Here is a 56990-nt window from a genome sequence, read left to right on the forward strand (position 1 = left end):
GCCATCCGAAAGCCTCGTTCAAAACAGCCGATCCAGCGCGCAACTCAGAACAAAATAAACCCCGCCAAAAAATGACGGGGTTTGTCAGCAGTCTGGGGCCGAGCCGCAAAGCTCGGCCTTTTTGCATGATATTAGCGCGAGATTTCTTGCGTACCGTGCCGCCGGGCAGGGCGCCTTTCGATAGTCGTGCTGTGCAGACGTTCGAACAGCACTAGCGATCCGAAATCTCACGGAAATGTGAAATACAACCGAGGGGGGATTTTTATGAAATTACTCGACACATTGTCGAGTGCCGATCCATTGCATACCAATCAATGAGGGAGTGCTGTCGACGTGATGCTTCATTTCCGCCGCAACGTTGTTTCCGTATAGCTTCCCGGCTCAAATTAAATCAACCTTTGGAAGTATTTGGTAAGTCGTATAGAGTTGAATTATTGCGAAATATAAAAGTGAAATCCATGCGCCTGATTTGTCTTTGTGGTGGCGACTAATACTTTGAATGACTTCGATAAGTCGACGATAGATATTTGGTTGTCCTGTTTCTATTGAAGTATGTTTCATCCTTTTCAAGGATGTATCGCCAACTATGGAACATATAAATGATCGTCGTTGCGGTGCTTGCGGTTAGGTTGCGCGACTGATCGCGTTAGGCGAGTGTCGTTGAAAAACCTCATTCGCGGGCAAAATTTCCGTTTTGATCAGCAATCCCTTGCTCAACCTGCAATCTATGTCATGGTACAGCCTTGGACATGAGGGGTAACAGAGATGATCAATCTTCAGTCAGCTCGCAGTGACACCAACCACGACCAGCGTTTGCTCGATTGCCGCGCCGACGTCGAACCCGCACTCCACCAGATTATCAGGGAAGCGCAGAAGAACGGCTGGGCGGCGGCCGAGGTGGCCATGGCGATCGCCGACGCCGCCGATGATTACATTCTTCTTCTGGCGAACCGCAAAACCACCGCGCATTGACCGTCCTTTTCCTTCGCTCATCCAGCGTCTTCGCGCGTGCTCTTGCCTGATTCTGCGAGAACACGACGCCAGGACGCCGCGGGGCTGGTTGACGGTGGCGACGAAGCAGCTATAAAGCCTTCGAAACCCGATTTGGTGACACCAAACGTGTGCGGATTCCGCAACCTCGTCACCGGATTGACCTGTGGATGGGTGGCCGAGTGGTTTAAGGCAACGGTCTTGAAAACCGTCGTGCGGGGAACCGTACCGTGGGTTCGAATCCCACCCCATCCGCCATTTTCCCTATGTTTGCAGCGGATGATAATGACGCCAGCGATGGCGCGTGCGTCGAAGCGCGGGGGCAGCGCATCGGTTCCAAAGCCGCGTCGCTCGCCTGCGCGAACCTCTGGCCTTAAGGTGGCCGTCAGTCTCGTCGTTCAAGGTTTTCCGGTCCTTTGAGCACCGAGGTTCCCGTGAAAAGCTTTGTTATCGGCCGTAAGAGGATGTTTCGGGGCGTAGTCGCCGGCGTGTTGCTGGCGGGGGCGTTGTTTGGCGGATATGTCGGCTATCTGCAGCTGAGCGGCAATTTTCACCGCGTGATCTCGGGTCAACTCTATCGATCCGCGCAGCTGTCTCCGGCGGAGTTGGAGCGCCATATCCGCGACCACGGCATCAAGACCATCATCAATCTGCGTGGCGAGAATGTGAACGCGCAGTGGTACAATGCCGAGGTCGCCACCGCCGAGCAGCTCGGTGTCGAGCATATCGATTTCGGCATGTCCTCCGGGAAAGTGCTGACTCCGGAACGCGCCGATCAGCTGGTCGCGATCATGAAGGCCGCGCCCAAGCCGATCCTCATTCACTGCCAGAGCGGCGCCGATCGCACTGGTCTGGTCTCGGTACTGTACAGCCAGCAGGTCGCCGGTGTGGACGAGGACGTCGCTGAACGCCAACTCTCCGTGCGTTACGGACATGTCGCCATCCCGCACATCTCGTCGGTTTATGCGATGGATGTGAGCTGGGATCGCCTGGAGACGCATTACGGTCTCAAGGGCTAGCGGATCGGCCGCCGCGAGTTGCGTGCCGCGCCAATGGCTCTTTCAGGCCCATGTCAGAAAAGAAGGGCATCCCGTCGAGGATTGGCGGGATACGAGCCATCGTTCTCCTTGACGGTATCCCGCGCAAGCACCGCGGAGACATCGAGTTGAACGACAGCAATTCCAGACGAGCACCACGTTTCTTCCGGCCGGAAATCGGCAGCGTGACGCTCTGCCTGTTGACGACCGCCTACCTGTTGATCGCCGCCAATCAGACCTTCTGGTCGAAAGCCTTCGGATATTTTGCCGGAGATCATTTTGGCTTCACGATTTTCGTGGTCGGTATCGCCGCGGCAAGCATGGGCGTCGTCACCTTCTTTTCCGCCAAATACGTCACCAAGCCTGTCTTGATCTTCCTCGTAATGGTCGCCTCCGCGGCATCCTGGTTCACCGATTCATTCGGTGTCATCGTCGATAAGGAAATGATCCGCAACGCCGTCGTCTCGACCAATGCCGAGGCCGGACGTCTCATCACCGCGCGCTTTGTGCTGCATCTTCTGCTCACCGGCATCGTGCCGTCGCTGCTGATCGTCTGGGTTCGTATCCGGCATCGCCCGATCCTCAGGAAGCTCGGCCATAACACGGCGGTCATCCTCGCATGCACGGCGGTTTTCGCCGTGATCGGCTTGGGTGATTACCGTGCTTTCGCCGGCATCGGCCGCGCGCATAAGGATTTGCTCGATACCTTCAATCCCTTTGTGCCGATCACCAGCGCCGTACGTTTCGCCATTTCGTCCGGCAAGGATGCGAACGTCGTGGCGCAGCCGCTCGGTACGGATGCAAAGCGCGTCAATACCGCCGCAACAGACAAGCCCCGCGTGACGATCATCGTGCTGGGCGAGACCGCGCGCGCGCAGGATTTCTCGCTGGCCGGATATGAACGGGACACCAACCCGGAACTCGCCAAACGGAACGTCGTCTACTTCCCGAATACGAGCAGCTGCGGAACGGCCACCGCGATCTCCGTCCCGTGCATGTTCTCGATCTATCCGAGAAACGACTATACGCATCGCAAGGGCCTCGAGACGGAAAACGTCCTCGACGTGCTCGGCCGCGCCAAGGTGTCGGTATCGTGGCTCGACAACGACACCGGCAGTTATGGAGTGACGGATAGGGTCTCTTATGAATTCCTGCCCGATTCCGCCGATCCCCGCTTTTGCAAGGACGGCGAGTGCCTCGACGACATCTTGCTGGACAAGGTCGACGGCTGGCTGGACAAGGTCAAGGGCGACAGCGTGCTGGTGCTTCACCAGCTCGGCAGTCACGGCCCCGCCTATTACGCCCGCTACCCCGAGGAATTTCGCCGTTTCACGCCGGACTGCCGCGCCAACGATTTCGTGGCCTGCTCGCCGGAGGAAATACGCAATGCTTATGACAATACGATCCTTTACACGGATCACGTCGTCTCCACGGTCATCGACAAGCTGAAGAAGCGCTCCGCGACGCTGGCCGCATCGGCGATCTATATGTCGGATCACGGCGAATCGCTTGGCGAAAACGGCCTGTACCTGCACGGAACGCCGTATGTTCTGGCACCGGCGCAGCAGACAAAGGTGCCGTTCCTGGTCTGGATGTCGGACGACCTGCAGGCGTCGGCCGGCTACGACATGGCATGCCTCGCGACAAATGCGAAAAAGACGACCTCGCACGACAACTTCTTCCACAGCGTTCTGGGGATCACCGACGTCTCCACGAAGGTCTACGATCCCGCGCTCGACGTCTTTTCAAGCTGCCGGAAGGGCAACATGCGGGTCGCCAGCGTGGCGACCGGCGTGAACTGAGACGCTGATTGCAAATCGCGACCGCGATCATGCGTCCCGGTCGCGTCGGCGCGTTCGGCCCCTTTAACATGACAATAGTATCGCTCAGCGTCCGTCGCGCAAGTATAGCGACGCCCGGCGGTCATGCTGTCGCAATAATGTCACTTATCTTTCAGGTAGTTGTCAGCCGCTCGCGGCATAGCTTGGCCTCTCGGATAATTCCTGGAGATACTTGTGCGAGCATTGAAACGACTTCGCGTTCCGCGCCCCGTAAAGGTTATCGGCGGCCTTGTTCTGTTGGCCGCCCTGACGTTTGGTGGCTATGCCGGCTATCTCCAGTTCACCGGAAACTTTCATACCGTCGTTGCCGGTCAATTCTATCGCTCCGCCCAGCCGTCGCCGGCACAGCTCGAGCGTTACATCCGCGATTACGGGATCAAGACGGTCATCAATCTTCGCGGCAACGCGGGCTATGCGAAATGGTGGGCCGAGGAGGTCGCGGTAGCGGAACGTCTCGGCGTGAAGCATGTCGATTTCGGCATGTCCGCCTCGAAGATACTCTCCGCTGAACGGGCCGACGAGCTTCTCGCCATCATGCGCGACGCCCCCAAGCCGATATTGGTCCATTGCCTCTCCGGCGCCGACCGGACGGGCTTGGCTTCGGTGATGTACAGCCAGCAGATCGCGAACATGAAGGAAGACGTCGCCGAGCGTCAGCTCTCCTTCGCGTTCGGACACGTGGGTATCCCGGTTCTCTCGTCGGCATACGCGATGGATAAGACCTGGAAGAACCTTGAAAAGCACTTCGGAGTTGGCGAAAGCGAGGGCACCGCGCCCGTGCGCGACGTACAGGCCGAAACCATCGGCACCGATCGTGGCGCCGGCTAAGCCATCCGCCGATCCCGCGCCCGGAATACAGGCAAGCAAAAGGCAAGCATCCATGAATGTGCTATTGGTCGAAGATAACCCCGTCCTTGGCGACGCCGTTTGCGACCATGTCTCGGCGAACGGACACGATGTCGAATGGTGTCAGACGCTTGCGGATGCAACAGCTGCCGCCGACCGCGGGGATCACGCGCTAGTCCTGCTCGATCTTCGCCTTCCCGACGGCAATGGCCTTTCGCTGCTTCGCCGTCTCCGGAGCAGAAGCAACGACGTCCCGATCATCATTCTGACCGCCCACGATCAGGTCTCCGATCGAATCGAGGGCTTCAGCTGCGGTGCGACCGATTATCTGGTCAAGCCGTTCGGCCTGTCGGATCTCGATAACAGGATGCACGCGGTGTGTTCGAAACACCGCGGCAATTGCCCGAAAACGTAGCGCTCACGAGGACTTGCGGGATACGCAGCCGGAAAACAGATCGAGCTTCTGGTCGTAGGCTTTCGTCGTCACGTTCATCATCCCCAGCACGCTGTGAAAGAGATTGTCGTGAGACATCGGCTGCGTCCTGGACTGCGCGACGCAGGCCATGTCGACCATCATCGATTTCTGGAAGTCCTGATCGAGCCAGACGAAGAAGGGCACGCGCGTCTGCTCTTCGGGGGCAAACATGTAGGGCGTGCCGTGCAGATAGAGACCCTTCTCACCGAGCGATTCGCCATGGTCCGACATGTAGACCATGCTCGTCGCCATCGTTCCACTCCGGCTCTTCAGCCTGTCGATGACCGTCGACAGGAAGTAGTCGGTGTAGAGGATGGTGTTGTCGTAGGTGTTTACGATCTCGCTGTCCTTGCAGTTGCCGAGTTCGGAGGTCATGCACTCAGGCTTGAATTTCCGAAATGCTTCCGGATACCGGATATAGTAGGCCGGTCCGTGGCTACCCATCTGGTGAAGCACCAGCACGCTGTCCTTCTTCACGTTGCTCAGCCATTCGTCGATCTTGTCGAGGAAAACCCCGTCCTGGCATTCGCCGCCGCTGCAGAAGCGCGCGTCGGTCGATTTGGCCAGATCGACAAAGGTAACCCGGTCGGCCACGCCCTTGCTGCCGGTATTGTTGTCGAACCATGCAACGTCGACCCCCGCGCGAGACAGGACGTCCAGCAGGCCCTCGTTCGCCAGTCCCTTGTAATGATCGTAGTTGCTGCGCGTGAACTGTGAAAACATGCAGGGAATCGACGTTGCCGTTGCCGTGCCGCAACTCGTCGTGTTCGGGAAATAGACGATATCCCGCTTCTTAAGCTCGGGATTGGTCTCGCGGTCATAACCGCCAAGCGAGAAATTCTGCGCGCGCGCCGTTTCGCCTGCGACGATGATCGTGACCCTGGGCTTGGTCGTTGGTCCCGCGGGTGTCGACACCTTTGCGTCCAGCCCGAGCGGCGTCACCACGATCGCCGCCTCCTGTCCGGCCTGAACGAAATACTTGGCCGTGCTGACGATCGCAACGACGGGGTTGAGTGTCTTCACCAGGTCGCGATGCGTGCGGATGGCGGTCGTGTAGGCCTTGGAATAGACGAGGGCTGCGACGGAAAAGACCGCAAGACAGGCGATGACGGTCACGCTGTTCCAGAGCAGCTTCTGCATGATTGGTCGATGCACGACACGCACCCACAATACCAGAGCGACCGGAACAAGTCCGAATAGCAAGGCGTGGAGAAGCAGGCCAGGCGTAATCAGATGCTGGGCTTCCGACGGCGTCGTCTGCATCGCGTTGCGGATCATGTCCGTATCGATGACGACGCCGAAGGAGTCCGTGAACCAGGCGGCCATCGCGGCTGCGATGATCAGGAAGATCAGCACCGGCTTGATTACGTATTTGGCCGAGAACAGCGTGGTCGCGGCGATGAACAGCGTGATGATCGCGATGTACAGTGCGATGACCGCGCCCGGTTCGAAGCCGAGATAGGCGTGAACCTTCTTCCAGAAGGTGAAATTGGTGAACAGAGCGAGATAGAGACCGACGATCGCGGAAAGGGTGACGCTGCCGATTGTTGGACGGGTCAGCAGGAATTTACGGACGTGTTTTTTTTCTGTCATGCCGATACTCTATGGTCTTCTTGCACACCGAATGGGCGAGAGCCGACCGCGCTTCATCACCGCAAAGGTCGTAAGTGCGGCAGAACCCTGACACCAACCTGAACGACTTTCCGGGCAAGCACCCGCGGAAGACGCTGTTGCGCGCCCGGACGTCACGGGAACGGTAGGGCCGGAAGCGATAGTCGCCGGCAACAGGATCGGTCTGCGCTGGCGCTGTCATCCCGGATCGAATGCTCGCCTCGACCGGACAGTAAGGTCTACGCAAGCAACCGGGCACAAAAGTATCCTCGAATATCTGCACATCAGTGAAGCGGCGGCGCAGCACGCCACCGCCGTCGCTGCTGTCGGTCAATGGAGTTGATGCTTTGAACAATGCTGCCGCCAGGATCCCCGAGGCTGAAGAACAAGGGCACGTGATCGCCGGCAAGGCGGTGCTCGTGCGCGCTGTCTATGAAGGCAAGGACGTCACACCCTATTGGGAGATATTGATGGCACGGGTGTCGGCGAACCTCGCCGACGCGGGCGCCTTCATGGATCTCTCGATCATTCTCCAGGTGCTCGGCAGGTCCGATGAGGCCGCCATCGCCCAAAATGGGGCGCTGGAGACCAGCCGCGACTACCGGATTCGCAACGGCAGCGGCACGGGGATTCGCGTGCTGGTGATCGTCACGCGCGGCGACTTCATGGCCAACACGCCGATCGAATTCCTGCTGGAGAGCTCCGACACCAGCATCCTGCTTCACTATGTCGACGAGACGACCGCCGCTCTCGACGACGTCCCCGAACACGACGTCGCCTTCGTGGCGGTCGGCGAATCGCCCGGCAATCGCCCCGTGCTCGAAAATCTCGAGCGCATGCTGGCGACCTGGAAGGGTCCGATCCTCAACAATGCGCCACGCGCGATCATCGATCTGTCGCGTGAGGGGGTCTCGCAAGCGTTTCGGGATGAGCCCGCCATTTTAGCCCCGCTCACAAGTCGCATCGCGCGCGCGGAGTTGCGTGATCTCGCGAATGGAACGCGTGGGCTCGACACGGTCGACGGCCTCTCCACCTTTCCGGTCATTGTCCGCCCGACAGGCACGCATGCCGGGCACGGCATGGAGAAGATCGCGACCGAAGACGAGCTGGCTGGCTATCTGGAAGGGCGCGACGAGACCGATTTCTATATCGCCCCCTTCATCGATTACAGCAGCGAGGATGGCAAGTTTCGCAAGCAGCGCATCGCGGTGATCGATGGCAAGCCCTATGCGAGCCATCTCGCGATCTCGGATCACTGGATGGTGCATTATCTCAGCGCCGGCATGGCCGAGCACGGCGAGCGGCGTCTGGAAGAGGCGTCGTGGATGGAGAATTTCGATGCGGATTTCGCGATGCGTCACGCTAAAGCCTTCGATGCGCTGAGCCGCCGCTTCGGTCTCGACTATTTCGCGATCGACTGCGCGGAGCTCTCCGACGGGCGTCTGCTGCTCTTTGAAGCCGACGTCGCCATGATCGTGCACGCAATGGATTCCGAAACGGTCTTTCCCTACAAGAAGAAGGCGATGGCGGCGCTGTTCGCGGCGTTTGAAAACGCCCTCGCGAAGCGCGTGGTGCGAGACGCCAAGGCCGGTCCCCTGTCGGTCGTCAAGACGCTCTGATCACAACCCCCAGTATTCCCAGCATATGGAGACGACATGATCGCCGCCACCAAGATGACCGATGACGCGTCGGACGACCATGGGCTTCTCGGCGATCGGGCGAGTGCTGGTCATGCCCTGTCGCTGCTGCTTTCGGCGGGCGGCGACGGGCGCATCCAGCCCGACCCGGAAACGGGCCGCAATCGCTACGGGACGCGAACGATCCCCTCCGCAAGCGAGATCTCGTTTGCTTCCACGACCGCCAGCAACGTGTCATCGCAGGGTTTTGCGGCCGCCGACGGTCAACTGAAGCGTCTGTTCGGTGTCGATGGATCGCATGCCGTCGCGATGGACCAATGGTTCGCCGAGATCCGCGATCGTATCGGTCGCCATCTCGGCTGCCCCGGTAGCGGCATCGTTCTCGCGGCATCCGGCACCGACGTGGAGCTTCTCGCCCTCGGCCTGACACTGGCGCTGTCGAAGCGGCCGGTGACGAACATCCTGATCGCGCCGGAGGAAACCGGCAGCGGTATCCCGAGGGCCGCGGCAGGAAGGCATTTCGCCGATGCGACGGCGCTCGGATATCGTGTCGACGCGGGCGAGATGCTTGACGGGATATCGGCCGACCGCATCGAGGTGCGGACAGTGGCGATCCGCAACGACGCGGGACAGGCGCGCGGCGCCGACGACATCGATCGCGACGTCATTGCCCTCGCGGAAGATGCGTTGAAACGCGACCGCGACGTCCTCCTGCATGTTCTCGATACGTCGAAGACGGGACTGACGGCGGTCACGCGCGCCGCCGCGCGCCACGTCGCGGGGCTCGCGCCGGGCCGCGTCCGTGTTCTGGTCGATGCCTGCCAGTTCCGCTGCGGTAGCGCCGACCTTCGCCGCGATATCGCCGACGGCTTCCTCGTCGCCGTGACCGGCTCGAAATTCCTGGCCGGCCCACCCTTCGCCGGCGCTCTTGCTCTTCCGCCCGCGCTGGCCGACGAATTGGCCGTGACGGCGCCGCTCGCGACCGGCCTTTCGCACTACACGGCTCTTCACGACTGGTCGGCGCTGATGCGCGGCCGGACCGAACTGGAGTTCGGCTCGCACTTCAATCTCGGCCTCGGATTGCGGTGGATCGCCGCGCTCGAACAACTCGATCCGCTGGCGGCAGTCGGAGCCGACCTGCAGCGCAAAATCAGGCAGGCATTCGCCGACCTCGTGCGCCTGCGCGCCGCTCGTCTCGACGGTGCTCTGATCCACGCCGACGACGAGGGCGATCACATTGTCGACCGCGCGATCGTCCCGCTGACGATCACCAAGGGCTCCGACGCTTTCGCATCGCTCGCGTACACGCAGCGCCTGCATCGGTCGCTCCGCGAGGATGTCGCCGGACCGGTCTGCCACGTCGGGCAGGCGGTCAATCTGGGGAGCCGCACGATCCTGCGGATCGCCGCCTCGGCTACCGACATCAACGCCGTATCGGCGAGATTGGCCGAAGGCGACATCTTTGATCGGGCAATGCAACCGATCGCCGACGATCTCGATAGGCTGTTCGACAAGTGGGCCATCCTGTCCCGATCCGTTCGAGGGGTGTGATGTCTCGTATGCCGCAACCAGATGTGTCGACAGGCTCGGATGCTCTCGAGCGCAAGACGAGCCTCGATCCCGCCGACTGGCAGGCGTTTCGCCAGGCCGCGCACCGCATGCTCGACGACACGATCGACCATATCGCCAATGTCGGGCAAAAGCCGGCCTGGCAGCCGATGCCGCCGGAAACGCGAGCGAAATTCACGCGCTCGCTGCCGCTGGACCCGCGCGCGATCGATGACGTGCTTGGCGACGTGCGTGAGCACATCTTTCCTTACGCAACGGGCAATCTGCATCCGCTTTTCATGGGATGGGTCCATGGCGCCGGCACGCCGGTCGGGATGGTGGCCGAGATGGTCGCCGCCGGACTGAACATGAACTGCGGCGGTCGAGATCATGTCGGCATCGAGGTCGAGAAGCAGATCACGCGCTGGATGGCTGAAGCGCTCGGCTATCCGCGATCGGCAAGCGGCCTGTTCGTCACCGGCTCGTCCATGGCCAACTTCCTGGCGCTGATCGTTGCCAGAACCGAAGCGCTGGGCGAGGGCGTTCGGCGGGATGGTCTGGGGGAAGCCGGCGGGCAACTCGTCGCCTATACATCGTCGCAGGCGCATGTCTGCATCGCCCAGGCGATGGAGCTATCGGGCATCGGTTCCGCGAATCTGCGCTCCGTCGGCGTCGACGAAGCCGGCCGCATGAGCATGCAGGCGCTGAGGGCCGCCATCGCAAAAGACCGCGCGCGGGGTTTTCGCCCCTTCCTCGTGGTGGGGACGGCGGGAACCGTCAATACCGGCGCCGTCGATCCTCTGGAGGAGATCGCCGGGATCGCCGAAGCGGAGAAAATCTGGTTTCATGTCGATGGCGCGATAGGCGCCTTGGGCGTGCTGGCGCCCGCATTGAAAAACCTGTTCGCGGGCATCGAGCGCTCGGCTTCCGTGGCGCTTGATTTCCACAAGTGGGGCCACGTTCCATATGATGCCGGCTTCCTGCTGGTGCGCGACAGCGACGCTCACAAGCGAGCCTTCGCGCAGCCGGCCGCCTATCTGCAGCGCTCGGGCAGGGGGCTTGCGGCCGGCGATACCTGGCCCTGCGACCTCGGACCCGACCTGTCCCGTGGCTTCCGGGCGCTGAAGACCTGGATGACGATCGAGATGCTCGGCGCGGAGCGCATGGGCAACGCGATGGCCCATACGTGCGAGCTCGCCCGCTATCTTGCCGCACGCCTTGGCCGTGACCCACGTTTCGAGATCAGGGCGCCGGTTGCGCTCAATATCGTCTGCTTCGGCATTGGCGGAGCCAATGACGATTTCATCCGGGAACTTGTGCTCGATCTGCATGAAACCGGCCTCGCGGTTCCATCGTGGACCACGGTGGACGGCGAACTTGCGGTGCGCTGCGCGATCGTCAACCACCGGACGACGAAGGCTGACATCGACAGCTTCGTCACAATTCTCTCGGAGCGCCTCGGTTAGCCGGTGCATCGGCCCGGCCTTGCATTGTGGCGTTATTGACACAGGTCGCCAATCAATCCTCCGCCCACCAAAATGAAATAGGGCTGTTACAAACGGCGGCGAATATCGCCGGGTTGATAACCTGGGGACCATTCATGCGTCGCGCATTCCGCCTGTCCACATACGCATTCGTCGCAGCCGCCTGCCTCTACGCCCCGGCGCAAGCCGAGGATCTGCAGTTCTCCGTATACGGCGGCTACCAGACGGCCCCGCACAGCGGCGTCGACGTGTCCGATGGAACCAGCTTCAACGCCGGCTGGGAAGGCAAGTCCTTCAGCACGCCGCCCTACTATGGCGCACGAGCCATCTGGTGGCTCGAGAACTTCAACTATCCCAACCTCGGCCTGTCGATCGATTACACCCACGCCAAGGTCTACGCCGACGAGAAGACGCTCGCCACGTCGGGCTGGTCCAAGTTCGAATTCACCGACGGTTTGAACCTTGTGACCGCGAACGCGCTCTATCGCTTCCCGCAGGAGGGCAAGCGCTGGACGCCCTATGTCGGCGCCGGTGTCGGCCTCAACATCCCGCATGTCGAAGTGACGCGCCCATCCGGCACGACGTTCGGCTACGAAGTCGGCGGCGTGACGTTCCAGGCTCAGGCCGGCGTCGACTTCCGCATCACCGACCGCTGGTCGACCTTCCTTGAGTACAAGGGAAACTATTCGCTTGTGAACGTGCCGATCGACAGCGGCGACAAGCTCAAGACAAACATCATCACCAATGCCGTTAACCTCGGTGTTTCATTCCGTTTCTGACGGCCGCATTCCGGTGGGTTGAGACGGCTTGGATGTGTCGGATCGCTTCGTTAATTTAGTAATTCATTAACCATATTGATTAGAATTGTCTCTATCTGGCCGAAAGCTTTCGCAAATTCGCCGCGAAAGCCGCATGATTAAAGTCTCGTTAGGTTGATGACGGTACGGCTTGTTTGCCTGAAAAGGCGGACTTTGAGCCAGAACGGTCTTGAGCGGCGTGGGACATATGAGACGAGACATCCGGGCGGCGGCATTTGCGACACCTATGCGATGGGTGGGCTTGTCGCTTATCAGTGTGATGGTGGCCGCATGCGGAACGGCGCCCACGACGACGGCCAAGCGCACGCACGGCAAGGAATATTTTTCCGAGAAGGAATACGGCGTCAAGGCGAGCCCGCGCGTTGCCAATGGCAAGAATATCCCCAAGGGCGGCGGACGTTACCTTGTCGGCAATCCCTACGTCGTCAAGGGCAAGACCTATTACCCGAAGGAAGACTTCTCCTATAACAAGGTCGGCATCGCCTCCTGGTACGGCTCGGCCTTCCATGGCCGCCTGACGGCCAACGGCGAAGTCTACGACCAGATGTCCATTTCCGCCGCGCATCCGACATTCCCGTTGCCAAGCTATGCGCGCGTCACCAATGTCGAAAATGGCTCGTCCATCATCGTGCGCGTCAACGATCGCGGCCCGTATCACGAAGGCCGCATTATCGATCTGTCGGACAAGACCGCCGATATGCTCGATCTCCGGCGTAGCGGCACCGGCAATGTGCGCGTGCAGTATGTCGGCAAGGCCCGCATGGATGGCTACGACATGCCGTATCTGATGGCCTCCTACGTGCCGAAGGGCAGCCGTATCCCGGGCGTGTCGCCGGGCGAGGGGCAGATCGCCAGCGGCGTCATGGTGGCGTCCAACAGCAAGCGCATAACGCGCGACGAAATCCAGAGTTTCGGCGGCTTCACCCCGCCGGCGGAAGACAGCGTTCCCGTTCCGCGGTCCGCCACTTCCTACGCCGGATCGACCCCGAGCGAGCCCTACGCCGCCGCGGTTCCCACACCTTTGCGCACGCCGTCCTTCGATAATGCCGCTCCCGCATCCTTCGACGAGGTCGTTGTTCTGCCTGAAGTCGGTCCCTATCCCTACGAGCGGCCCTATGGCTGGCAGCAGGGATCGATGGCCATGGGCTACCAGGAAGAGGGCGCGAAGACCGTAGCGGTCGGTCTCGCCTTCGATGCCGTAATGGTCCGCAATGACGGCTTGACCGAAGAAAGCATCCTGGCATCATTCAAGCGTCAGCAGGCAGCGAAGTCTGCGTTGAAGTAAATGTTTCCCAGGTCTCTCGGGATCGGATCGATGAGGGTTTCGATGCTGAAACATATGCTTCGTCTTTGTGTGTGCCTGTTGCCGCTGGCGCAGGCCGTTTCGACCGATGCCGTTGCGGCGGGCGATGCCAATCAGGGCTTCGCCACCAAGGCCGCGCAGGCCTATATGGTCGAGGCGTCGACCGGTACGGTCCTGCTTGCCAAGAACGAAAATCAGACATTCTCGCCGGCCTCGCTCGCCAAGCTGATGACCGCCGAGCTCGTCTTCGACGCGCTGGCGAGCAACCAGCTGACGCTTGATACCCTGTATCCCGTATCCGAATACGCCTGGCGTACCGGCGGTGCGCCGTCGCGCACCGCCACCATGTTCGCCGCGCTGAAATCCAATGTCCGCGTCGAGGATCTCCTGCGCGGGATCGCCATTCAGGGTGCCAACGACAGCTGCATCATTCTCGCCGAAGGCATGAGCGGCGGCGAGGCGGCTTTCGCCGAAAGCATGACACGGCGCGCGAAGACGCTTGGAATGCAGCATTCGCTGTTCGCCAATTCCACCGGCCTTCCCGACGGCAAGAGCAAGACGACGGCCTTTGATATGGTGGCGCTGGCGGAGCGCCTGCAACAGGGCTACCCGGCCTATTATCCCTATTTCGCCCAGCCGGATTTCCAGTGGAACAAGATCTTCCAGCGAAACCGCAACCCGCTGCTTGGCTTCGGGATCGGCGTCGACGGTCTGGCGACCGGCTTTGCCGAAGGCGAGGGCTACTCGATCGTCGCGTCGGCCGAGCGCAACGGTCGCCGCCTGTTCATGGCGCTCGGTGGTATCGCATCCGACAAGGAGCGCACCGAGGAAGCCAGGCGCGTGCTCGAATGGGGCCTCGGCGCCTTTGAAATCCGCCAGCTTTTCGCCGACAACGAGGTCATCGGTACCGCCAGCGTCTATGGCGGCGCATCGCGCAGCGTCGAACTCGTCGCGAAAAGCCCGATCAGCGTCTACATCCCGGTCAGCAATCCCGACCGGCTGGCGGCCCGCATCGTCTACCGCTGGCCGTTGCCGGCCCCGGTCGAAGCGGATCGCGAAGTCGGCACGCTGCGGCTGTTCGCGGGCAGCAGACTGCTGCGCGAAGTGCCGCTCTACACCAAGACGTCGGTCGAGGAGGGCTCGCTCAGCAGCCGCGCCGTCGACGCCGTGCTGGAACTGGGCGAAACGCTGCTGTTTTCCTGGCTCTGGGATAAGCCGGCCGAGCCCACATGATCGCCATAGTCGCGCTTCACCCTGTGACAAAGCTCGGAGATCGACGCGAAGCGGTTCCGCTCGCCGTCATCTTCGGTTAGACGTACTGGCGTGGCGCAGCGGCGCCGATTGAGTGCAGGCCAAGATCGCAGGAAGATATTGTTGTCATCCGCTACCGGATTGTTCGTTACGTTTGAAGGCGGTGAGGGGGCTGGAAAGTCCACCCAGATCCGCAGGCTGGCCGATGCCTTGCGCGCCAGGGGCCATGAGGTCGTGGTCACGCGCGAGCCGGGCGGTTCGCCCGGCGCCGAGGCCGTGCGGCATGTGCTTTTGTCGGGTGCTGCCGAATCCTTTGGAACTCGCATGGAGGCAGTCCTTTTCGCGGCCGCCCGCAACGATCACGTCGAGGAGATCATCCGTCCGGCGCTTGCCGAGGGCAAGGTCGTGCTCTGTGACCGCTTCATGGATTCCTCGCGTGTCTATCAGGGCGTCACGGGCAATCTCGAGCCCGACTTCATCGAAACGCTGCAACGCGTGGCGATCAACGGCGTCGTTCCCGACTGCACGCTGATGCTCGACCTGCCGGCCAAGGCAGGCCTTGAGCGCGCCAGGCGCCGCGGTGCTGCCGGCGATGTGGCGCCCGATCGATTCGAGAGGGAAGAGATCGAAACACACGAGAAGCGCCGCGAAGCCTTCCTCGACATAGCCTCGCGCGAGCCCGAGCGCTGCCACGTCGTCAACGCCATGCAGACCGAGGAGGCGATCGCGGCGGAGATCGTCTCGATCGTCGGCCAGTTGCTGGCGCCTATGGGTGCGTCGAAGGTCGCCGAGCCGGCGATGAGTGATATCGATGAGTGAGGAGCACCCGAGCCTTCTCGACGGCGCCATCTGGCCGCCGGAAAACACCAGGCTGTTCGGTCACGAAGACGCGGAGGCTTTCCTGGCGCAGTCCTACCGATCGGGCAAGGGGCACCATGCGCTGCTGATGGAAGGGCCGTCGGGGATCGGCAAGGCGACGCTCGCCTTCCGCTTCGTCAATCATGTCCTGTCGCATCCGGATCCGGAGAGCGCGCCGGAGTTTCTGGCCGATCCGGACCCGAATTCGTCCGTCAGCCGCCAGATCAATTCCGGCGCCTCGCACAACCTGCTGCATCTCGCCCGTCCGGTCGACGAGAAGACCGGCAAGGTAAAATCTGCGATCACCGTCGACGAGGTGCGTCGCGCCGGACGCTTCTTCTCGCAGACATCGGGCACGGGCAACTGGCGCATCGTCATCATCGATCCCGCCGACGACATGAACCGAAGTGCCGCCAACGCCATCCTGAAAATCCTCGAGGAGCCGCCGAAGCGCGCGTTGTTCCTGCTGATCTCGCATGCGCCGGGCAAGCTCCTGCCGACCATTCGCTCCCGCTGCCTGCCGCTCAAGTTGTCGCCGCTCGGTGACGAAGCGCTGCGCTCCGCTCTCGGCCATCTCGGCGTGGACGCGAACGAGCCCTCGCTGCTGGCCTCGGCCAATGGCAGCGTCGGCGAAGCGCTGAAGCTGGTGAACTACGGCGGCGGCGAAATCATTGCCGCCTATAACGAGGCACTGACCCTGCAGGGGCCATCGGCGCGAAAGGCCATGCACCGTCTCGCCGACGCGCTGTCAGGCAAGGAAAGCGACACGATCTTCGAGTTCTTCGCAAGCCATCTCGGCGACGACCTGATGGGCAGGGCGAAGGCAGCGGCGATGGCGGGGCAGGTGGCCCAGGCCGAACGTCTGTCGCGCCTGCACAGCGATATCGTCGAGCGCCTGACGGTCTCCGACGCCTACAATCTCGACCGCAAGCAGACCATTCTCAGCATTCTCGGCGATATCAAACAGCCCGGACCTTGATCGGAAGGCCGTGATCACCCGGATCGTGATCAGGTGGCCAGGAGCTTGTAGGCGACGATCGAGAGCGTCGCCGCCAGCACCAGGCGGATGGTTCGCTCGTGCAGCTTCGGCGCCAGCAGGCTGCCGGTGATGATGCCGGGGATCGAGCCGATGAGCAGCGCCGCAAGCATGGTCCAGTCGATCTCGCCGATCATCCAGTAGCCCATACCGCCGATCAGCGTCAGCGGCACGGCATGCACGATATCGGAGCCGACGATCTCGCGCACGTCGAGCCGCGGATAAAGCACGAGCAGGATGGTCACCCCCAGCGCGCCGGCACCCACCGACGTCAGCGTCACCAGGATACCGAGAGCCAGCCCGAGCACGACGGTCAGAATGGCAAGTGTTGCCGGCCGCAGCGGCCGCCGCTCGCCCATCGAGCGCTGCGCAAGCGCCATCACTTGCTTGCGAAACACCAGCATGAAGGCCGTCATGACGAGCAGCCAGCCAAGCGCCGTCGTGATCGTATGCGCGACTTCGATGCTCTTGCGATCCACGCCTGACAGAAGCCACAGCATGACAAGGGCGGCCGGAACGCTGCCGGCGGCAAGACAGCCGACGATCCGCCAGTTGATGCGTCCATGCATGCCGTGGACGGCGGTGCCGGCGCTCTTGGTGACGGCCGCGTAAAGCAGGTCCGTTCCGACGGCGGTCGCCGGATGGACGCCGAACAACAAGACCAGCAGGGGCGTCATCAGCGAGCCGCCGCCGACACCGGTTATGCCGACCAGCGCCCCCACGAAGAAACCGGAGAGTGAATAAAGCGGATCGAAATTGGAGAGCATCAGATCGCCGGCCCCAAGCCTACGCGGAGCGAGCCTACGCTGAAAACGGCGGTGCGGCGGGCGTCTGTTGTCACGTTTGCTGAACCCTGTTCAATGGTTCCCTTGGGTAGAATGCGGAAAAAAACGTGTCAAGCACGCGGCCGTCACGAAGATTGCCTCGGCACGCGTTGGAGGCGTACCATTCCAAACTTACTGTTTCGCTTCGCCGCCACATGCGCTAAGGAGCGGCGTATAGATTTCAAAGAATAAGCCGCACGAGAATGGCCGCCATGACAGACAAGACACCCTTCTACATCACCACCGCGATTTCCTACCCGAACGGCAAGCCGCATATCGGCCACGCCTACGAGCTGATCGCGACGGATGCCATGGCGCGCTACCAGCGCCTCGATGGCAAGGACGTGTTCTTCCTGACCGGCACCGACGAGCACGGCCAGAAGATGCAGCAGACGGCGCGTGCCGAAGGCATCACCGCGCAGGAACTCGCCGACCGCAATTCCGGCGAATTCCAGGCGATGGCCAAGCTCCTCAACGCCTCGAACGACGACTTCATCCGCACCACGCAGGAGCGGCACCACGAGACGTCGAAGAACATCTGGAACCGGATGGCCGACGCCGGCGACATCTACAAGGATAGCTATGCCGGCTGGTACTCGGTGCGCGATGAGGCCTATTACCAGGAAAACGAGACCGAGCTGCGCGCCGACGGCGTGCGTTACGGACCTCAGGGCACGCCCGTGGAGTGGGTGGAGGAGGCAAGCTACTTCTTCAAGCTCTCCGAATACCAGGACAAGCTGCTGGCGCTCTACGAAGCCGAGCCGGATTTCATCGGCCCGGCCGAGCGACGCAATGAGGTGATCTCCTTCGTCAAGTCGGGGCTGAGGGATCTGTCGATCTCGCGCACAACCTTCGACTGGGGTATCAAGGTGCCTGATGATCCCGAGCATGTCATGTATGTGTGGGTCGACGCGCTGACCAATTATCTCACCGCCACGGGTTACCTCGAGGACAAGAACGGCCCGCGCGCCAAGTATTGGCCGGCCGATGTCCATATCATCGGCAAGGACATCATCCGCTTCCACGCCGTCTACTGGCCTGCCTTCCTGATGTCGGCCAAGCTGCCGCTGCCCAAGCGCGTCTTCGCGCATGGCTTCGTGCTGGCCAAGGGCGGCGAGAAGATGTCGAAGTCGCTCGGCAACGTGCTCGACCCGTTCGAGCTGATCGAGCATTTCGGGCTCGACGCGATCCGCTACTTCCTGATGCGCGAAATCTCCTTCGGCCATGACGGCAACTGCAGCGAAGAGGCGATCGGCACCCGCATCAACGCCGACCTCGCCAACGGCATCGGCAATCTCGCCAGCCGCTCGCTGTCGATGATCGTCAAGAACTGCGACGGCAAGATCCCCGTCTGCGGTCCGCTGACCGACGAGGACAAGGCGATGCTGGCTGCAGCCGACGCGCTGCTCGCCTCGACGCGCGAGGACATGGAAAAGCAGCTCATCCACCGCGCGCTGACGTCGATCATCGCAGTCGTGTCCGAGACCGACCGCTATTTCGCCGGCCAGCAGCCCTGGGCGCTGAAGAAGACCGATCCTGATCGCATGGAGACCGTGCTTTACGTCACGGCCGAAGTCGTGCGCCAGATCGCCATCCTGCTGCAGCCATTCGTTCCGGGCTCTGCCGAAAAGATGCTCGACCTCGTGGGAGCCGCCGCCGACAAGCGCGACTTCACGGCGCTGGGTGAAGCCGGACGCCTGGTGTCGGGCACGCCGCTCGAAGCGCCGTCGCCGGTCTTCCCGCGCTACGTCGCGCCGCAGGCGTGAGGCCAGGATGCTGATCGATACCCATTGCCATCTGGATTTCGCCGACTTCGAGGAGGAGCGCGACGAGATCGTCAAGCGTGCGCACGACAGTGGCGTCAAGCAGATGGTGACGATCTCCACCCGCGTCCGCAAGCTGGACAGCCTGCTAGCGATCACTGGGAAGTATCCGTCCGTCTTCTGCTCCGTCGGCACGCATCCCAACAATGCCGACGAAGAGCTGGACATTCAGGCCGAAGACCTGATCCGTCTGGCCAATGCGCATGAGAAGGTGGTCGCGATCGGCGAGGCGGGTCTCGACTACTTCTACGACACGCAAAAGCCCGAGGACCAGAAGACCGGTTTCCTGCGCCACATCGAGGCCGCCCGAGAAACCAGGCTGCCGCTGGTCATTCACAGCCGCAGCGCCGACGAGGACATGGCCGCGATCCTGACCGAGGAAACGGGGAAGGGCGCCTTCCCCTTCATCCTCCACTGCTTCTCGGCCGGTGCCGATCTGGCGCGCACGGGCGTCGAGCTCGGCGGCTACGTCTCTTTCTCCGGTATCCTGACCTTCCCGAAGTCGCAGGAACTGCGCGACATCGCCGCCACCATCCCGCACGACCGCCTGCTGGTCGAAACGGACGCGCCTTATCTCGCGCCGAAGCGCTGGCGTGGCAAGCGCAACGAGCCGTCCTACGTGGTCAACACGGCCGAGGTGCTCGCCGAGACGCTTGGCCTCAGCTACGCCGAGATGGCGACGATCACGACGGACAACGCCTTCCGATGCTTCTCCAAGATGCCGAGGATCTGACACGGTGGGCTACAGGCGGCGGTTCACCATTCTCGGCTGCTCGTCTTCTCCAGGCGTTCCGCGCATCACCGGCGACTGGGGCGCCTGCAATCCCGACAATCCGAAGAACCGGCGCACCCGCGCCTCCTTCATGATCCAGCAATATGACGACAACGGCGGCGTCACCACCGTGGTCATCGATACCGGGCCGGATTTTCGCGAGCAGATGATATCAGCCAGGGTCGGGCATGTGGACGCCGTGGCCTACACCCATCCGCACGCCGATCATATCCACGGGCTCGACGATCTGCGCGGCTACTATTTCGGCGCCCAGCAGCGCGTACCTATCTACGCCGACGAAGCGACCATGGACCGCATTCGCCAGGGCTTCGGCTATTGCCTGGAAACGCCTGTTGGCAGCAACTATCCGCCGATCGTCGAAGCCAGGCTGATCAGCGATCTCGACACGCCTGTTCGTATCACCGGCGCCGGTGGCGCCATTTCATTGCACCCGCACCTGCAACAGCACGGCGACATCACCTCGCTCGGCTTCCGGATCGGGGACGTCGCCTATTGCAGCGATATCAGCGACTTTCCGCCCGAAAGCGTACAGAAGTTGCAGGGCCTCGACGTACTGATCATCGACGCGCTGCAATACCGCTACCACCCGAGCCATCTGTCGCTCGAGCAGTCGCTCGAATGGATCGGCCGCCTGCAGCCGAAGCGCGCCATCCTGACCCACATGCACACGCCGCTCGACTACGACACCGTCATGGCCGAGACGCCAGATCACGTCGTTCCGGCCTATGACCAGATGAGCTTCGAGATTGAACTCGAAAGCCCGGAGCGCGGGGACTAAGCCTCACGCAATTCCGGCTCACCCGGAACTGACGATCGAACTCCTGGCCGGCTTCGCCTGGAGCCGTTTGCTGACCGGCCGGCTCGATGAGGACACTCGGCAGCTCGACCAGGTGATCCGGCAGGTCTGCCAGGGATTGCGCGGCAACGGCGATTGAGCCTGATCGATGAAGCGAAGCAATAAGCGGCTGCCAGTAGATCGAGCCAGTCTACCGCTAACGCATATATCTTTTTGTTCCATAATCTATCTTATGCGATAAGCGTGTACCGCCGGGGTGGGTTCTATTTCCAACTGCGGCTTGCCAATGATTTCAATGGTCTGTTGCCACAAAGCTGGCGTCTGCAGCAACCTGCTTCCGTCTCCGGAAAGCCGCAGCGCGCATCGACCGTCTGCCGCACGCCATCATGCCCGAGAAACCAGGCCATCTGCTCCGCCGCCGTTTCACCGCCATAAGTTGACATGGTCAGTAAAGTTTTGCAGTTACATCGCTGCGATCCGGATGTCCGGCGTCGCACCCTATATACGCAGCCGGAGATGCCATCATGCCCGCCGAATTCCTCGCCCTGTCGCAGATCCATTACGAGGCCGGCAAGAAGCATATTTTGCGTGGCGTCGATCTGAAGCTCGAGGCCGGCCGTGTCTACGGGCTTGTCGGGCCGAATGGTTCGGGCAAGAGCTCGCTCCTGAAGACCATCGCCCGCCAGATCGATCCGACTTCGGGCACCGTTGCGCTCCAGGGAAAGCCGGCGGCGAGCTGGGGCGGGCGTGCGTTTGCCCGCGAGATCGCCTATATGCCGCAGTTCACCCCCGCCACCGACGGCATGACGGTGCGCGAGCTCGTTGCGCTCGGTCGCTTTCCGTGGCACGGCACGCTCGGACGCTTCACGAAGGCCGACCGCGATCTGGTCGAGGATGCGATCCGGCGTACGGATCTCGAGCGCTTCGCCGATAGCCTCGTGGCCAACATGTCGGGCGGCGAGCGCCAGCGCGCCTGGATCGCCATGATGCTGGCGCAAAACGCCAGCTGCCTGCTGCTCGACGAGCCGACCTCCGCCCTCGATCTTGCCCATCAGGCCGGCGTCTTGTCGCTGCTGCGCGAACTGAGCCATGAGCGTGGCCTGACCATCGTCGTCGTCCTCCACGACATCAATCTCGCCTCGCGCTACTGCGACGAGCTGGTGGCGCTCAACGACGGCAGGATTTCGGCGCGCGGAAAGCCTGCCGATATCGTTCAGTCGGATGTGCTGAAATCCGTCTTCGGGGTCGATATGGGCGTTTTTCCGCACCCAGTGAGCAACGAGCCGGTCAGCTATCTCCTGTAGCGTCCCGGCGTGCCCGCCGACCTCGCCTGACAACAACATAGCCGGCCAACCATCTGACAGGACAGGACAAACCCGATCGTCACCTCAGGCGAGCACGATCCTCACGCCAGGTGAGGATGTCCTTGTCTTCATGCTAGGCCAGCTTCTTCGTACCCGCCTCGCCGTCGTCATCGGGCGCGCCCGTCTGCTGCGCCATGTGCAGCCGCCGATAGGGGCCGGCGCGCCGTAGAAGGTCGCGGTGGCTGCCCTCTTCGACCACCCTGCCCTTGTCGATGACGCAGATCCGGTCGGCCTCGGTAATCGTCGCCAGCCGGTGCGCGATGACAAGCGTCGTGCGCCCCTCGGAGAGCTCGGACAGCGATTGCTGGATCGCCCGCTCGGTCTCCGTGTCCAGGGCCGACGTCGCCTCGTCGAGAATAAGGATCGGCGGGTTTTTCAGGAAGATGCGGGCAATCGCCAGACGCTGCTTCTGGCCACCCGACAGCTTGACGCCACGCTCGCCGATGATCGTGTCGAGGCCATCAGGCAGGCCGGCGATCACCTCGTCGAGACGGGCCCGGCGGGCCGCCTCGAGAATGTCGTCTTCGGTGGCGCTGAGCCTGCCATAGGCGATGTTTTCGCGCATCGTCCCGGCAAACAGAAACACGTCCTGCTGCACGATGCCGATGCTCGAACGCAGCGACGCCAGCGTCATCTGGCGTATATCGACGCCGTCGATGGAAACCTCGCCGCTGCTCACCTCGTAAAAGCGCGGCAGCAGCGAGCAGACGGTCGTCTTGCCGGCACCCGATGGCCCGACAAAGGCGATCGTCTCGCCGGCCTTGATCGTCAGATCGAGCCCGTCGAGGATTGGCTTTCCGGCCCGATAGCCGAAATGCACGTTTTTGTAGCGAATGTCGCCCGTCAGCCGAGGCATGTTCCTGGCATCCGCGCGGTCGGCGATATCCGGGTCGGTATCGAGAAACGACGCGTAGCGCTGGAAGCCGGCGATCCCCTTCGGATATGTCTCGATCACCGAATTGATCTTGTCGATCGGTCGGAAGAAGACGCCGACGAGAAGCAGGAAACCCACGAAACCGCCCGTGGACAGCTCACCCCTCGTCACGTACCAGGCCCCGACGAGCATCACCACCACCTGCACGAGACGCATCGACAGATAGGAAAGCGAGGTCGATGCCGCCATCGCCCAATAGGCGTCCAGCTTGGTCGAGAGATAACCGGCATTATTGACCGCGAAGAGCCGGCGCTCGTGATCCTCGTTGGCGAACGCCTGAACGACACGGATGCCGCCGACCGTCTCCTCGATGCGGGCGTTGAAATCCGCCACGCGGCCGTAGAGCGCGTGCCAGGTTTTCGTCATCCGGCCGCCATAGCGCGTCGTCACCACGGCCGCCAGCGGCACGATCAGCGCGGTGACGATCGCCAGCGGCGGATGCACCCACCACATGAGAATGAAGGCGCCGGCCAGCGTCATGATCGCGATGAAGATGTCTTCGGGGCCGTGATGGGCCACCTCGCCGATCTCTTCCAGATCCTTGGTCAGCCGCGCCACGAGATGGCCGGTCTTCTGATTGTCGAAATAGGAGAAGGAAAGCTTCTGCAGATGATCGAACGCCTTCGCCCGCATCTCCGTCTCGATCTTCAGGCCAAGCATGTGGCCCCAATAGGTCACGATCAGCTGCAATCCGGCGTTGACGACATAGATGGCGAGCAGCCCGATGACGGCCAGTCCGATCAGCCCGAGCTGTCCCGTCGGCAGCAGCCGGTCGATGAACAGCGTGACGGCCACGGGAAACGCAAGCTCCAGCAGGCCCGCCGTCACGGCGCTGCCGAAATCGAGCACGAACAGCCCCCGGTGCGGCCTGTAATAGCCGGCGAAGCGTTTCAGCAGCGACGATGTGCTCATCCGCGAGCCCTTCCCAATCAATTTAATATGCCGCGGCGCGCCATCGGGCGCAGAATGCAACTGTGTGGAAGACAGCGCGTCCCGGCAAAAGCCAGCCGCATCAAGGATTTGCCCGATATCCAAATCCAGCGTCAAAAAGTCAAGTTACTTCTTGGTGAGACCGCCTCCCGAGGTTGTGGCCGGCAAGACCGACGCATCGAATCCGTCGAATATTCGGTCATGTCGGAACGTGGCCAAGGCGGCCGGGCGCTTATCTACTTCGATCGCCGCTATCACACGATCTGATCCGGCTTATGGAACAAGAGCTTAGGTCAGCGCGTTCCCTGCCGGAATTCCGGGTCGTCCCGTGGCGTAACCTGCCGTTGCGTCACGAGCATGATCGTCCCGGATGAACAGCTTGGAGACGTCGATGCCCTGGATCGCCTTTATCGTTCATTTCTTCGCCGCGGCCATCATGACCAACGGCATTCCGCCTTTCGTCAACGGCGTCTGCGGCCGCCCGTTTCGCACGCCATTCGCGCGCGGGCCGGGCGCCGGGGAAAGCTCGGCGGAACTGAATGTCGTCTGGGGCTGGGCGAATTTCGTCATCGCCTTCCTGCTGTTTGCCAATGTCGGGCCGCTCTATATCGGCACGCCGATCGACACCATCTTCATCGCCGCCGGCGCGCTCGTCGCGGGCCTGATCCTGTCGCGAATTTTCGCGCGCGGCCGGCTCTGATTGCCCTTTCCTTGCGCGCTGAAAGCCCTACTATCCAAGGGATGGCGGCCATGCGCCGCGGGATAGTGGGAGATATGCCGATGCGCGCCTTCTTCGCAGTCCTCATCCTCGGTCTCGCCGCCATCGTCACGCCGTCGCCGGCGCGCGCGCAAGACCCGCTGGACACCACGCGGTCGATGATCGAGGCGCAGATCAAGGCATTCCTGCAGGACGATTCCGAAAAGGCCTATTCCTATGCCGCCCCCGGCATCAAGGCCGCCTATCCCGACAAGAACCTCTTCTTCGCCATGGTCAAGAAGAGCTACGAGCCGGTCTATCACCCCGGAAACTACGCCTTCGGCCGCAGCCGCTCGATCGACAACGGCGCGATGATCTACCACGAGGTGCTGATCTCCGGCCGCGACGGCAAGGACTGGACGGCGATCTACCAGGTCATCCGCCAGCCGGATGGTGGCTACAAGATCGGCGGCGTCCAGATCCTGCCGGACACGGAGAGCAAGGGTATCTGAGCTCAGACGGGGTCGAGATCGCCCCTCGCCCATTCCGCTTCCGTCTCCGCCATGAAATCGGCGAAGCGGCCTTCGGCGATCGCCTTGCGGATGCCCTGCATCAGTTCCTGGTAATAGGAGAGGTTGTTCCAAGAGAGCAGCATACCGCCCAGCGCCTCGTTGGAGCGCACGAGGTGGTGCAGATAGGCCCGCGAATAGTCGCGCGTCGCCGGGCAGTTCGACTGCTCGTCGAGCGGGCGCATATCCTCGGCATGGCGCGCATTGCGGATGTTGACCTTGCCGCGGCGGGTAAAGGCCAGGCCGTGACGGCCCGAGCGGGTCGGCATCACGCAGTCGAACATGTCGATCCCGCGCGCCACCGAGCGGAGGATATCCTCGGGCGTACCGACGCCCATGAGATAGCGCGGCTTTGCGGTCGGCAGGACCGGCAGAGTCTCCTCGAGCATCTTCAGCATCACCGCCTGCGGCTCGCCGACGGCAAGGCCGCCGACCGCGTAGCCCTTGAGGTCGAGATCGGCGAGCGCTGCCGCGGACCGCACGCGCAGTGCCGGAATATCGCCGCCCTGCACGATGCCGAACATAGCCTTGCCCGGCTGGTTGCCGAAGGCCACCTTGCAGCGTTCGGCCCAGCGCAGCGACATCTCCATGGCGCGCTCGATCTCGCGCGGCTCGGCCGGCAGCGCCACGCATTCGTCGAGCTGCATCTGGATATCGCTGTCGAGCAGCCCCTGGATTTCGATCGAGCGCTCCGGCGACATGTGGTGCAGGCTGCCGTCGACATGGCTCTTGAAGGTCACGCCCTGCTCGTCGAGCTTGCGCAGGCCCGAGAGCGACATGACCTGGAAGCCGCCGCTGTCGGTGAGGATCGGCCCATCCCAGCGGATCAGCTTGTGCAGGCCGCCAAGCCTGGCGACGCGCTCGGCCGTGGGGCGCAGCATCAGGTGATAGGTATTGCCGAGAATGATGTCGGCGCCGCCCTCGCGCACCTGGTCGAGATACATCGCCTTGACGGTGCCGACGGTGCCGACGGGCATGAAGGCCGGCGTGCGGATCGCGCCGCGCGGCATGGAAACTTCGCCGAGGCGCGCGCCGCCATCGGTCTTCTTGAGGGTGAACTGGAAGTTCTCGGTCATCTAGTCTTTCCGGAAAAGAAGGCTGGAATCGCCATAGGAATAGAAGCGGTAGCCTGTCGAAATGGCATGGTCATAGGCCGCGTGCATGGTCTCCAGGCCGGCGAAGGCCGAGACCAGCATGAACAGCGTCGAGCGCGGCAGGTGGAAGTTGGTCATCAGCGCGTCAACCGCCCTGAAGCGGTAGCCCGGCGTGATGAAGATGCCGGTGGCGCCCGCCCAGCCGCGGATCTCGCCGCTGTTCTGCGCCGCACTTTCGATCAGCCTGAGCGACGTGGTGCCGACGCACACGATCCGCCCGCCCCTCGCTTTCACGGCATTCAGCCTGGCGGCTGTCTCGTCGCTGACATAGCCGCTTTCGAGATGCATCTTGTGATCGTCGGTGTCGTCGACCTTCATCGGCAGGAAGGTGCCGGCGCCGACATGCAGCGTCACGAAATGCCGCTCGATGCCGGCCTTGTCGAGTGCCGCGAAAAGCTCCGGCGTGAAATGCAGCCCGGCGGTGGGCGCGGCGACGGCGCCGTCCTCGCGGGCATAAATGGTCTGGTAGTCGGCGCGATCGCGCTCGTCCTCGGCGCGCTTGGCGGCGATATAGGGCGGCAGCGGAATATGGCCGACGGAATGGATGACCTCGTCGAGCGCCGGGCCCGACAGATCGAAGGCCAGCGTCACCTCGCCGCCCTCGCCTTTCTCTTCAACGGTGCAGTCGAGCGCGCCGAGCAGGCAGCTTTCGCCACTATCGCCGAAGGCGATCCGGTCACCGACCTTGATGCGCTTGCCCGGCTTCGCGAATGCCTTCCAGCGATTGGCGCCGACCCGCATGTGCAGCGTCGCCGAAACCTGCTGGCCGCCCGCACCCTCGCGGTGGCGGATACCTTCGAGCTGCGCCGGAATGACCTTGGTGTCGTTGAACACGAGCGCATCGCCCGGCTTCAGGAACGACGGCAGGTCGGACACACGGTGATCGGAGAGTTGCGCTTCGCGGTGCGGGTCGACGACCAGCAGGCGCGCGCTGTCGCGCGGCTCGGCGGGCCGCAGAGCGATCCGTTCATCGGGAAGCTCGAAGTCGAAAAGGTCTACGCGCATGAAGGCAGTTCCGGGAAGGCTGGTCCAGGCAAAGCGAAACCCGCCCCGCGCTCTCGCGCAAGGGCGGGTTTCAGCAGAAATCACAATCAGACGTCGGCGGCAACCCGCATCGAGACGATCGAATCCGGATCGACGACCGGTTCGCCCTTCTTGATCTTGTCGACGTTGTCCATGCCTTCGATGACCTGGCCCCAGACGGAATACTGCTTGTTCAGCCACGGAGCGTCGGTGAAGCAGATGAAGAACTGCGAGTTGGCGGAGTTCGGGTTCTGCGAACGGGCCATCGAGCAGGTGCCGCGGATGTGGCTGACGGCCGAGAACTCGGCCTTGAGGTCCGGCTTTTCGGAGCCGCCCATGCCGGCACGGCCCGGGTTGAAGCTCTCGCCGCCCTTCTTGCCGAACTTCACGTCGCCGGTCTGCGCCATGAAGTCGTTGATGACGCGGTGGAACACGACGCCGTCATAGGCCTTCTCGCGCGCGAGTTCCTTGATGCGGGCCACGTGCTCGGGCGCGACTTCGGGCAGAAGCTGGATGACGACCTTGCCCTTGGTGGTTTCCAGGATGATGGTGTTTTCCGGATCCTTGATCTCAGCCATTCTTATTCTCCTACTGGTCTTGAAACTTACTTCTTGGCGATGGTGACCTTAACCATGCGGTCGGGATCGCTGACTTCGCCGTTCTGGCCTTCGCCCTTCTTGATCTTGTCGACGTTCTCCATGCCGGAGATCACCTTGCCGACAACCGTGTACTGGCCGTTCAGGAAGGAGCCGTCAGCGAACATGATGAAGAACTGCGAGTTGGCCGAATTCGGGTCCTGCGAACGCGCCATGCCGACCGTGCCGCGCACGAATGGCGTCTTGGAGAACTCGGCCTGAATGTCAGGCATATCCGAACCGCCGGTGCCGACCTGGTTCTTGTCGAAGCCCTTTTCCATGTTGCCATACTGCACGTCGCCGGTCTGCGCCATGAAGCCGTCGATGACGCGGTGGAAGGCAACGTTGTCGTAGGCGCCCTTCTTGGCCAGCGCCTCGATCTGGGCGACATGCTTCGGCGCGACGTCGGGCGCGAGTTCGATCACGACGGGTCCGCTCTTCAGCTCGATCGTCATCGTGTCGGCGGCGAAAGCGTCGCCAACGAACGAAGCGAGATAGAGCACGCCGGCAAATGCAATATAAAACAGTTTCATGTGAGCTCCGTTGCGGCGAATTCGCCTAGGATTTGCGCTTGGATTGAAGGGCTTTCAAGACGGCGGCAGGCACGAAAGCACTGACATCGCCTCCCATGCCCGCGATTTGCCGGACCAATGTGGCGGTTATGGGCCGCGAGGCCGTGCCGGCGGGCAGAAAAACGGTCTGGATATCGGGCGCCATCTGCCTGTTCATCCCCGCCATCTGCATTTCGTAATCGAGATCGGTGCCATCTCTCAGGCCCCGGATCAGAAGGGCCGCGCCATGCGCTCGGGCGGCATCGACGACGAGATTGTCGAAGGACACCACCGACACATCCGACGTCCGCTCCGGCAGCGCCTCGGCCAGCGACCGACGGATGAGCTCGCCCTTCTCCTCGAACGAAAAGAGCGGCGTCTTGCCCGGATGAATGCCGATCGCCACGATCACCTTCGACGCCACGTTCAGCGCCTGCACGAGCACGTCAACATGTCCGTTCGTGATCGGGTCGAAAGACCCCGGATAGAAAGCTGTCGTCATTGGCCCCGGCCATTTGTTTCGACGCCTTTTGTCACGGATAGGCCCTTGCCGCAAGTCATTTGCCCCAGATGCCGGCCCCGCGCGACAGGGCGCGGCGGACGACTGAATGCCGGATGAACGACCCATTCAAGGCCGCTTCAGCCGCGATCCTTATAACAGGATGCATCAACGCCGCCGATGCCGTCAGGGATCGGTTCACCTCTGGAAACCCGAGATGCTCATCCTCCTTGTCATCACATCAGTCGCCCTCTCCTTCGCCGCCGAATTTCTCTACGCCTACATCATGGAGATGCGCGACGGTGCGTGGGTGCGCCGCGACGTCAGGGAACATCACGAGATCGTGCGCGTTATGGGTCGCGTCTCCTTTAAACCGATTAGAGAAGACGCATAAACCGATTTAGGAAGATGAACGCCAGATGAACGAGGCATTCAAAGAGGCTTCAGATCGGCGTTGGTAAACGACTTGTCAATGTCCTGCGGAACCAAATCCAAACGGACGCGTTCTTTCAATCGAAGCGTTGCGCAAATAGGCGCTACAAGGAAGATAAATATGCCAAACAAGATTACCATGATTAACGCGGTATGGATGGTAATGATGACGGGTATGCTTGCAGCAACTGTTGCGCTTTATGATCAGAAGGTAGAAACGTCCAAAGTATACGGCCCTTACGCATCGGCCCGCACCTCCGTTGTGAGCCAATACTGAGGGACGTGAAAGCAAAATCCTGGAGGATTGCTTATGTTCACGATCTTGACTGTGCTTACCGCCCTTATCAGCATCATGTTTATCGTATCTGTGGCATCGACCGTGACCGCCCTGCGGCGCGAAACCGAGGAAGATAAGAGACTGCATGGAAAGCATAGCGTCTTCTGATCGGCCCTGAGCAGCCCGACAGCTGAATTACGAAAGGCCGAGCGTGTCCCAGCGCTCGGCCTTTTCGTTTCTTGAACGCGACGAGCGGCCGAATTTCGATGAACGGCCGGGAAGATTATTGTGTGATCCGCCTGACCATGATCACGTCGTCGATCTCGCGACCGCCTTCCATCACGCTTCCGGGGACCAGCCCCGCCTGTACGAACCCCGCGTTCCGGTAAAAGCCGATCGCGGCCGGATTTTCAGCGCTGGCGGTCAATTCAAGCTGGCGGATACCCTGCTGCCGGGCGTGGTTCACGAGATGGTCGAGCAGCGCGCGCGCCAGGCCGGTACCACGCTTGTCCCGGCGCACATAGACCATCACGATCGTCGCGCGATGCGCCATCTTGCTTGCCCGCTGCCTGATCAGTCCCATGATCGCCACGGGTTCCTCGCCGTCGAAAGCAAGAAAGACGGCGTCGGCAAGCAGTCGCCGCCGCCACTCCTCGTCGGCAAGCTCCGCCCAATCCTCGAAACTGCTGGCGAAAGCGGCCGGCTCCATGCGGAGCGCCTCGAGCCGGATGCGCTTGAACGCCTCGACATCGTCCGCGCCCAAAATCCTGATCATGCCCGCCTCCGAAACGGCTTCCCGATCGATCAGATCGACGTCAGCGTCCAGTCGACGATCTCGGTGGTGACGCTGGCAAAGGCGCGGTCAAGCGCCTTGACGAAGGCCTCGTTCGAGCCGCCGCCGGTCGGCACCGTCTGCGAAAACACCTTCTGCCCCCGGACCGAGCCATTGCGATCGTTGACGATTTTGGCCGAGATCTCGACGACGGCCTGGCTGCCGCCACCTGTGCGGATCTCGAAGGCGCGGATGTCGGTGATCACCTGATAGTCGATCGCCAGCCCCTGGCCGGGAACGCCGACACCGCCGACCTTGCCGGAATTCTCATAGGCCTCGACGAGCTTGGCCTGAACCATGCGCGGCAGCTTGTCGCTCCACTGCGCCTTGGCAAGATACTGGATCTCCGAAGACGAGACCTTGATGACGATCTGCTCGCTGTTCAGCGCCTGCAGCGCCGTCGGCTGCTGCACCAGGATCTGGCGCCCCTTCGCCGAAGGTCCCGCGCCGCTTGTCGGCGCCGAGAGATCATAGGTATCGTTCTTGGCCGCTGTCCCGCAGCCGGCCAGCGTAGCGGCCAGCAACGGCATGGCGATCATGCTTTTCATGAGCCACGAGCGAGACACCACTATATCCGACACAGCCATATGCTGACTTCCCCTGTTAACGCCTGGTCCGGCCGTCATACTGCTTGACCGTGTCCCCGCCGAAGATCAACCGCTGCGGGTCCTTGTCGAAATTGCTGATCGCATCGTTCAAATTCTGCACTGTCAGGCGCGCGTCGTTGACCAGCGCCTGGACGTTCTGCAGGCCGCCGCTCGAGAACTTCTGCAGATTGTCGGCGATAGGTCCGATGCGGCTGTTGAGATTGTCCGCCACCTTCTTGAAGGATTCCAGCGTGTCGCGCGCCTGCGTGAACATCGACTGCGTGCTGTCGTCGCCGAGCAGCTTGTCGACCTTCACCAGAATGCCGTCGACGCGGGTCGATGCGGCGTTCAGCTTGTTGGCCATCTCGGTGACGTTCTGGATCGTCGAATCGACGTCTCTGCGGCGCGCGTTCACGGTATCGGCGACATCCTTGATCGAGGCGACCGCCGCGCGGGCATCCTTGGTCGTCTGCGCGATATCGTCGATGGAACCCCTGACCTTGGCCGGATCGATCTGCGCCACCAGCGTGTCGACCTTGTCGAGCGTCGCCTGCGCCTTCTTGCCGAAGTCGTTGTAGGTGGTTGCCGTCTCCTCGAATTTCTGGATGGCGTCCTTCAGGCCGCCGGACGCGTCTGCCACATTGCGGCTCACCGTTTCCGCATTGGACAGGATCGTGTCAATCTTCTTGGCATCCACAGTCTTCACCAGCGATTCAATGGCCGCGAGCGTCGAGTCGACGCGGCCGGAGACGTTGCGCACGGTGTCTGACAACTGGCCCACGCTCTGCAGGAAGCTGTCGATATTGCCGGAATTCTTGGCCAGCGCGTCCGAGAAGGTCTCGGCGTTCTGCAGCGTTTTCGTCAACGGTCCACGGGCATCCTTGACGAAGCCCTGAACCTGGCCGACGGCGTCGTTGGCACGCTCGAGAATCTTGTCGGCCGTGGACAAAAGGTTGGTGACGCTCGACTGGTCGGCGACGATGACCGCGCGCTTGCCGGTCTCGGAGGCCGCCTGCAGGATGTTCTTCTCCCCGACGCGGCCGCCCGACAGCTCGACATAGGCAGCCCCCGTAAGGCCCTGGATCTCGAGGACCGCCTTGGTGGTCGGGTAGATCGGCGCATCGACACGCACTTCGGTGAAGGCGAGCGAGAACTGCGGATCATCGGCGTCGATAGACAGCGACTGCACCGAACCCACCTGGATGCCGTTGAAGCGCACCGGCGAGCCGACGCTCAACCCGTTCGCCGAGCCCGGAATGCGCACGATAAGCTCGGCCATCGGTCCGCCGCGGCCGTACTGGGCCATCCAGTAAACGAAGCCGAAGGCAGCCGCGATGACCAGAACCGTAAAGAAGCCGACGATTGTGTAGTTCGCTTTGGTTTCCATCTTATCCGCTCACTTCCCGCGGCTATCTTGCGCCAGCCTGATGTCGGCTGATGCGTGGCCATTCTGCGGCACGATCGAACGCGCGCGCTTGCCCTTGAAATAAGCCTGAACCCAGGGGTCGTCATAGGCCAGCATGTCTTCGATCGTTCCCTCGACCATCACCTTCTTCTTGCCAAGCACCGCGATACGGTCGCAAACCGAAAACAGGCTGTCGAGGTCGTGCGTCACCATGTAGACGGTCAGACCGAGCGTGTCGCGCAACTTGGCGATGAGGTCGTCGAATTCCGACGCGCCGATCGGATCGAGGCCGGAGGTCGGCTCGTCGAGAAACACCAGTTCCGGATCGAGCGCCAGTGCCCGCGCCAATGCGGCACGCTTGATCATCCCGCCGGAGAGCTCCGAAGGATATTTGTCGGCCGCGTCCGGCGCCAGGCCCACCAGCCTGATCTTCAGATGCGCCAGTTCGTCCATCAGCGCCGGCGGCAGGTCGAGATATTCGCGCATCGGAACCTGGATGTTCTCCTTCACCGTCAGCGACGAGAACAGCGCGCCTTGTTGGAAGAGCACGCCGAGGCGCATGTCGAGCGCATTGCGCTGCGGCTCGTCGAGCTCGTCGAAGTCCTGGCCGAGGATCTTGATCTGCCCGGAGCGGCGCGGCAGCAGGCGCAGCACCGTGCGCATCAGCACCGACTTGCCCGTCCCCGACGCGCCGACGAAGCCGAGGATCTCGCCCTTGTAGATATTGAGGTTCAGATTATCGAGAACGATCTTCGACCCGAAGCCAACAGTGACGTCGCGCGCTGAAAGCACGATGTCCCGCCCTGCCTCGTCCTTGGTCGTCGTTTGCTGCTCGTCCACGCAAAATCCCTAAAAATTAATAGCTGCATAGAACATGGCGAACAGCCCGTCCATGAGAATGACCACGAAGATCGCCTTCACCACGGCCGCCGTCACGTGCTGGCCGAGCGATTCGGCGCTGCCCCCTACCTTTAAGCCCTCGACGGCGGCGACGATACCGATAACCAGCGCCATGAACGGCGCCTTGATCATCCCCGACAGCACGGTCGACAGCGTGATCGCCTCGTGCAGGCGCGCGATGAAGTTGGCGAAGGTGATTCCCGAATAGGCCCAGGCGACGACGGCGGCGCCGAACAGCGAGGCGAAATTGGCGAGCACGCTCAGAAGCGGCAGCGCCACGGTCAGCGCCACCAGTCGCGGAAAGATCAGGACGCCGATCGGGTTCAGGCCCATGACCTTCAGCGCGTCCACCTCCTCGCGCATCTTCATCGAGCCGATTTCGGCCGTGATCGCGCTGCCGGAACGGCCGGCGATCATGATCGCGGTCAAAAGCACGCCGATTTCGCGCAATTGCAGAATGCCGACGAGATCGACGACGAACACCTCGGCGCCGAAATAGCGCAGCTGGAAAGCGCCCTGCTGGGCGATGATCGCGCCGATCAGGAACGACATCAAAAGGATGATCGGCACGGCGCGAACGCCCATATGGTCGATCTGGTTGACGATCGACGCTGGCGAAACGCCGCTGCCGCGACCGAATTTCATCTGCGCGCCGCGCACCGCCGATCCGAGGATGTACATCGCCGCCGCGAGGTTGTTCCACAGGTCGTACATCATCCGGCCGATCGGAGCGAAAATCCGTTCCGGCAGCGAAAGCGGCGGAACCTGCTCCACCTCGGGCTTCGGCCGGTCCTCGGAAAACGATTCGAGCAGTTCGTCGATATGCGGATTGCTGCCCTCGATCGTCATCGTGCCGCCGGCACTCTCGACCTGCTTCCTCAGCCGGCAGAGCAGCCAGACGCCGGCCGTGTCGATATCGGTGATTCCCGAGAGATCGATCGTCAGGTTCCCGCCCTTGCGGGCCGAAAGCTTGTCGAAATCCTTGAGAACGAGATGTATGTTGGCGCTTCGCCAATTGCCTTCGAGATGCACGAGTGTATCCGAACCCTGTGCTTGGTCGTCCACGTGCAGTGAGGCGGCGTTACGGTTCTCGGACTTCAAAATGCTTGTGTCTCTCAAGGCTTACGGCGACATTGCCGACTCGCGAACACAGGTCCGCAGCGTTGAGCCAATATAACGATGCCGCACCAGATTTCCATGCTTGCAGGATTGCATTTATGCCACGGTCACTTGAAATTCAGACGGACTCATTTCCAATCGCGGGTACATTCACGATCTCGCGCGGCACGAAGACCAGCGCCGAGGTGATCGTCTGCGCGGTTGGCGAGCACGGTTTCTCGGGCAGAGGTGAGTGCGTGCCCTATCGCCGCTACGGCGAGACGATGGAAAGCGTCGGCGCGCAGATCGAAGCCTCCCGCCCGCTGATCGAGGCAGGCCTCTCGCGCGCCGATCTGCAGCACGCCATGCCGCCCGGCGCCGCCCGTAACGCCGTGGATTGCGCCCTATGGGACCTCGAAGCCAAGCAAACCGGCACGTCGGTCGCGGCCATGCTCGGCCTGGCCGCGCCGCATTCGCTGACCACCGCTTTCACGATCTCCCTCGGCGAGCCCGAGGTGATGGCCGAGCACGCCCGCGCCAACGCGGCGCGTGCCCTGCTCAAGGTCAAGGTCGGCACGGGAGACGACGAGAGCCGCATCCGCGCGGTTCGTGCGGCCGCGCCCGATGCCGCGATCATTCTCGACGCCAACGAAGGATGGCCGGAGGATCGCCTCGCCCACCATCTGCGGATCGCCGCCGAATGCGGCGTGGCGCTGGTCGAGCAGCCGCTGCCGGCCGGCCGGGACGAACTGCTTGCCGACATCGACCGCCCGATCCTTGTTTGCGCCGATGAGAGCGTCCACCATACCGGCGATCTCGCCAGCCTGCGCGACCGCTACGACGCCATCAACATCAAGCTCGACAAGACCGGTGGTTTGACCGAGGCCCTGGCGATGAAGCGCGAAGCCGAGCGGCTCGATTTCCGCATCATGCTCGGCTGCATGGTCGGAACCTCGCTTGCCATGGCGCCGGCCGTACTCCTTGCCCAGGATGTCGCCTTCGTCGATCTCGACGGACCGCTGCTTCTCGCCCGCGATCGCGAGCCGGGCCTGCGCTATGCCGGCTCGCTCGTCTTTCCGCCCGAATCCGCGCTCTGGGGCTGAAGATAATAGGCGACGATGATCAGTCCGAGCCCCAGCACCGCCGTAAGCGCCATGACGTAGTAGCTCGCCAGGCCGAGCAGCGCGTAGATGTAGCCGGAGGCGATGGTCATCAGCCCCATGAACATGCCGTTGTAGAAGAAATACGCGCCCTGCGCCGACGATTCCTGCGCCGCCTGCACCGAGGCGATGATGCGCCGCTGCACGCCGGTATGAACGAAGGCATAGCTGAAAGCGTGCAGGCACTGCAGCAGGAAGAAACCGACGAAGCCCCATTGCATCGGAAACAGCAGCCAGCGGCAGACACAGATGGCGGCGCCGACGCGGATCAGTGTCCAGGCGTCGAAATAGCGGCAGATCCTCTTTGACTGGAAGAACACGGTGACCTCGGCGGCGACCCCCGCGCTCCACAGCACCGCGATCTCGGTGCCGGAAAATCCGAGATCACGCCAATAGATCGTGGCGAAGACATAAAGCAGCGCATGGCTCGATTGCTGGATGGCGACGCCGATGAGCAGCACCAGCAAATGCGGCTGCCGAAGCGAACTGCCGGTTGCCTGCTGCAGATCGACAGGCGTACCGCGCCGCCGCGTCGGCCCGATGCGCGGACAGTAGACCGCCATCACCATGGTCATCAGGAAGCCGAAGATCATCACGGGCAGAACCATCTGCCCGCCCCAGTTTCCGATCAGCCGGCCGCCGACCAGCGTCGAGGCGATGAAGGCGATCGAGCCCCAGACCCGCATCGAGCCGTAGTCGAAACCCCAGCGCCGCACGCCCGAGATGACGATCGATTCGACCACGGGCACATAGGGAGAAAACGTCGCGCCCTGGATCGTGTAGACGATCAGCACCGGCCAGAAGGTGTCGGTCCAGTAGAGCGCGATCGCCGTCAGGAGCGACAGGCCGCCGGAAAACACCAGCACGTCGGCGCGTTCCTTCATCCTGTCGGCATACATCGCGACGACGGGCGCCACGAGAACGCGTACCACCATCGGCACGGCCAGAATGATGCCGATTTCACGATCGCTGAAATCGTGCATCGCCAGCCAGATGGGGAAAAACGGCAGCGCGACACCGTTCACGAGCAGTGGCGCGCAGTAGGACAAAGCGCTCAGCAGCCGGAAATGGGCTGGCGCGGCCTCGGTGAAGGAGGCTTTCGTGGCGGGAATCATCGGTGTGACCTGAAAGGAACCTGTGCGTTGCCTAACATGTCACCGTAAGCGCGACCAAGGCGAGAAAAGGTCGCCCCAAACCGATTTCAAAAATAAGCCGAAGCTGTCGCGAAACGGCAACGGCAGCACCCGCACAATTCCGTTTCGCAACAGCGAGATGTCAGCAGGTTAAGCTGCCTGCTGCGCCGGCTCGCGCTTGCGATGATCTTCGAGCGCCAGCGGCGCCGGAGCCAGGGCGCCACCCATGGTGCGCCATTCGATGAGTTCGAAGGTGCCGTCTTCGTGTTCGGCGATCGCCGTGCAGCTCTCGACCCAGTCGCCGGTGTTGATGTAGCGCACGCCGTCCATGTCTTCCATGACGGCATGGTGGATGTGGCCGCAGATCACGCCGTCGGCGCCGCTCTTGCGGGCTTCCTCGGCCACGACCTTCTGGAACTCGCCAATGAAGTTGACCGCGTGCTTGACCTGCAGCTTCGCCCAGGCCGAGAACGACCAGTACGGCATGCCGAGCTTGCGGCGGACGGCGGCGAGCCCGATATTGATCATGATCGCCATGTCGTAGGCCCAGTCGCCGAGATAGGCGAGCAGGCGGGCATTGCGCACGACGACGTCGAATTCGTCGCCGTGCAGCACCAGATACTTCTTGCCGTCGGCCGCTTCGTGCATCATCCGCTCGGCCACCTCGATGCCGCCGAAGTGCATGCCGGGGAAGTCGCGCAGGAATTCGTCGTGATTGCCGGGGATGTAGATGATGCGCGTTCCCTTGCGCGCCTTGCGCAGCAGCTTCTGGATCACGTCGTTGCATTCCTGCGGCCAGTACCAGCTGCGCTTCAGGCGCCAGCCGTCGACGATGTCTCCCACGAGAAAGATCGTGTCGGCTTCATGGTACTTCAGAAAGTCGATCAGGAAGTCGGCTTTCGCGGCTTTCGAGCCGAGATGCACGTCGGAAATAAAGAGCGTACGGAAGTGGCGGGTATCCATATTGTCCTTCACAAGCATCCTGCCCGTGCCCCATGCTTCATCTGTGCCCCTGAAAACCAGACTCGTGTTTCAGGATGATGACACGAACGTGATCGGCGGCCCTTGCGGACCAATCGGCGGCATCACGCGGGCGCGGTTCGACATTTGCGCAATTTTTGAGAAGACGAACCGAAATTCCCGCTGTTACCGCCTTTCGATTGATGTATTGAAAGCGCTCCAATGAAAGCATGTGCGGCAGCCCGGAGCATTACGATGGATCACAGCGACAAACCGAAGACGGACAACAAGGCGGCAGGCGGCAGCCTCGATGAACAGGCGTTGTTCTTCCACCGTTATCCCCGTCCCGGCAAGATCGAGATCCAGGCCATCAAGCCGCTCGGCAACCAGCGCGATCTGGCGCTCGCCTATTCGCCGGGCGTCGCCGCCCCCTGTCTTGCCATCCGCGACAATCCGGAAACGGCCGCCGACTATACGTCTCGCGCCAACCTGGTTGCCGTGATCTCCAACGGCACCGCCGTTCTCGGCCTCGGCAATATCGGCCCGCTGGCCTCCAAGCCGGTCATGGAAGGCAAGGCCGTCCTCTTCAAGAAGTTCGCCAACATCGACGTCTTCGACATCGAGGTCGACGCATCGACCGTCGACCATATGGTCTCGACCGTCGCCTCGCTGGAGCCGACCTTCGGCGGCATCAATCTCGAGGACATCAAGGCGCCGGAATGTTTCGAGATCGAACGCCAGCTGCGCGAGAAGATGAAGATCCCGGTTTTCCATGACGACCAGCATGGCACCGCCATCATCGTCGCCGCCGCGATCCTGAACGGCCTGGAACTCGCCGGCAAGAAGATCGAGGAGGTGAAGATCGTCGCCTCCGGCGCCGGTGCCGCGGCCCTTGCCTGCCTCAATCTGCTGGTCACCCTCGGCGCCAAGCGCGAAAACATCTGGGTTCACGACCTCGAGGGCCTCGTCTACGAAGGCCGCGTCGAGCTCATGGACGAATGGAAGAGCGTCTATGCGCAGAAGAGCGACACGCGCACGCTCGCCGAAAACATCGGCGGCGCCGACGTCTTCCTCGGCCTGTCCGCCGCCGGCGTCCTGAAGCCGGAGCTCCTGGCGCAGATGGCGGATAAGCCGCTCATCATGGCGCTCGCCAATCCGAACCCCGAAATCATGCCCGATCTCGCCCGCGCCGCCCGCCCGGACGCAATGATCTGCACAGGCCGCTCGGACTTCCCGAACCAGGTCAACAACGTTCTCTGCTTCCCCTACATCTTCCGCGGCGCGCTCGATTGCGGCGCCGTCACGATCAACGAGGAAATGAAGATGGCCGCCGTGCGCGCCATCGCCGCGCTCGCGCGCGAGGAGCCGTCCGATGTCGCCGCCCGCGCCTACTCGGATGAAACGCCGATCTTCGGTCCCAACTACCTGATCCCCTCGCCCTTCGATCCGCGGCTCATCCTGCGCATCGCCCCCGCCGTCGCCAAGGCCGCGGCCGACAGTGGCGTGGCACTGCGCCCGATCACCGATTTCGATGCCTATCTCGACCAGCTAAACCGCTTCGTCTTCCGCTCCGGCTTCGTCATGAAGCCGATCTTCGCGGCCGCGAAGAATGCCGACAAGAAGCGCGTCATCTTCTCCGAAGGCGAAGACGAGCGCGTGCTGCGCGCCGCCCAGGTCCTGCTCGAGGAAGGCATCGCCAAGCCGATCCTGATCGGCCGTCCGCAGGTCATCGAAACACGTCTGCAGCGCTACGGCCTGCGCATCCGTCCGCTGGCGGATTTTGACGTCATCAATCCCGAGGACGATCCGCGCTTCCGCGAATATGTCGAGCTCTATTTGTCGCTGGTCGGCCGCCGCGGCGTCATCCCGGAAGCCGCCCGCACCATCGTTCGCACCAACACCACCGTCATCGGCGCGCTGGCGCTGAAGCGTGGCGAGGCGGATGCGCTGATCTGCGGTCTCGAAGGCCGCTATGAGAAGCACCTGCGCGATGTCCGCCTGATCGTCGGCAAGCGCCCGAATGTCCGCGATTTCTCGGCGCTCAGCCTGCTGATCTCGCAGCGTGGCGCCACCTTCTTCACCGACACCTACGTCACGTTCAACCCGACGGCCGAGGAAGTGGCGGAATCCGCCGTTCTCGCCGCCGAGGAAATCAAGCGCTTCGGCATCACGCCGCGCGCCGCCCTGGTCTCGCATTCGAACTTCGGCTCGCGTGAATCCGAGAGCGCCACCAAGATGCGCGACGCCCTGCAGCTCGTGCGCGAGACCGCGCCCGATCTCGAGGTCGATGGCGAAATGCATGGCGAGAGCGCGATTTCCGAAACGCTGCGCAAGCGCGTCATGCCCAACACGACGCTGCACGACGAAGCCAACCTGCTGGTCTTCCCGAACCTCGATGCGGCCAACATCACCCTTGGCGTCGTCAAGTCGATGATCGATGGCCTGCATGTCGGCCCGATCCTGCTCGGCGCGGCCATGCCCGCCCATATCCTGGCGCCATCGGTCACCTCGCGCGGTGTCGTCAACATGGCCGCGCTCGCGGTCGTCGAGGCATCGCAACCCGCCTGATTTGGCGGCCCGATTTGGCCCGCGCGGATGTGTACCGGCGTGATTTGCCTTGAGCGCCGGAAATGCGTTAGGCTTTGAGCGGCAGCTTGTTAAGACAAGCAGGTTATATCGAAGGGCGGGCCATGGTCCGCCCTTCGCCATTCGGTATTTGCTCACTGACGGGACGATGCCTTGATCCGCCTCAATATGGCCGCAGCATTTCTGATTGCCCTATCCGCCCCCGCCTATGCGCAGATGGCGCCGATCTGCGGCCAATTGCGCGCTCGTCTCGCCACCGTACCCGAGACGATCGGCGGCAACTCGCCCGAGGTCCGCAGGTTCGCCAGCGCCATCGCTGAGCAGAACATCGAGCTTCGCAAATTGCGCAGCGACCTGCGCCGCAACGGCTGCAGCAGCGGCAGCATGGTGATCATCGGCGGCGACAATGCCGGCTATTGCGGCGAGCTCGAGCAGGCCGAAGCGAAGATGCTCGACAACATCGCCGACCTGCAGATGCGCCGAGACCAGCTGCGCGCGCAAAGCCCGGACGCCCGCCTGCGCAACGAGCTGTTCGCGGCTCTCGATGAAAACAACTGCAATGCGCCGATGCAGCAGTATGACGAGCCGCAATATGCGAGCCCGCCCAGCATCGACGATCAGGCCATGCGCGATGACACCTTCATTCCGCTCGGTGGCGAGCGGCAGCGCTCCTACACGTTCTCGCCGAGTGGCCAGCCACTCTCCAATCTGAATACGGTCTGCGTGCGCACCTGCGACGGCGGCTTCTTCCCGCTCCGCTCGAACGCCACCTCCTTCGATTTCGCCCGCGACGCCAGCACCTGCCAGCAGATGTGCCCCGGCATCCAGACGGAGCTCTTTTATCGCGACGTCTCCAGCGGCGAGACGGACAGCATGATCTCGGCCTCGTCTGGTGCTCCCTATAGCGCCATGCCGTATGCCTTCGCCTACAAGAACCGCAAACCCGGCGAGACGTCGTCCTGCAGCTGCAATCTGCCCGCCTATTACGAACAGATGCGCCGCAACCAGCAGGTCGGCGAGCCTCCGCCACAGCAGAGTTCGATCACGTCGATCGAAACCCCGAAACCCGCCATCGCCAAGCCCGAGAGCAACGCGACGCCGCAACAGCCGGCGCCACCGCCCCAGCCGCAGGTCCCCGATCGTCCCTACGATCCGACAGCCGGCAAGGTGCGCCAGGTGGGCCCACAGTTCCTTGCCGGCGACCGGGGTACGATCGACCTCAAGAACCCCGCCATGCCGGGCGCGCAGCAGCAACAGCCGCCGGCACCGGCGCCGAAGCGGTAGGGGCCTCGCCGGCTACACGCCCCCGCCCCAGCGATCCGCGAACACCAGCTCGTCCAGCGGCAGCCGCTGCCGCCATCCCTTCACGGCGAGTTCGGGCTCCTCGTAAAGCCGGTCGACATAGCCGACGCAGAGCCAGGCGACGATCTCGATCCGCTCAGGTACGCCGAGCGCGCGTTTCAGATCCCTTTCGTGGAAGATGCTGACCCAGCCGACGCCGACGCCTTCGGCACGCGCCGCAAGCCACAGGTTCTGGATGGCGCAGACGGTGGAGTAGGAATCCATCCGACTATTGTGCGTCCGCCCCAGCACCACCTCGCCGCAGCGATCCGGATCGCAGGTCACGCAGATGCCGACGGGCGCGGTGCGAATGCCCTCCAGCTTCAGGGCGCGGTAGGCCTGCTGACGCTCGCCGGAAAACATCTCCACGGCCTCGGCATTGGCCTTGGCGAAGGCCTCCCACACGGCCGATCGCACGGCCTCGTCGCGCACCACGATGAAATTCCACGGCTGCATGAAGCCGACCGAAGGCGCGTGATGGGCAGCCGCGAGAAGCCGCCCGATGACGTCTTCCGGTACCGGATCAGGCAGAAATTCCGATCGCACGTCTCGTCTGGTCTCTATGGCTCTATAAACGGCGTCGCGCTCGCTCGCCGAAAAGGCACCGGCGCTCGTGAGAGAGCCAGATTGGTCTGGTCGCATCGTCAATCCCCAACAACACAACCGGCCGCTGTCCAGGCGGTCAGTCTATGGATGTCGGGCCGGTCTTCTGACTTGGCGTCATCCGTCTGCGGCACCTTCCCGGCAAATCGCCAGTGGCATCAAGCGGCAGACGTCGGCCTTACAGCGTTGGGCACGTTCCGGTCTTGCACCGAATTCCCGATTCTCCCGCAAGCGCGGGCACCCGACGCGCCACCTATGCCGACAAACCGCGCACTATGCAATCGCTCAGGTCTCGACCGGGAAATATCGGACATAGGCGAACGTGTCACCGTCAGGTGACCAGTTCGGAACATTGATCGACCCCTGCCCGCCGAAGAGCGTAAACAGCGTCGTCAGGTTGCTGCCATCCATATCCATGATCCGCATCCGCACATGCTTGTCGCGCGGGTGATCGAAGACATCGGGATCGTAGGAGATGAGCACGACCTTGTCGTTCCTGGGCGATGGATGCGCGAACCAGTTGCCGTAATCGTCGTGCGTCACCTGCTCGACGCCGGTTCCATCAGGGCGGATGCGCCAGATCTGCATCAGGCCGGTGCGGCTGGAATTGAAGTAGATCCAGCGTCCGTCGGCCGAGTAATCCGGCCCGTCATTGCGCCCCTCGCCATGCGTCAGCCGCCGTTCCTCGCCGCCTGTGACGTCGATCGTGTAGATGTCGAAGACGTCGTCGCGAATGCCGCAATAGGCGAGTTCCTTCCCGTCGGGCGACCAGCCGTGCCAGTAGGAGGGATGATTGGTGGTCACCAGTTGTGGCGTGCCGCCATCGATCGGCAGCGTGTAGATCGCCGATTTGCCGAACTCGATCTTGTCGGAAATGACGATCCTCGTGCCATCGGGCGAAATCCCGTGGTCGTTGTTGCAGGCCGTCGCGAAACCGGTATCGACCTTCTCCACCTTCGCCGATCCGTCGAGCGCCAGCCGGTAGAGCAAGCCTTCGTCGTTGAGCAGCAGATAGCTTCCATCAGGGGCGTAATTGGGCGCTTCCACCAGCCTCTCGGTCTGCCAGATCACACGGGTCTCGCCCGTCTTGACGTTGTGGATCTCGACGGAACTGCGCATGCAAACCTCCTCTTACGCGAACACCTTGAAGACCTACGACAGCTAAATCGGGCGCGCAAGGATCGCGCGGTCGCGGCGCCGCCCGGCCCTGCCGCCGTGTCCATCTGGCCCGGGACAACCGTGCGTCGAGAAGTTTGTGATCAAAAAAACGTTAAGGCCGGGAAACAACCATGGTTCATCTGGCGTTCATGACAAAGATGTGACAGTTCGATGACATTATCATGACGCTGGAGTTCCGCCATTGATCGCGCAAGTTTTAAGGTCCGGAGCGGCAATGCGCGAGGCGGTGCTCTATGGTGGCGTCGGCTCCCAAACCCGTCCATCCATCCTGCGCGGCTCGATCACGGTCGCCCTGACGGCGGTGATGGCGCTGCTCGCGACGTTCTCTGTCGAAGTGATCTCGCGCGGCGGCGTCACCGATGTCGGCACCTTCCTGACGTCGATGGCACGTCCGGGAATGACGACGGTCGTCATGTTGACGGTCGTGATGCTGTGCGTCGATGCGGCGCTCGGGCGACGTTTCCTCTCGGCGCTGGTGGTCCTGCCCCTCGTGCTGGTGCCGGCGCTCATATCCAACCAGAAACAGCATTATCTCTCCGATCCGCTCTATCCCTCGGACATGCTGTTCGGCCGCCAGATCCTCGAACTGCTTCCCGTCATGGTACGCGACCGGCCGATGACGGCGGTGGCGGTGGCCGTCGGCATTCTGCTCTCGGTCACCGGTCTCCTGCTTGCCTGGCGCCATGCCTGGCGCCGCCTGCCGAAGATGACAAGCCGCAATCGCATCCGTAATCTCTGCCTGACGGTTCCCGTCATCGCCGCCTTCGGCTCGCTGATGGATTACTCGCAGTATTCCTATATTCGCGACCGCCTGCAGGTCGTGCCGATGATGTGGGATCAGAAAGAGAACTACCGCAGCAACGGCTTCATCCTCGCCTTCATCTTCAACATTCCCATGGCCGACGTCGCCTCGCCCACTGGCTTTGGCACGCAGGCGCTCGACGCGATCCCGTCGCGCAATTACGGCTACATCAAGGGCCCGAGCGACAAGCCCGACGTGATCATGCTGATGAGCGAATCCTTCTGGGATCCGACGCGCCTGAAGACGCTGGAGTTCCAACAGGACCCGATGCCGACCATTCGCGCCGCGCAGTCCGGCCACGTCTTCTCGCCGGAATTCGGCGGCATGACCTCGAATGTCGAATTCGAGGCGCTGACCGGCTTCTCCAACGCCTTCCTGCCCTATGGCAGCATCCCCTACCAGCAGTATATCCGCAACGACGTCCCGTCGCTGGCCACCTTCTTCCGTGGCGAAGGCTATGCCGCCCGCGCGCTCCACCCGTTCAGCGGCTGGTTCTGGAACCGCAACGAGGTCTACAAGAATTTCGGCTTCGAGGAGTTCCGCACCGAGGAAACCATGCCGGCCATGGAAAAGCGCGGTATCTTCGCTTCCGACGACAGCCTGATGCGAGAGATCATGCAGGAGGCCGACGGGCTCGATCAGCCCTTCTTCTTCTTCGGCGTCACCTTGCAGGGACATGGACCCTATGAGGCCAACCGCTATGCCAGCAACACGGTCGACATCACCGGCAGCCTGACCGACGCCGACCGCGCGACGCTTGGCACCTATACCCAGGGCATCAAGGAGGCCGACGACAGCTTCAGGATGCTGACCGAATGGGCGTCCAGGCGTGATCGCGAGACCATCATCGTGCTCTGGGGCGATCATCTGCCGCCGCTTGGAAGCGTCTATACCAACACCGGCTACATGCCCGATCAGGTCGCGACCCGCCGCGCCTCCGTCGATGTCATGAAGCAGGAACACGAGACGCCGCTGGTCATCTGGTCGAACAGAAAGGGCGTCAAGCAGGATGTGGGCACCATCAGCCCGTCGCAGCTGCCCTATCACCTGCTGAAATTCGCCGGCTACGAGCACCCCTTCTACACCGGCTTTCTCGGCCGCGTGCAGAAGAAATACCCGGTCGTCGACCGCTACCAGCTGATCGCCCGCGACAACACCGCTTCCCCCGACTGGATCCGAGACGCCAAGACCGTCGATCCGCTGGTGCGCGACTACCGCTACCTGCAATACGACGTCATGTTCGGCAAGGGGCAGAGCATCGAGCGCTTCTTCCCGCAGCACGCCTGGCTGAAGGCCGAGGGCACCTGAGCGCGGCATCCGCGCATCTTGCTGCATTGCATTCCTGGCGCAGAACGGAATACTCCCCACCAACACAAGTTGATCGGGAGTCGCGCCATGAACAATCTCTCCAGTCTGGTCCACCTGCATTTCGACAAATCCGCCAACGAACTCGGCGACATCGAAAAGCGCGTGCTGGCGAAGGCGCATGCGCGCAAGGTCATCTCGACGGATATCAACGCCGCCCTTAGCGCCGAATCCTCATTCGGCGAGCGGATGGCGGACAACATCGCCCGCATCGGCGGCTCCTGGGCCTTCATCACCACCTTCCTGGTCTTTCTGGCCGTCTGGTGCGTGGTCAACACCATCATTCTCGCCACCGGTGCCTTCGACCCCTACCCCTTCATCTTCCTCAATCTCGTCCTCTCCATGGTCGCCGCCATCCAGGCGCCGATCATCATGATGTCGCAGAACCGGCAGGCCGAGCGCGACCGCTTCGAGGCCGCCAAGGACTACGAGGTCAACCTGAAGGCCGAGCTGGAAGTGCTGTCGCTGCACCAGAAGATCGACATGCAGGTGATGACCGAAATCGCCGCCCTGCGCGAGGATATCGCCAAGCTCACCCGCAAGCTTGGCGATTGACATCCGGGTGAGCGAAAATTTAGCCGGCCACAGGCACGGCGCGTCATTTCCGTACACTCCGATATCTCACGGGTACACGCATGGGGTTTATTAGGTAAGTAAAAATTAAGACGGACAAATGTATCCTTCGGTTGTCTTCGCCGCGGCAAGGATCATCGCAAGGAGTGCAGTGCATGAGGAATGCCCGACGTCTTCTCGCCAATCGGCAGGGCGCAGCCGCGATCGAGTTCGCCATCGTTGCCCCGGTCTTCCTGCTCGTTCTTCTCACCCTGATCGCCTACGGCATCTACCTGAGCGCCGCCCATGCGCTGCAGCAGCTGACGGCGGACGCGGCGCGCACGGCGGTGGCCGGCCTGTCGGAGCAGGAACGCGCCCAGCTCGTCAACAATTACATCGCGCTGTCGACCCTCAACGACCCGCTGATCGACCGCAAGAAACTTCAGGTCACCGTCGCCACCGACCCCACGAACGCCAACCAGTTCACGGTCACGACGGAGTATGATGCCAGCGCGCTACCGATCTGGAATCTCTATACATTTCCACTTCCAGACACAAAGATTCGCCGCTTCGCCACCATCCGCATGGGGGGTATATGAAAGCAGGCGTTAGGCGATATCTGGCGGGCCTCTGCGTCCGCCGGGATGGCAATATCGCGATCATGGCCGCGCTCAGCGCGCCCTTGATCATCTCGACGCTGGCGCTCGGCATAGATTTCGGCGCGATGACGCTGCAACAGCGCCGCCTGCAGCAATTGAGCGACATCGGCGCCATCGTCGCGGCCTCCGACATCAACAACGCCGCCGGCAATCTGGTGACGAACTTCCAGCAGAACGGCCTGAACGTCGCCGTAAAGTCAGGCGTCGCTTACGCAACATCATCCGGAACGAAATTGTTGAACGCCGCCCAACTCGGCACTTTCGACGCCGTCGTCCAGTACACGCCAGGGATTTATCTCGCCGATCCCACCGTGCCGCCGGAACAGCGCTTCGTGGCCGGCACCCAGCCCTACGATGCCGTCAAGGTTGCGATCCAGCAGAAGGCGCAGTTGACCTTCGCCGCCGCCATCATCCCGCCCCCGACGCTGAGCGCCACGGGAACGGCGTCCGCCTCCAAGCTCGCCGCCTTCTCGGTCGGCTCGCGCCTCGCAAGCCTCAACGGCGGCCTGCTCAACGCCATTCTCGGTGGCTTGCTCGGCACGACGGTGTCGCTGAAGGCGGTGGATTACGACGCGCTCGCCTCAGCCAACATCGACCTCCTGTCCTATCTCGATCTTCTCGCGACCAGGCTAAATCTCACCGCCGGCACCTATGAGGAACTGCTGGCGACCGACATCTCCTATCCGCGCCTGCTCGACACGCTGGCTGCCACGCAAGGGCTGACGCCATCGGTCAGCAAGGCGATCACCTCGCTGTCGAAGGGGCTCGGCACCACGCAGATCAAGGTCAAGCTGCAGAACCTGCTCAGCCTCGGTTCCGTCGGCGAGCGGATGATCGGCTCCGGATCGCACCTGCTGCTCGAGGCCAGCGCGCTCGATATCATTTCGGCAAGCGCCTTCGCCGCCAACCAGGGAAAGCAGGTCGGGGTCAATCTCGCCGGTACCGTTCCGGGGCTGACCAGCGTCACGCTGAAGATCGCGATCGGCGAACGCCCCAAGGGGATCGCGTCGAATGCCATCGGCACGACGGGATCTGCCGTCAGGACGGCGCAGATCCGCATTGCCATCGAAGCCGGCGTGACCGGGCTCAGCGCCATCGCCGGCATCAAGCTGCGCGTGCCGCTCTATGTCGAGGCCGCTTACGCGGAAGCCAAGCTCGCGAACTTCGCCTGCCTCGGCGGCGGCCCGAAAAGCGCCAGCATCGGCGTCGACGTCGTGCCTGGCGTCGCCGAAATCGCGCTCGGCGACGTCGACCCGACCGCCATGGCCAATTTCGGAACCAAGCCCCGCGTCACATCAGCCACCATCATCGACGCGCTGCTCCTCAAGGTGAACGCGCTCGCCGACATCAACCTGACCAATACCAGCAAGACACGGCTGACATTCCAGCCGAACGACATCACCAACAAGACGATCAAGAACGTCTCGACCAGGGATACGCTCACCTCCGCCGTGCAGTCGCTGATCGCGGGCACCGACATCCAGATCCAGCTGCTGGTGCTGACGCTCGGGACCAACAAGGCGGTGATGCAGGCGATCGCCGATACGCTGTCGAGCGTCACCGCTCCGCTCGACGAGGTCCTCTACAACACGCTGCTGATGCTCGGCATCAAGATCGGCGAGGCCGATGTGCGCTTCACCGATGCGCGGTGCCAGCAATCCGTGCTGGTGCAATGAAAAAGCCCGGCACGATGGCCGGGCTCCTTCAATTCATGATCGTCAGCCAGCTAGACTAGCCCTCAGCCGTTGACGGCCATCCGCTTCTCGTCGCGGCCGCTCTTCATCCGCTCGGAGAGCAGGAAGGCGAGCTCGAGCGCCTGGTCGGCATTGAGACGCGGGTCGCAATGCGTGTGGTAGCGGTCGTGCAGGTCTTCCGCCGTCACGGCGCGCGCGCCGCCCGTGCATTCCGTTACGTCCTTGCCGGTCATCTCGATGTGGATGCCGCCTGGATGCGAGCCTTCCGCACGATGGATCTGGAAGAAGCTTTCGACTTCCGACAGGATCCGCTCGAAGGGCCGCGTCTTGTAGTGGTTGAGCGTGATCGTGTTGCCGTGCATCGGATCGCAAGACCAGACGACCTTGCGGCCTTCCTTCTCGACAGCGCGGATGAGGCGCGGCAGATGCTCGGCGACCTTGTCGTGGCCGAAGCGGCAGATCAGCGTCAGACGACCGGCTTCGTTCTGAGGGTTCAGAACGTCGATCAGGTTCAACAGATCGTCCGCCTGCAGCGTCGGGCCGCACTTCAGGCCGATCGGGTTCTTGATCCCGCGGCAGTATTCCACATGCGCGTGATCGAGCTGGCGCGTACGGTCGCCGATCCAGATCATGTGGCCAGACGTGGCGTACCAGTCGCCCGAGGTGGAGTCGACGCGCGTCAGCGCTTCTTCATAGCCAAGCAGCAGCGCTTCATGGCTGGTGAAGAAATCGGTCTCGCGCAGGCTCGGCTGGTTCTCGGCGGTGATGCCGATCGCCTTCATGAAATCCATCGTCTCGCTGATGCGATCCGCCAGCTTGCGATAGCGCTCGCCCTGCGGGCTGTCCTTGATGAAGCCGAGCATCCACTGATGCACGTTCTCGAGGTTGGCATAGCCACCCATCGCGAAGGCGCGCAGAAGGTTCAGCGTCGCGGCCGACTGGCGGTACGCCATGGCCTGGCGTTCCGGATTCGGAATGCGCGCTTCCTCGGTGAACTCGATGCCGTTGATGATGTCGCCACGGTAGCTCGGCAGCGACACGCCATCGAGCGTTTCGATGCCCGACGAGCGCGGCTTGGCGAACTGACCGGCGATACGGCCGACCTTGACGACGGGAAGCTGGGCGCCGTAGGTCAGGACGACAGCCATCTGCAGGAAGGCGCGGAAGAAGTCGCGGATATTGTCCGCGCCGTGTTCCGCGAAGCTTTCGGCGCAATCGCCACCCTGCAAGAGGAAGCCGTTACCTTCGGCCACATTGGCAAGATGCTTTTTCAGACGACGCGCCTCGCCTGCGAAAACGAGCGGAGGATACGACGCCAGCTGGGCTTCCGTCGCCGCAACTGCTGCCTGATCCGGATAGTCCGGAACCTGCTGGATCGGTTTTTGCCGCCAACTGTTCGGAGTCCAATTCTGTGCCATCTCGTTCACCTGTCTCAGTATCCGGTACCGGCCGGATATCCCGTCTTTAAAATACTGGCGGCTTATAGCCGTTTAGCTTCATCTTGCATAGCGGGGTTCGACGCGCTTTTGTCCGCCTCACCGCGCCATCGGATGACGCCCTATAAAGGTATTCGCGGCCGCGTTTTCAAATGCCCGGCTCGACCTTAACGTTCGATATACCAAGACGCTTTGTATCTAATTTATGCTTTGACGTTAAGGATCACGCTGTTTTCAGACAGCCGAGCATGACGCTCCCGCTTTTTCAATCATGACTTTTCCCTTCCTCGGATATTTCCAATGCGTATGTTTGATCGCCTGCTGGCGGATCGTTCGGGCAATTTCGGCCTGATCACCGCCATCCTGATGGTGCCCCTGATCGGCGCGGCCGGCCTGTCGATCGACTTCTCGCAGGCGCTCACCATGCGCACACAGCTTCAGGGCGCGGCCGATGCCGCCGCCGTCGGGGCCGTGGCGCAAATGTCGCCGGCCATGAAGAAAGCGCAGACGATGACCGGCGACGGTACGATCGCGATCGGCAAGACCGACGCGCAGGAACTCTTCCGCTCGCAACTGTCGGGCGAAGCCACCAGCTTTCCGATCGACGTCAGCGTCGATGTCGTAAAGACCGGCAGCGTGCTGACGTCATCCGTCACCTTCCAGACACGGGTGCCGACTTCCTTCATGCAGATCCTCGGCCAGACCAGCATGCCGATCTCGGGCACGGCCACCGCTCGCTACGAAACGCCGTCCTACATGGGTTTTTACATGCTGCTCGACAACACGCCCTCCATGGGCGTCGGCGCGACGCAGACCGACATCGACAAGATGAAGAAAGTGACCGCCAACGGCAACGCCACAGGCGGAGACAAGAGCTGCGCCTTCGCCTGCCACATTGTGTCCACTTCGGGTGTCGAGGACAAATCGAGCTACTATAACGTCGCGCGAAACAATGGCGTGACCATCCGCATCGACGTGGTCGCCCAGGCCGTCAAGGCGCTGATGGCGAAGGCGACCGACACGCAGACGATGAACAACCAGTTCCGCGTCGCCGCCTACACATTCGGCAAGACCGCGCAGGACGCCAAGCTGTTCAAGGTCGCCGAGATCAACAACGACCTCGGCAAGGTCGCGACGGCGACCAATGCCATCCAGCTGATGAGCATCCCCTATCAGAACTACAACAACGACCAGCAGACAAGCTTCGACGACGCGCTCGCCGGCATCAAGGACGAGATCAAGGGCACCATCGGCAAGGGCACGAGCGATGCCGACCGTCAGAAGATCGTGTTCTTCGTGGCCGATGGCGTCGGTGACAGCTACAAGCCGTCAGGCTGCACCAGCCCGCGCGGCGCCAGTGGTGGCCGCTGCATCGAACCCATCGACGTCAAGAGCTGTGCGACGCTCAAGGACAAAGGCATCAAGATCGCCGTCCTCTACACGCGCTATCTGCCGCTGCCTGAAAACGGCTTTTACAACGACTGGGTCAAGCCTTTCGAAGGCAAGATCTCGTCGAAGATGCAGGAGTGCGCCAGCCCGGGCCTCTACTTCGCCGTCAGCCCCACCGAAGGCATCGCCGAGGCCATGCAGGCGCTGTTCATGAAGATCGTCAGCACGCCCCGCATTACCAGCTGATTGTTTTACCAGCTGGCGCGCGTCAGACCCGCACGCCGTCCTTGAGCCGGTAGCTCGGCGCATACATGGTGACGAGCTCTTCGGCGGCGGTCGGGTGAAGGGCCATCGTCCGGTCGAAATCGTCCTTGGTGCAGCCGGCCTTCAGCGTGATGCCGAGGAGCTGCGCCATTTCGCCGGCATCGTGGCCGAGAATGTGGGCGCCAACGACCTTGCGGCTCGCCGCATCGACGATCAGCTTCATGATCATCTTCTCGGCACGCCCCGACAGCGTCGCCTTCATCGGCCGGAACTGCGCGCGATAGACCTCGACGTCGCTGTAGCGCTTGCCTGCCTCTTCCTCGCTCAGCCCCACTGTGCCGATCTCGGGCTGCGAGAAGACCGCGGTCGCGATCGTCTCGTGATCCGGCTTCGTCGGGTTGTTCTTGTATTCGGTCTCGATGAAGCACATCGCCTCGTGGATCGCCACCGGCGTCAGCTGTACCCGGTCGGTGACATCGCCCAGCGCGTAGATGTTGTCGACGCTGGTGCGCGAATAGTCGTCGACGACGATGGCGCCCTGCGCGTTCGTTTCGACGCCGGCCGCCTCGAGCCCGAGCCCCAGCGAGTTCGGCACGCGGCCGATGGCGAGCATCACCACGTCGGCGTCGATCGTTCCGTTGTTCAGCGTCTCGACGATCAGCCCGTCCTTGCCCTTCGCCACGCTCTTCAGCATGTCGTGGCACTGGATCTTGATCCCCTTGGCGACCATCGCCTCGTGCAGGCCGTGCCGCAGGTCCTGGTCGAAGCGCGACAGGATTTCCGCTCCGCGATAGACGAGCGTCGTCTCGACGCCGAGCCCATGGAAGATATTGGCGAATTCGACGGCGATATAGCCGCCGCCGACAATGACGATCGAGCGCGGCAGTTCCTCCAGATGGAACGCTTCGTTGGAGGTGATGCAGAGATTGTGGCCGGGCAGCGCGGGGTGCAGGTTCGGCGTACCCCCGGTCGCGATCACGATCGTCTTCGCCGTCACCGTCTTGCCGCTGCTGACGAGCCGCACGGTATGCCGGTCGACGAGTTCCGCGCGCGTCTCGAGGATCTCCGCGTTGGCGCCCGACAGGCCCTTCTTGTACAGCCCTTCGAGCCGGGCGATTTCCGCGTCCTTGGCGGCGATGAGCCTCTTCCAGTCGAAGGTGCTTTCGCCGACGGTCCAGCCGAAGCCGGCCGCGTCCTCGAAATGCTCGCGATATTGCGAGGCGTAGACGAACAGCTTCTTCGGCACGCATCCGCGAATGACGCAGGTGCCGCCGTATCGATATTCCTCGGCGATCGCCACCTTCTTACCGAGCGCCGCGGCCACCCGCGCGCTGCGCACGCCGCCCGAGCCGCCACCGATGACAAAGAGGTCGTAATCATAGGCTGTCATGGGGATCTCCGGCAGGAATCGTCAGGAAGGAACTTTGATATAGTACCGATATCGCCAAAAACAAAAGCCCCGGCGAACCGGGGCTTCGTATCGAGCGATGCTGCGAACCTTACGGCTTGGCGGCGGGCTTGGCGCCGGCGGCGGGCGCTGCTTCGGCGGCCGGAGCCGGCTTGATCACCTTGGCAAGCTCGGTGCTGGTCGTCTTCTGCAGGTCGCGCGAGATGCCCTGCGCCCAGATGTCGGCGGCCTTGACGGTTTCGCGCGAGGCGATCGGGCCGTCCTTCAGCAGCTTCTGGCCGACCGGCGAGCTGTAGAAGGCGGCGATCGCATTGAGTTCCTCGATCGAGAACGCCTTGGCGTAGGTCAGAGCCGCTTCCTTTTCGAGGTCGGCGCGACGCGGCGCCAGAGCCAGCGCCTGCTTGTCGACTTCGGCGGTGATCTGGTCCTGGTAGTTCGGCGAATCCTGGATCAGGTCGGCCTTCAGGCGCTCCGCGAGACCCGGCAGGATGTTGTCGAACTGGGTGGTGGCGCCGATCGCGTCGATGGCCGCGCGGGCTGCCTTCAGCTGTTCCGGCGACGCTTCCTGCGCATGGGCGACCGAGCCCAGGACGACACCCGAGAGAATGACGGTCGCAGCAGCAAAACGGCCAAAACCTGCAAATTTATTCATGAGTTCCTTGCTCCTGTTACCTTGTTGCCCGCAGTTCGCGCGCGCCCGCCGGGCCGGCGATGATCGCCAGCGCGGCCATATTGAGAAAGAGGCCGTGTTCCACGACACCAGGGATCGCATTCAACTGAGTTGAGAGCGCCTCTGCATCAGGAATACGGCCAAAAGATGCATCGATAATATAGTGCCCGCCATCCGTGGTGAAATTGCCGTCGCCGGATTGGCGCAGCGTCAGCTCACCCGAAAGGCCAAGTCTCGCGGCGGTCTTTTCGATCGCGATGCGGGTCGAAACGAGGCCGAACATGTTGACTTCGATCGGCAGCGCGAAGGCGCCCAGCGTATCGACCAGCTTGCTCTCGTCGGCGATCACGATCATGCGGCCGGACGCGGCGGCAACGATCTTTTCGCGCAGCAAGGCGCCGCCGCCACCCTTGATCAATGCGAGCGCCGCATCGACTTCGTCGGCGCCGTCGATCGTCAGATCCAGTTCCGGCAGCTCGTCGAGCGACTTCAAGGGAACACCGAGCTCGACGCAAAGCCGCGCCGTGCGCTCCGATGTCGGAACGCCCTCGACCTTGAACCCGTCCGCGACCTTCTCGGCGAGCAACCGCACGAATTCCTCGGCCGTGCTTCCGGTTCCGATCCCGAGACGCATCCCATGCTCGACATGGGCGAGTGCCGCCGCGGCAGCCTTGATCTTCATTTCGCGGGCATCCATGCGCCGCTCACTCCCAGTTTGCTTTGCCCGATGTTGGGCGACCCAGCGTTAGGCTGGTTGCGTTGTTTACACGGCCCGCCAGGCAAACGAAAGCCAAAATAACATCGCGGTTTGGAAATCCGAACCACATGCCGAAAGCCCGCTTCGCCGGGCCAAAGCGTTGCTTTTGCGGCCTTCATCGCTTAACTCGGATGCATCCCAACACTGAACAGGCGAAAACTCCATTGACCCCTGCCCTTGTCGTCTTCGATCTCGACGGAACACTCCTCGACACCCATATCGACCTCGTCGATAGCCTCAACCACACGATCGCCGCGCTCGACCTCGCGCCGGTCACCTATGACGACCTGACGCATCTGGTCGGCCATGGCGCCAAGGTGATGATCGAGAGGGCCTGCAAGCTGCAGGGGCATTCGCTGGAACCCGAGCAACTGCCCGGCCTGCTCGAGCGCTTCATCGCCCATTATACCGACAACATGCCGGGCGCGACCGTGCCCTATCCCGGGCTGATCGATGCGATGGATCATTTGAAGAGCAAGGGATACAGGCTCGCCGTCTGCACCAACAAGCTGGAGGGCCTCGCCCGCACGCTGCTGGAGCGGCTGCAGCTGACGCATTATTTCGACGCGATCACCGGCGGCGACACCTTCGCGGTCCGCAAGCCCGACGCCGGCCATCTCCTCGGCACGGTCGAATTGGCAGGCGGCGACCCGCGGCGCACGATCATGGTGGGCGACAGCGCCAACGATATCCTCGTCGCGCGCAACGCAGGCATCCCATCGATCGCCGTGCCCTTCGGCTATTCCGACGTGCCGATCGAAAGCCTGCGGCCGACCCACATCATCACCGCGTTCAGCGAGCTGACGCCCGACCTCGTGGAAGACCTGATCGGCGCGGCCGAAGTCCGCAACGCCGGCTAACATTTCGCGGCCAAAACGGGTTGTTTTGAGCGAAAACATCATCTCACGATTGCCGCGATGACGCCGCGTCACTCCCTGGTTTAGCGAATCGCGAACCTGATCAATTAGCGATCAAACGCAGTCGCGACCCCGTGATTTCATGTGAAAAAACGTGCTCGCGACTGTCAGATCCGCTTCACAATCCGGCCTCAATTGAGGCGCGAACTGGCTCTTGCCGAGGGTAATGTTCGCCACTTTGTGTGCAATGATGGATTGAGGAGATCTGATATGCGCATTCAATTCGCAGCCGCTGCCGCGGTGCTTGCCCTCGGACTTTCCGGTGCGGCCCTTGCCCAGCCGATGTATTCCAACGACTACAACAATGACAGCGACGGCTTTGCTCCCGTCAGGGTTGCCCCGCCGAAGCCGGTTCACTACACGCAGCACAAGGCGCCGCAATATTCCAGCGACTACACCAACGACAGCGACGGCTTCGCCCCCGTTCGCACCTCGCCGCCGGTCGACAAGATGGCGACGGCAAGCATCAAGCCACTCCCCGCATGCGACTACACGCCGAGAGGTCATGGCCTGCACACGGCAGGCGGTGACGGCGGCGCCTCGCACACCGATGCCTGCCGCGACGTCGGCGACAAGTAGACCGGCGAAAAGCGAAAGGGCCGTCTTGCAACCGGCCCTTATCGACAGCGGCGGCGCCCGACGGCCCGCTCAGCCGTTGACCGTCTCGCCGAAGACCGATTCGAACGATTCGCGCAGCAGCACGTCCACGTCGTCCATCGTCACCGGCAGGCCGAGATCGACGAGGCTGGTGACGCCATAGGCCGAAATCCCGCAGGGAACTATTCCCCCGAAATGATCGAGATCGGGTTCGACATTGAGCGACAGCCCGTGAAACGTCACCCATTTGCGCAGGCGGATGCCGAGCGCGGCGATCTTGTCCTCCGCCATGCTTCCATCCGGCAGGGGCGGCCTGTCGGGACGACAGACCCACACGCCGACGCGATCCTCGCGACGCTCGCCGCGCACGTTCATCTCGCCCAGCGTGCGGATGATCACCTCCTCCAGTGCCGCCACGAAGGCGCGGACATCCTGGCGGCGGCGTTTCAGGTCGAGCATCACGTAAGCGACCCGCTGGCCGGGCCCATGATAGGTGTATTCTCCGCCGCGACCGGTCGCATGAACCGGGAAGCGGTCGGGCTGCACCAGGTCGCGTGCATCGGCGCTGGTCCCGGCCGTATAGAGCGGCGGGTGCTCCACCAGCCACACCAGCTCGTCGCCGCCCTCGGCGATATCGGCCACTTCCTTCTCCATGATATC

The 56990-nt window shown here is 62.4% G+C and carries 54 protein-coding genes, 1 tRNA gene and 1 riboswitch (1 of these 56 running past the window's edge); of the genes, 33 read left to right on the plus strand and 22 right to left on the minus strand.

Annotated features, from left to right (window positions below):
* From GGQ67_RS25150 to GGQ67_RS20790, 7 genes are all read left to right on the plus strand, one after another.
* On the plus strand, positions 1 to 215 hold a 215-nt coding region (locus GGQ67_RS25150), incomplete at its 5' end, for a hypothetical protein (RefSeq protein WP_210279731.1).
* A gap of 550 nt (positions 216 to 765) precedes the next feature.
* The gene (locus GGQ67_RS20765; protein ID WP_018899881.1) at positions 766 to 972 is read left to right on the plus strand and encodes a hypothetical protein; all 207 of its coding nucleotides are present in this window, start codon (positions 766 to 768) and stop codon (positions 970 to 972) included.
* A gap of 186 nt (positions 973 to 1158) precedes the next feature.
* Positions 1159 to 1248: transfer RNA gene (locus GGQ67_RS20770), tRNA-Ser, on the plus strand.
* A gap of 206 nt (positions 1249 to 1454) precedes the next feature.
* A complete protein-coding gene (locus tag GGQ67_RS20775) occupies positions 1455 to 2009 on the plus strand; it encodes a dual specificity protein phosphatase family protein (protein ID WP_183902037.1) in 555 nt (184 codons plus the stop codon).
* A 50-nt stretch (positions 2010 to 2059) separates the two neighbouring features.
* Positions 2060 to 3829 carry a phosphoethanolamine transferase gene (locus GGQ67_RS20780; protein WP_183902038.1) on the plus strand — a complete coding sequence of 590 codons (1770 nt, stop codon included), beginning with the start codon at positions 2060 to 2062 and terminating at the stop codon, positions 3827 to 3829.
* 222 nt (positions 3830 to 4051) lie between these two features.
* Positions 4052 to 4696 carry a tyrosine-protein phosphatase gene (locus GGQ67_RS20785; RefSeq protein WP_246400257.1) on the plus strand — a complete coding sequence of 215 codons (645 nt, stop codon included), beginning with the start codon at positions 4052 to 4054 and terminating at the stop codon, positions 4694 to 4696.
* Between the two features lie 52 nt (positions 4697 to 4748).
* Positions 4749 to 5129 carry a response regulator gene (locus GGQ67_RS20790; protein ID WP_183902039.1) on the plus strand — a complete coding sequence of 127 codons (381 nt, stop codon included), beginning with the start codon at positions 4749 to 4751 and terminating at the stop codon, positions 5127 to 5129.
* 3 nt (positions 5130 to 5132) lie between these two features.
* Here the strand turns inward: GGQ67_RS20790 and GGQ67_RS20795 are convergent, their stop codons facing one another.
* Positions 5133 to 6782, minus strand: a complete 1650-nt coding sequence (locus GGQ67_RS20795) for a phosphoethanolamine transferase (RefSeq protein WP_183902040.1) — start codon at positions 6780 to 6782, stop codon at positions 5133 to 5135.
* A gap of 365 nt (positions 6783 to 7147) precedes the next feature.
* On the opposite strand from GGQ67_RS20795, the gene GGQ67_RS20805 reads away from it, so the two are divergent.
* From GGQ67_RS20805 to GGQ67_RS20840, 8 genes are all read left to right on the plus strand, one after another.
* Positions 7148 to 8419 (plus strand): ATP-grasp domain-containing protein, encoded by a 1272-nt coding sequence (locus GGQ67_RS20805; RefSeq protein ID WP_210279732.1) that lies wholly within the window; start codon positions 7148 to 7150, stop codon positions 8417 to 8419.
* Positions 8420 to 8455: 36 nt separating this feature from the next.
* Positions 8456 to 9988: a hypothetical protein gene (locus tag GGQ67_RS20810; RefSeq protein ID WP_183902042.1), complete on the plus strand. Its 1533-nt coding sequence runs from the start codon at positions 8456 to 8458 to the stop codon at positions 9986 to 9988.
* An 8-nt stretch (positions 9989 to 9996) separates the two neighbouring features.
* Entirely contained in the window at positions 9997 to 11451 is a 1455-nt protein-coding gene (locus tag GGQ67_RS20815) for a pyridoxal phosphate-dependent decarboxylase family protein (RefSeq protein WP_246400254.1), read from the plus strand.
* A gap of 134 nt (positions 11452 to 11585) precedes the next feature.
* Positions 11586 to 12248, plus strand: a complete 663-nt coding sequence (locus GGQ67_RS20820; RefSeq protein WP_183902044.1) for an outer membrane protein — start codon at positions 11586 to 11588, stop codon at positions 12246 to 12248.
* 226 nt (positions 12249 to 12474) lie between these two features.
* A complete protein-coding gene (locus GGQ67_RS20825) occupies positions 12475 to 13572 on the plus strand; it encodes a septal ring lytic transglycosylase RlpA family protein (protein WP_183902045.1) in 1098 nt (365 codons plus the stop codon).
* A gap of 42 nt (positions 13573 to 13614) precedes the next feature.
* Complete coding sequence (locus GGQ67_RS20830) at positions 13615 to 14823, plus strand: D-alanyl-D-alanine carboxypeptidase family protein (RefSeq protein WP_183902046.1); 1209 nt, start codon at positions 13615 to 13617, stop codon at positions 14821 to 14823.
* Positions 14824 to 14964: 141 nt separating this feature from the next.
* Positions 14965 to 15660 carry a dTMP kinase gene (gene tmk, locus GGQ67_RS20835; protein WP_183902047.1) on the plus strand — a complete coding sequence of 232 codons (696 nt, stop codon included), beginning with the start codon at positions 14965 to 14967 and terminating at the stop codon, positions 15658 to 15660.
* A complete protein-coding gene (locus GGQ67_RS20840) occupies positions 15653 to 16678 on the plus strand; it encodes a DNA polymerase III subunit delta' (RefSeq protein ID WP_183902048.1) in 1026 nt (341 codons plus the stop codon). The genes tmk and GGQ67_RS20840 overlap by 8 nt, the downstream gene beginning before the upstream one ends.
* Before the next feature lie 29 nt (positions 16679 to 16707).
* Here GGQ67_RS20840 and GGQ67_RS20845 read toward each other — a convergent pair whose 3' ends face one another.
* Complete coding sequence (locus GGQ67_RS20845) at positions 16708 to 17502, minus strand: sulfite exporter TauE/SafE family protein (RefSeq protein WP_183902049.1); 795 nt, start codon at positions 17500 to 17502, stop codon at positions 16708 to 16710.
* A 269-nt stretch (positions 17503 to 17771) separates the two neighbouring features.
* Between GGQ67_RS20845 and metG the strand changes: the two genes are divergently transcribed.
* The 4 genes from metG to GGQ67_RS20865 all read left to right on the plus strand — a co-directional run bounded on the left by metG (position 17772) and on the right by GGQ67_RS20865 (position 22275).
* Positions 17772 to 19325, plus strand: coding sequence for a methionine--tRNA ligase (gene metG, locus GGQ67_RS20850; RefSeq protein ID WP_183902050.1), 1554 nt, complete (start codon positions 17772 to 17774; stop codon positions 19323 to 19325).
* A 7-nt stretch (positions 19326 to 19332) separates the two neighbouring features.
* Positions 19333 to 20115: a TatD family hydrolase gene (locus GGQ67_RS20855; protein WP_183902051.1), complete on the plus strand. Its 783-nt coding sequence runs from the start codon at positions 19333 to 19335 to the stop codon at positions 20113 to 20115.
* A gap of 4 nt (positions 20116 to 20119) precedes the next feature.
* Positions 20120 to 20953 (plus strand): MBL fold metallo-hydrolase, encoded by an 834-nt coding sequence (locus GGQ67_RS20860; RefSeq protein ID WP_183902052.1) that lies wholly within the window; start codon positions 20120 to 20122, stop codon positions 20951 to 20953.
* 542 nt (positions 20954 to 21495) lie between these two features.
* Complete coding sequence (locus tag GGQ67_RS20865) at positions 21496 to 22275, plus strand: ABC transporter ATP-binding protein (RefSeq protein ID WP_183902053.1); 780 nt, start codon at positions 21496 to 21498, stop codon at positions 22273 to 22275.
* 133 nt (positions 22276 to 22408) lie between these two features.
* On the opposite strand, the gene GGQ67_RS20870 is transcribed toward GGQ67_RS20865, so the two are convergent.
* Positions 22409 to 24181: an ABC transporter ATP-binding protein gene (locus tag GGQ67_RS20870; protein WP_183902054.1), complete on the minus strand. Its 1773-nt coding sequence runs from the start codon at positions 24179 to 24181 to the stop codon at positions 22409 to 22411.
* A 409-nt stretch (positions 24182 to 24590) separates the two neighbouring features.
* On the opposite strand from GGQ67_RS20870, the gene GGQ67_RS20875 reads away from it, so the two are divergent.
* On the plus strand, positions 24591 to 24899 hold the full coding sequence (locus GGQ67_RS20875) for a hypothetical protein (protein ID WP_183902113.1): 309 nt from the start codon (positions 24591 to 24593) through the stop codon (positions 24897 to 24899).
* A gap of 80 nt (positions 24900 to 24979) precedes the next feature.
* Complete coding sequence (locus GGQ67_RS20880) at positions 24980 to 25408, plus strand: DUF4864 domain-containing protein (protein WP_183902055.1); 429 nt, start codon at positions 24980 to 24982, stop codon at positions 25406 to 25408.
* A gap of 2 nt (positions 25409 to 25410) precedes the next feature.
* On the opposite strand, the gene tgt is transcribed toward GGQ67_RS20880, so the two are convergent.
* From tgt to coaD, 5 genes are all read right to left on the minus strand, one after another.
* Positions 25411 to 26541, minus strand: a complete 1131-nt coding sequence (gene tgt, locus GGQ67_RS20885; RefSeq protein WP_183902056.1) for a tRNA guanosine(34) transglycosylase Tgt — start codon at positions 26539 to 26541, stop codon at positions 25411 to 25413.
* Positions 26542 to 27624 carry a tRNA preQ1(34) S-adenosylmethionine ribosyltransferase-isomerase QueA gene (gene queA, locus GGQ67_RS20890; protein ID WP_183902057.1) on the minus strand — a complete coding sequence of 361 codons (1083 nt, stop codon included), beginning with the start codon at positions 27622 to 27624 and terminating at the stop codon, positions 26542 to 26544. It abuts the gene before it with no gap.
* Between the two features lie 86 nt (positions 27625 to 27710).
* On the minus strand, positions 27711 to 28220 hold the full coding sequence (locus tag GGQ67_RS20895) for a peptidylprolyl isomerase (RefSeq protein ID WP_183902058.1): 510 nt from the start codon (positions 28218 to 28220) through the stop codon (positions 27711 to 27713).
* A gap of 26 nt (positions 28221 to 28246) precedes the next feature.
* Positions 28247 to 28810, minus strand: coding sequence for a peptidylprolyl isomerase (locus GGQ67_RS20900; protein ID WP_183902059.1), 564 nt, complete (start codon positions 28808 to 28810; stop codon positions 28247 to 28249).
* 25 nt (positions 28811 to 28835) lie between these two features.
* Positions 28836 to 29330, minus strand: coding sequence for a pantetheine-phosphate adenylyltransferase (gene coaD, locus GGQ67_RS20905; protein WP_183902060.1), 495 nt, complete (start codon positions 29328 to 29330; stop codon positions 28836 to 28838).
* A gap of 214 nt (positions 29331 to 29544) precedes the next feature.
* Between coaD and GGQ67_RS20910 the strand changes: the two genes are divergently transcribed.
* Entirely contained in the window at positions 29545 to 29721 is a 177-nt protein-coding gene (locus GGQ67_RS20910; protein WP_183902061.1) for a hypothetical protein, read from the plus strand.
* 159 nt (positions 29722 to 29880) lie between these two features.
* Positions 29881 to 30036: a hypothetical protein gene (locus tag GGQ67_RS20915; RefSeq protein ID WP_183902062.1), complete on the plus strand. Its 156-nt coding sequence runs from the start codon at positions 29881 to 29883 to the stop codon at positions 30034 to 30036.
* 283 nt (positions 30037 to 30319) lie between these two features.
* On the opposite strand, the gene GGQ67_RS20920 is transcribed toward GGQ67_RS20915, so the two are convergent.
* From GGQ67_RS20920 to GGQ67_RS20940, 5 genes are read right to left on the minus strand one after another with little or no spacing between them, the layout of a single operon-like run.
* Entirely contained in the window at positions 30320 to 30811 is a 492-nt protein-coding gene (locus GGQ67_RS20920) for a GNAT family N-acetyltransferase (protein WP_183902063.1), read from the minus strand.
* A 29-nt stretch (positions 30812 to 30840) separates the two neighbouring features.
* Entirely contained in the window at positions 30841 to 31455 is a 615-nt protein-coding gene (locus GGQ67_RS20925; RefSeq protein WP_183902064.1) for an ABC-type transport auxiliary lipoprotein family protein, read from the minus strand.
* Positions 31456 to 31471: 16 nt separating this feature from the next.
* Positions 31472 to 32842 carry an MlaD family protein gene (locus GGQ67_RS20930; RefSeq protein WP_183902065.1) on the minus strand — a complete coding sequence of 457 codons (1371 nt, stop codon included), beginning with the start codon at positions 32840 to 32842 and terminating at the stop codon, positions 31472 to 31474.
* 9 nt (positions 32843 to 32851) lie between these two features.
* A complete protein-coding gene (locus tag GGQ67_RS20935) occupies positions 32852 to 33700 on the minus strand; it encodes an ABC transporter ATP-binding protein (protein WP_183902066.1) in 849 nt (282 codons plus the stop codon).
* Between the two features lie 9 nt (positions 33701 to 33709).
* Positions 33710 to 34879 (minus strand): MlaE family lipid ABC transporter permease subunit, encoded by a 1170-nt coding sequence (locus GGQ67_RS20940; RefSeq protein WP_183902067.1) that lies wholly within the window; start codon positions 34877 to 34879, stop codon positions 33710 to 33712.
* Between the two features lie 98 nt (positions 34880 to 34977).
* Between GGQ67_RS20940 and dgcA the strand changes: the two genes are divergently transcribed.
* Positions 34978 to 35961, plus strand: a complete 984-nt coding sequence (dgcA, locus tag GGQ67_RS20945) for an N-acetyl-D-Glu racemase DgcA (protein ID WP_183902068.1) — start codon at positions 34978 to 34980, stop codon at positions 35959 to 35961.
* Here dgcA and GGQ67_RS20950 read toward each other — a convergent pair.
* Both GGQ67_RS20950 and GGQ67_RS20955 read right to left on the minus strand, forming a co-directional pair.
* Positions 35913 to 37133, minus strand: a complete 1221-nt coding sequence (locus GGQ67_RS20950; RefSeq protein WP_183902069.1) for an MFS transporter — start codon at positions 37131 to 37133, stop codon at positions 35913 to 35915. The genes dgcA and GGQ67_RS20950 overlap by 49 nt on opposite strands.
* A gap of 168 nt (positions 37134 to 37301) precedes the next feature.
* On the minus strand, positions 37302 to 38114 hold the full coding sequence (locus tag GGQ67_RS20955; protein ID WP_183902114.1) for a UDP-2,3-diacylglucosamine diphosphatase: 813 nt from the start codon (positions 38112 to 38114) through the stop codon (positions 37302 to 37304).
* A 252-nt stretch (positions 38115 to 38366) separates the two neighbouring features.
* Here GGQ67_RS20955 and GGQ67_RS20960 point away from each other — a divergent pair, with 252 nt between their 5' ends.
* Both GGQ67_RS20960 and GGQ67_RS20965 read left to right on the plus strand, forming a co-directional pair.
* Positions 38367 to 40679 (plus strand): NADP-dependent malic enzyme, encoded by a 2313-nt coding sequence (locus tag GGQ67_RS20960; protein ID WP_183902070.1) that lies wholly within the window; start codon positions 38367 to 38369, stop codon positions 40677 to 40679.
* Positions 40680 to 40850: 171 nt separating this feature from the next.
* Positions 40851 to 41981, plus strand: coding sequence for a DUF2865 domain-containing protein (locus GGQ67_RS20965; RefSeq protein WP_183902071.1), 1131 nt, complete (start codon positions 40851 to 40853; stop codon positions 41979 to 41981).
* 12 nt (positions 41982 to 41993) lie between these two features.
* On the opposite strand, the gene bluB is transcribed toward GGQ67_RS20965, so the two are convergent.
* Together bluB and GGQ67_RS20975 are read right to left on the minus strand one after the other, a co-directional pair.
* Positions 41994 to 42680: a 5,6-dimethylbenzimidazole synthase gene (gene bluB / locus GGQ67_RS20970; protein ID WP_183902072.1), complete on the minus strand. Its 687-nt coding sequence runs from the start codon at positions 42678 to 42680 to the stop codon at positions 41994 to 41996.
* Positions 42681 to 42720: 40 nt separating this feature from the next.
* A riboswitch (cobalamin riboswitch) is annotated at positions 42721 to 42901 on the minus strand.
* 25 nt (positions 42902 to 42926) lie between these two features.
* Positions 42927 to 43760, minus strand: a complete 834-nt coding sequence (locus GGQ67_RS20975; RefSeq protein ID WP_183902073.1) for a TolB family protein — start codon at positions 43758 to 43760, stop codon at positions 42927 to 42929.
* Between the two features lie 274 nt (positions 43761 to 44034).
* On the opposite strand from GGQ67_RS20975, the gene GGQ67_RS20980 reads away from it, so the two are divergent.
* The 4 genes from GGQ67_RS20980 (at position 44035) to GGQ67_RS20995 (ending at position 48874) form a co-directional block, all read left to right on the plus strand.
* The gene (locus GGQ67_RS20980) at positions 44035 to 45930 is read left to right on the plus strand and encodes an LTA synthase family protein (RefSeq protein ID WP_246400256.1); all 1896 of its coding nucleotides are present in this window, start codon (positions 44035 to 44037) and stop codon (positions 45928 to 45930) included.
* Between the two features lie 87 nt (positions 45931 to 46017).
* Entirely contained in the window at positions 46018 to 46542 is a 525-nt protein-coding gene (locus GGQ67_RS20985; RefSeq protein ID WP_183902075.1) for a DUF1003 domain-containing protein, read from the plus strand.
* Positions 46543 to 46715: 173 nt separating this feature from the next.
* The gene (locus GGQ67_RS20990) at positions 46716 to 47138 is read left to right on the plus strand and encodes a TadE/TadG family type IV pilus assembly protein (protein WP_018902358.1); all 423 of its coding nucleotides are present in this window, start codon (positions 46716 to 46718) and stop codon (positions 47136 to 47138) included.
* Positions 47135 to 48874 carry a pilus assembly protein TadG-related protein gene (locus GGQ67_RS20995; protein WP_183902076.1) on the plus strand — a complete coding sequence of 580 codons (1740 nt, stop codon included), beginning with the start codon at positions 47135 to 47137 and terminating at the stop codon, positions 48872 to 48874. The genes GGQ67_RS20990 and GGQ67_RS20995 overlap by 4 nt, the downstream gene beginning before the upstream one ends.
* A gap of 62 nt (positions 48875 to 48936) precedes the next feature.
* Here the strand turns inward: GGQ67_RS20995 and GGQ67_RS21000 are convergent, their stop codons facing one another.
* Positions 48937 to 50310, minus strand: a complete 1374-nt coding sequence (locus GGQ67_RS21000) for a class II 3-deoxy-7-phosphoheptulonate synthase (protein WP_018902356.1) — start codon at positions 50308 to 50310, stop codon at positions 48937 to 48939.
* Positions 50311 to 50634: 324 nt separating this feature from the next.
* On the opposite strand from GGQ67_RS21000, the gene GGQ67_RS21005 reads away from it, so the two are divergent.
* Positions 50635 to 51963 carry a TadE/TadG family type IV pilus assembly protein gene (locus GGQ67_RS21005; protein WP_183902115.1) on the plus strand — a complete coding sequence of 443 codons (1329 nt, stop codon included), beginning with the start codon at positions 50635 to 50637 and terminating at the stop codon, positions 51961 to 51963.
* A gap of 22 nt (positions 51964 to 51985) precedes the next feature.
* Here the strand turns inward: GGQ67_RS21005 and gor are convergent, their stop codons facing one another.
* The 3 genes from gor to rpiA form a co-directional block, all read right to left on the minus strand.
* A complete protein-coding gene (gor, locus tag GGQ67_RS21010; protein ID WP_183902077.1) occupies positions 51986 to 53371 on the minus strand; it encodes a glutathione-disulfide reductase in 1386 nt (461 codons plus the stop codon).
* Between the two features lie 109 nt (positions 53372 to 53480).
* The gene (locus GGQ67_RS21015; protein WP_183902078.1) at positions 53481 to 54041 is read right to left on the minus strand and encodes a DUF2059 domain-containing protein; all 561 of its coding nucleotides are present in this window, start codon (positions 54039 to 54041) and stop codon (positions 53481 to 53483) included.
* Positions 54042 to 54057: 16 nt separating this feature from the next.
* Positions 54058 to 54756 (minus strand): ribose-5-phosphate isomerase RpiA, encoded by a 699-nt coding sequence (gene rpiA, locus GGQ67_RS21020; protein WP_183902079.1) that lies wholly within the window; start codon positions 54754 to 54756, stop codon positions 54058 to 54060.
* 224 nt (positions 54757 to 54980) lie between these two features.
* Here rpiA and GGQ67_RS21025 point away from each other — a divergent pair, with 224 nt between their 5' ends.
* Both GGQ67_RS21025 and GGQ67_RS21030 read left to right on the plus strand, forming a co-directional pair.
* On the plus strand, positions 54981 to 55676 hold the full coding sequence (locus GGQ67_RS21025; protein WP_183902080.1) for an HAD family hydrolase: 696 nt from the start codon (positions 54981 to 54983) through the stop codon (positions 55674 to 55676).
* Positions 55677 to 55943: 267 nt separating this feature from the next.
* Positions 55944 to 56312, plus strand: a complete 369-nt coding sequence (locus GGQ67_RS21030) for a hypothetical protein (RefSeq protein ID WP_183902081.1) — start codon at positions 55944 to 55946, stop codon at positions 56310 to 56312.
* A 69-nt stretch (positions 56313 to 56381) separates the two neighbouring features.
* Here the strand turns inward: GGQ67_RS21030 and lipB are convergent, their stop codons facing one another.
* Positions 56382 to 56990, minus strand: partial view of a lipoyl(octanoyl) transferase LipB gene (gene lipB, locus GGQ67_RS21035; RefSeq protein WP_183902082.1) — the 3' portion only. It continues 108 nt past the right edge of the window; 609 of the gene's 717 nt are visible here — the last part of the coding sequence; its start codon lies beyond the right edge, outside the window — the gene reads right to left on this strand; its stop codon occupies positions 56382 to 56384.

The sequence above is a fragment of the Rhizobium metallidurans genome (assembly GCF_014196505.1).
Classification (GTDB): Bacteria; Pseudomonadota; Alphaproteobacteria; order Rhizobiales; family Rhizobiaceae; genus Rhizobium; species Rhizobium metallidurans.

Bases quoted from the DNA above. Each gene is read 5' to 3' on its own strand.
- GGQ67_RS20845 (WP_183902049.1), bottom strand. From the start codon at position 17,502: ATGCTCTCCAATTTCGATCCGCTTTATTCACTCTCCGGTTTCTTCGTG.
- GGQ67_RS20815 (WP_246400254.1), top strand. From the start codon at position 9,997: ATGCCGCAACCAGATGTGTCGACAGGCTCGGATGCTCTCGAGCGCAAG.
- GGQ67_RS20900 (WP_183902059.1), bottom strand. From the start codon at position 28,810: ATGAAACTGTTTTATATTGCATTTGCCGGCGTGCTCTATCTCGCTTCG.
- dgcA (WP_183902068.1), top strand. From the start codon at position 34,978: ATGCCACGGTCACTTGAAATTCAGACGGACTCATTTCCAATCGCGGGT.
- GGQ67_RS20920 (WP_183902063.1), bottom strand. From the start codon at position 30,811: ATGATCAGGATTTTGGGCGCGGACGATGTCGAGGCGTTCAAGCGCATC.
- GGQ67_RS20930 (WP_183902065.1), bottom strand. From the start codon at position 32,842: ATGGAAACCAAAGCGAACTACACAATCGTCGGCTTCTTTACGGTTCTG.
- rpiA (WP_183902079.1), bottom strand. From the start codon at position 54,756: ATGGATGCCCGCGAAATGAAGATCAAGGCTGCCGCGGCGGCACTCGCC.
- GGQ67_RS21005 (WP_183902115.1), top strand. From the start codon at position 50,635: ATGTTTGATCGCCTGCTGGCGGATCGTTCGGGCAATTTCGGCCTGATC.
- GGQ67_RS20955 (WP_183902114.1), bottom strand. From the start codon at position 38,114: ATGGATACCCGCCACTTCCGTACGCTCTTTATTTCCGACGTGCATCTC.
- GGQ67_RS20960 (WP_183902070.1), top strand. From the start codon at position 38,367: ATGGATCACAGCGACAAACCGAAGACGGACAACAAGGCGGCAGGCGGC.
- GGQ67_RS20855 (WP_183902051.1), top strand. From the start codon at position 19,333: ATGCTGATCGATACCCATTGCCATCTGGATTTCGCCGACTTCGAGGAG.
- GGQ67_RS20820 (WP_183902044.1), top strand. From the start codon at position 11,586: ATGCGTCGCGCATTCCGCCTGTCCACATACGCATTCGTCGCAGCCGCC.
- GGQ67_RS20775 (WP_183902037.1), top strand. From the start codon at position 1,455: ATGTTTCGGGGCGTAGTCGCCGGCGTGTTGCTGGCGGGGGCGTTGTTT.
- GGQ67_RS20975 (WP_183902073.1), bottom strand. From the start codon at position 43,760: ATGCGCAGTTCCGTCGAGATCCACAACGTCAAGACGGGCGAGACCCGT.
- GGQ67_RS20985 (WP_183902075.1), top strand. From the start codon at position 46,018: ATGAACAATCTCTCCAGTCTGGTCCACCTGCATTTCGACAAATCCGCC.
- metG (WP_183902050.1), top strand. From the start codon at position 17,772: ATGACAGACAAGACACCCTTCTACATCACCACCGCGATTTCCTACCCG.
- GGQ67_RS20895 (WP_183902058.1), bottom strand. From the start codon at position 28,220: ATGGCTGAGATCAAGGATCCGGAAAACACCATCATCCTGGAAACCACC.
- GGQ67_RS21015 (WP_183902078.1), bottom strand. From the start codon at position 54,041: ATGAATAAATTTGCAGGTTTTGGCCGTTTTGCTGCTGCGACCGTCATT.
- GGQ67_RS20765 (WP_018899881.1), top strand. From the start codon at position 766: ATGATCAATCTTCAGTCAGCTCGCAGTGACACCAACCACGACCAGCGT.
- GGQ67_RS20950 (WP_183902069.1), bottom strand. From the start codon at position 37,133: ATGATTCCCGCCACGAAAGCCTCCTTCACCGAGGCCGCGCCAGCCCAT.
- gor (WP_183902077.1), bottom strand. From the start codon at position 53,371: ATGACAGCCTATGATTACGACCTCTTTGTCATCGGTGGCGGCTCGGGC.
- tgt (WP_183902056.1), bottom strand. From the start codon at position 26,541: ATGACCGAGAACTTCCAGTTCACCCTCAAGAAGACCGATGGCGGCGCG.
- queA (WP_183902057.1), bottom strand. From the start codon at position 27,624: ATGCGCGTAGACCTTTTCGACTTCGAGCTTCCCGATGAACGGATCGCT.
- GGQ67_RS20830 (WP_183902046.1), top strand. From the start codon at position 13,615: ATGCTGAAACATATGCTTCGTCTTTGTGTGTGCCTGTTGCCGCTGGCG.
- GGQ67_RS20870 (WP_183902054.1), bottom strand. From the start codon at position 24,181: ATGAGCACATCGTCGCTGCTGAAACGCTTCGCCGGCTATTACAGGCCG.
- GGQ67_RS20980 (WP_246400256.1), top strand. From the start codon at position 44,035: ATGCGCGAGGCGGTGCTCTATGGTGGCGTCGGCTCCCAAACCCGTCCA.
- GGQ67_RS20880 (WP_183902055.1), top strand. From the start codon at position 24,980: ATGCGCGCCTTCTTCGCAGTCCTCATCCTCGGTCTCGCCGCCATCGTC.
- GGQ67_RS20990 (WP_018902358.1), top strand. From the start codon at position 46,716: ATGAGGAATGCCCGACGTCTTCTCGCCAATCGGCAGGGCGCAGCCGCG.
- coaD (WP_183902060.1), bottom strand. From the start codon at position 29,330: ATGACGACAGCTTTCTATCCGGGGTCTTTCGACCCGATCACGAACGGA.
- GGQ67_RS21000 (WP_018902356.1), bottom strand. From the start codon at position 50,310: ATGGCACAGAATTGGACTCCGAACAGTTGGCGGCAAAAACCGATCCAG.
- GGQ67_RS20925 (WP_183902064.1), bottom strand. From the start codon at position 31,455: ATGGCTGTGTCGGATATAGTGGTGTCTCGCTCGTGGCTCATGAAAAGC.
- GGQ67_RS20795 (WP_183902040.1), bottom strand. From the start codon at position 6,782: ATGACAGAAAAAAAACACGTCCGTAAATTCCTGCTGACCCGTCCAACA.
- GGQ67_RS20790 (WP_183902039.1), top strand. From the start codon at position 4,749: ATGAATGTGCTATTGGTCGAAGATAACCCCGTCCTTGGCGACGCCGTT.
- GGQ67_RS20995 (WP_183902076.1), top strand. From the start codon at position 47,135: ATGAAAGCAGGCGTTAGGCGATATCTGGCGGGCCTCTGCGTCCGCCGG.
- GGQ67_RS20780 (WP_183902038.1), top strand. From the start codon at position 2,060: ATGTCAGAAAAGAAGGGCATCCCGTCGAGGATTGGCGGGATACGAGCC.
- GGQ67_RS20915 (WP_183902062.1), top strand. From the start codon at position 29,881: ATGCCAAACAAGATTACCATGATTAACGCGGTATGGATGGTAATGATG.
- GGQ67_RS20810 (WP_183902042.1), top strand. From the start codon at position 8,456: ATGATCGCCGCCACCAAGATGACCGATGACGCGTCGGACGACCATGGG.
- GGQ67_RS20875 (WP_183902113.1), top strand. From the start codon at position 24,591: ATGCCCTGGATCGCCTTTATCGTTCATTTCTTCGCCGCGGCCATCATG.
- GGQ67_RS21030 (WP_183902081.1), top strand. From the start codon at position 55,944: ATGCGCATTCAATTCGCAGCCGCTGCCGCGGTGCTTGCCCTCGGACTT.
- GGQ67_RS20865 (WP_183902053.1), top strand. From the start codon at position 21,496: ATGCCCGCCGAATTCCTCGCCCTGTCGCAGATCCATTACGAGGCCGGC.
- bluB (WP_183902072.1), bottom strand. From the start codon at position 42,680: ATGCGACCAGACCAATCTGGCTCTCTCACGAGCGCCGGTGCCTTTTCG.
- GGQ67_RS20840 (WP_183902048.1), top strand. From the start codon at position 15,653: ATGAGTGAGGAGCACCCGAGCCTTCTCGACGGCGCCATCTGGCCGCCG.
- GGQ67_RS20825 (WP_183902045.1), top strand. From the start codon at position 12,475: ATGAGACGAGACATCCGGGCGGCGGCATTTGCGACACCTATGCGATGG.
- GGQ67_RS20910 (WP_183902061.1), top strand. From the start codon at position 29,545: ATGCTCATCCTCCTTGTCATCACATCAGTCGCCCTCTCCTTCGCCGCC.